The sequence below is a fragment of the Patulibacter medicamentivorans genome (assembly GCF_000240225.1).
GTDB classification, from domain to species: Bacteria; Actinomycetota; Thermoleophilia; order Solirubrobacterales; family Solirubrobacteraceae; genus Patulibacter; species Patulibacter medicamentivorans.
This window is the reverse complement of the sequence record NZ_AGUD01000011.1, coordinates 1-56,351: the sequence shown is the minus strand read 5'-3', so window position 1 is coordinate 56,351 and position 56,351 is coordinate 1. Positions and strand designations below refer to the sequence as shown.

Below are 56,351 nucleotides of genomic sequence, written 5' to 3'. Positions count from 1 at the left end.
TCGGCGAGGTCGCCGCCGGTCTCTGCGCCGCCCACGGCGCCACCTGCGACTACGAGTACGTGCGGGGGTACGACGCGGTCGTCAACGACCCGGCGACCGCCGGCGTCGTCGCCGAGGCCGCCGGCGCGCTGTTCGGCCCCGACGCGGTCGTCGAGCGGCCGCCGGTGATGCCGGGCGAGGACTTCTCCGCGTTCGCGCGCGAGGCGCCCGCCTGCTTCGTCCTGCTGGGCGCCGGCAACGTCGCCAAGGGGATCACCGCCGACCACCACGACTCGCGCTTCGACATCGACGAGGACGCGCTGCCGATGGGCGTCCGGCTGTTCGTCCGCTCGGTCCTGACGCTGCTGGAGCGCGACGCGGTGGCGCTCGCTGCCTGAGCGGCCGACCCGACCGCCCGTCGCGTACCCTCGGGCGATGCCGCCGCGCCCCCGCGACCGCCCGGCCTACAGCGAGGGGCGCGACGCCCTGCTCGAGGCCGCGACCCGGGTGATCGCCCGCGACGGGTTCCGCGGGCTGACCTACCGCGCCGTCGCCCAGGAGGCGGGCGTCACCCACGGGCTCGTCTCGTACCACTTCGGCTCCCGCGACGCGCTCGTCCACGAGACGCTCGCCGCCCTCGCACGGGCCTCGATCGACGGCGCCTCGCTGGTCCCCGACAGCGGCCGGCTGGAGGACCTCGCCCGCGACCTGGTGACCGTCGCCCGCGAGGCGCCGGACGCCCAGGCCGCGCAGTTCGAGCTGACGCTCGAGGCCCGCCGCCGCCCGGCGCTGCGCCCCGAGGTCCGAGCGCTCTACGACGGCTACGTCGACGCGATCGCGCAGGCGCTCGCCACGGCCGACGTGCCGGCCGACCCGGCGCTGGCCCGGCTGGTCTTCGCCGCCCTCGACGGCCTGATGCTGCAGCAGCTGGTGTTCGAGGACGAGGAGGAGACCCAGGCCGCCCTCGGCGCGCTGCGCCGGCTGCTGCAGGGCGCGTCGCCGGGCCCGTCGAACGAGCACGGCGACGGCCCCGGTCGCAGCTAGCCGGCGGCGTCGGCCCGCGCGACGACGCCGCGGTTCAGCGTCACGCCCTCCGCCTCGCGGTCCCAGGTCCCGGGCACCACGCCCTGATCGCGCAGCTCGGCCTTGCGGACCTTGCCGTTCGGCGTCAGGGGCAGGGCGTCGACGATCCGGACGAAGCGCGGGATCGCGAAGTAGGCCAGCCGCGGCTCGCACCAGCGGATCAGGTCGACCGGGTCGACCGCCGCGTCCGCGCGCGGGACGACCGCCACCGCGACCTCGTCCTCCCCGACCTCGGAGGCGACGGGGAACGCCGCGACCGCCTCGACGGCCGCGTGGCCGCGCAGCGCCTGCTCGACCTCGAACGACGAGATGTTCTCGCCGCGACGGCGGATCGCGTCCTTGATCCGGTCGGTGAAGCGGTACCAGCCGTCCGCGTCGCGCACGACCCGGTCGCCGGTGTGGAACCACAGGTCCGACCACGCCTCGACCGTCTTCTCCGGCATCGCGAAGTAGCCGGTCGCGAAGGCGAACGACGGGTCGTGGCGCAGCACCAGCTCGCCGCCGGTCCCGTCCGGCACCGGCACGCCGTCGGCGTCGACCACCCGGGCGTGGAAGCCCGCCCGCGCCGGCCCCATCAGACCGGGCCGCTGATGGCGCCACGAGGCGCCGATCGCGCAGTTCGTCTCCGTCGAGCCGTAGCCCTCGACCAGCTGGACGCCGAATCGCTCGCGGAAGCGGGCGAAGTCGTCCGGCGCCGAGCCGGGCGCCAGCGCGCGCCGCACGCCGTGGGCGGCGTCGGCCGCCTCCTCCGGGCGAGTCAGCAGGATGCTCACCATCGCGCCCAGCAGGTAGGTGACGGTCGCTCCCGCCTCGGCCGCGCGCGACCAGAAGCGGGAGGCCGAGAAGCGCGGTCCCAGGTGGTAGGTCGCCCCCGCCACCAGCGCCTGGACGAAGGCGTTCAGGGCGTTGGTGTGGAAGAGCGGCAGGCAGGTGTAGAGGACGTCGTCCTCCTCCAGCTCCAGCATCTCGCCGACCAGCACCCCCCACCAGTAGAACTGGGTCTGGGGGCAGCAGACGCCCTTCGAGACGCCGGTCGTGCCCGAGGTGTAGAGGATCGCGGCGGTCTCGCCGGGGCGGACCGGCTCGGCGTCGACCGGCGCGGCCGGCGGCGGCGGAGCGGTCACGCGGTAGCCGGCCGGCGGCCGCTCGGGAACGCCGTCCAGCGCCCACACGACCTCGAGCGCGGAGGGCGGATCCAGGTAGCCGAGCACGTCGACCAGCGCGGTGTCGATCGACAGGATCCGCGCGCCGGAGTTCTCCAGCTGGTGGGCCAGCTGCTCGCCGCGCAGGGCCGTGTTCAGCGGGACCGCGACGGCACCCAGCCAGGCGCAGGCGAGGATCTGGTCGAGCAGCTCGACCCGGTTCTCGCACATCAGCGCCAGCCGGTCACCGCGCCGCAGGCCGGCCTCGCGCAGGGCGCCGGCGGTCGCCGCGGCCGCGTCGCGGACCTCGGCGTAGCTGCGGGTCAGGTCGCCGAAGCGCAGCAGCGGCTTGTCGCCGTAGCTCGCGGCCTGGCGCTCGAGCAGCGCGGGCAGCGTCTGCTCGACGACCGGGAGCCCCCGGAGGGGCGACGGGACCATGCCGGCCTCCGCCGCCCCCGCCGCGGCGGACCGGGCCGAGGCCCGGTCCGCGCCGCCCTGCGACGACGGCGAGGTCCCGCTCACTTGGCCGCCTGGTCGAGCAGCGGCGCCGTCTCGACCGTGTACTTGCGCTCGCGCGGGGGCACGTAGTCGGCGACGTTCGCCTTCGTCCACATCGTCGACTTGACCACCAGCTCCTTCGGCGGGTTGTCGGTCTTGGCGTCACCGATGTAGTAGTCGAGCGCCTTGATCACGGCCCAGCCGGTGCCGATCGCGTCGGTGTCCCAGGTCGCGGTCAACCGGCCGTCCTTGATCGCGGTGATCGCGTCCTGATCGCCGTTCTGGCCGAAGATCATGACCCCGGCGGACTTGCCGTCGGAGACCTTCTTGTTGGCCGCCGTGACCGCGGCCGACGCCCCCAGCGCCGACTGGTCGTTGTAGGCCCAGATCGCGTCGGCGTCGCCGTGCTTCGTCAGCACGTCGGCCGCCAGCGGCTGCGCGGCCGCCGCCGTGTCCTTGGTGTTCTGCACCTTCGCCACGACCTGCAGGCCCTTGGCCTTCGCCTGGCTGGCGAAGCAGTCCTCGTAGGCCTTGATCGACGGCACGGGCGGCCCGCCGATCATGATCACCTTCGCCTTGGGACGGGCGTCGGCGATCATCTGAGCAGTCCTGCCGATCGGCGGATCGCTCTTGCAGGTGTTCAGCTCCCACCAGACGCTGGTGCTGATGCCCTCGCCCTCGGAGTTGACCCCGATCACCGGGATGCCCGCGCTGCGCGCCTGCCCGTAGGCGCCGGCGGCGGCCCCCGGGTCGAGCGTCCAGCTGGCGATGCCGTCCTGCTTCTGGGCGATCATCGTCGCGATGTCCGCCACCTGCTTGTCGGGCGACAGGTTGGCGTTGATCTGGGACGCCTTCCAGCCGAGCTCCTTGGCCCCGCCCTCGAAGCCGAGCACCAGCTCCTCCTGCCCCGGCTGACCCGCCACCGGGTTCGAGTAGGCGACCTTCTTCTCCCCGCCACCCGAGGAGCCGCCGCCGTCGCCGCTCTTTCCGTCGCTGCCCCCGCACGCGGCGAGGGTCAGTGCGGCGAGGATCGCCGCCGCACCTGTGAATGACCGCATCATCTGCTCGCTCCTGTTCGTGATTGGGCGGCGGACGTCCGGGTCCGCCGCCTCCTTCGCCCGATCCGTCGCCGGATCGAGCCCCAGTCCCTCGTCAGGCATCCCGTCCCCACAGCGACGGGCGCTCGCGGTCGAGGCGCATGCTGACCGCCTTGGACGCGCTGTACTCGTGCAGCGTCTCGGCGCACAGCTCGCGGCCGTGGCCGCTCAGCTTCACGCCGCCGAGCGGCTGGCCGGGCGGCACCTGGAACCAGGTGTTGACCCACACGGTCCCCGCCTCGAGCCGGTCCGCCATCCGATGCGCCCGCCCGAGGTCGGTGGTCCAGACGCCCGCGGCCAACCCGTACTCGCTGTCGTTGGCGCGCGCCACGACGTCGTCCTCGTCCGACCACGTCTGGGCGACGACGACCGGTCCGAAGATCTCCTCGCGGGCGGCCAGCGAGCGGCCCTCCGGGTCGGCGACGATCGCCGGCTCCAGGTAGAACCCGCCGCCTAGCTCGCCTGGGAGCGCGGCAGGGGCGTCGCCCCCGAGCAGCACGCGGGCACCCGCCGAGCGCGCCTCGCCGACGTAGCCGGAGACCCGCTCCCGGTGCGCGGCCGAGACCAGCGGCCCGACCTGCGTCGCCGGGTCGAGCGCGTTCCCGATCCGCACGCCGGCGACCGTCGCCGCCATCCGCTCCAGGAACTCGTCGTGGACGTCGCGGTGCAGGAACAGCCGCGACGCGGCGAAGCAGACCTCGCCGTTCTGGGACAGGATCCCGGTCAGCGCGTCGTGGACCGCGGCGTCGAGGTCGGCGTCGGGGCAGATCACCATCGCGCTCTTGCCGCCCAGCTCGAAGAGCGCCGGCGTCAGGTGGGCGGCGGCCGCGGTGGCGATCGCGCGCGCCGTGGCGGTGCCGCCGGTGAACGAGATCTTCGCGATGTCGCCGTGGGCGACCAGCGCGGCCCCGGCCAGCGGGCCCTCGCCGGTGACGACGTTGACCACGCCCGGCGGCAGCACGCCGGCCGTCCGCCGTGCCAACTCGACGACGCTCGGCGCCGCGAACTCCGACGGCTTCAGGACCACCGTGTTGCCGGCGGCGACCGCCGGGCCGATCTTCAGCGCCGCCGAGATGATCGGCGAGTTCCAGGGGATCAGCGCCGCGATCACGCCGAGCGGCTCGCGGACGGTGAAGACCCGCGCGGCGGGATCGTCGACGGTCAGGTGCTCGCCGTGCAGCCCCCGCACCAGGCCGGCGTAGTAGCGCAGCACGCCGGCGGCGGTCGGCACGTCGGCGGCCGCGGCCTCGCGGATCGGGCGGCCGTTCTCGGTCGCCAGCAGCCGCGGCCAGTCGGTCTGCTCGATGATGTCGGCCATCCGCAGCAGCGCCATCTGGCGGGTCTCCAGCGAGGAGCGCCGCCAGCCGGTGAACGCCCCGCGTGCCGCGGCGACCGCAGCGTCGACCTGCGCGGCGGACGCCTGCGCGACCGACGCCCACGGATTGCCCGTGCTGGGATTGACCGCGTCGAAGGTCCCCTCCCCGGGCTGCTCCTCGCCCCCGACGATCAGCCCGTAGGGGCCGGACGGGACGTACGGCTCGGCGACGGCGCTCATGCGCCGAGCATCCGGCTCGCGGTCCGCTCGGCCAGCGCCATGATCGTGATCATCGGATTGACTCCCGGAGCCGTGGGCAGCGCGGCGGCGTCGCCGATCCAGACGCCCTCGACGTCGTGCAGCTGGCCGCGGCCGTCGGCGACCGACGTCGCCGGGTCCGCCCCGAGCCGGCAGGAGCCCATCTGATGGGCGGAGTAGGCGGTGAACTCGTCGGCCGGCGTCCGCTCCAGCTGCGCCACGTAGGCGTCGAAGTCCTCGCCCGCGCGCCAGCGGCGGTCGCTCCAGTGGAAGCCGAAGACCTCCTCTGCCCCGGCCTCGCGGTGGATCCGCGCCAGCTCGACGTGGGCCCGGACCGCGACGCGACGGTCGATCTCGTCCTCCAGCCGCCAGCGGACGAGCGCCTGCCCGTCGCGGTCGAGCACGACGCGACCGTGGCCGTGGTCGTGCGAGACGCCGTGCCACGAGGCGACCCGCCGCAGCCCGAGCAGCTCCTCGCGGGTCCGCCGGGGATCGACGAACGCCGTCTGGCCGGCGGTCGTCGACGGGCTCAGGGTCAGGCTCTCGACCAGGAAGCCGGTGTCCGACTCGCAGTGGGTCAGGTCCATCGAGACCGCCGACTGGATCTGGCCGTTCCAGGCCTCGACCGGCTCGGGATAGACCCCGTAGACCATCCACGCCGGGTGGACCCGCAGGTAGCGCCCGACGGCGTCGCCGCCGATCCCGGAGCGCAGCAGCACGGCCGGCGACTCGATCCCGCCGGCGGCGACGACGACCGTCGGGGCGTCGACGCGCAGGCGCGTGACGCCGTCGGGACCCTGGACCGTCGCCTCGACGCCGGTCGCGCGTCCCCCCTCGGTCGTCACCCGCTCGACGGTCGCGTGGACCACGAACCGCGCACCGTCGCGCGCCGCGTCCTCCAGGTAGGTCTTGGTCGTCGACTGCTTGCAGCCCTGCTGGCAGCCGGCGTTGCAGTACCCGCAGTACGTCGGGTCGTCGTCGGACGAGACGTTGCGCGGCAGCGGCTGGTGCCGCATCCCCAGCCCGGTCAGCCCCGCGACCATCAACTCGGTGTTGCGGTTGTAGCGGGTCGCCTCGGTGTTGACGTTCAGGCGCTGCCAGACCCGGTCGATGCACGTGTCGTACTCGTCGCCGTCGAGGCCGTCGAGCCCGCGCGCCGTCCAGTCGCGGCGGATGTCGTCCGGCGTCGGCAGGCAGACCATCGAGTTGATGACCGTGCCGCCGCCCAGGGCCGACCCGGCCAGCAGCCCCAGCTGCCCGCCGTCGGACCAGACGATCCCGTTGCCGAGGTACATCTCGGCGCCGACCGACTCGATCTGGCGGAAGTCCGCCTCGTTGCGGTAGGCGCCGGCCTCGAGCACGAGCACCGAGCGGCCGGCTGCGGCCAGCCGCGCCGCGATCACGGAGCCGCCGGCCCCGGAGCCGATCACGCAGACGTCGGCGGTCAGCGTCGCCTCGCCCGCGGGCAGCGTCTGCAGCGGCAGCGTCTTGGGCGCCTCCTCGGGCGACGGTGGCTCCGAGCGCGGGCCGGGGAAGCCGATCGCGCCCCAGGCCGGGTTGCGGCCGTCGTCGTCCAGCTGCCCGAACAGCATCCCGAAGGTCATCGTCTTCAGCTGGCGGACCGCGAACCGGTCGGCGCCCTCCTGCTCGCCGGCCTCGCGCAGCCGGGCCACGCGCCGCTCGAGCGGCGCGTCGGGGAAGCCCTCGTCGGCGAGTCGGTCGAGCAGGCCGAGCAGGGCCTCGCGCGCATCGACCGGCAGCGCCGGGACCGCCTCGGCGACCGCGGCGGCGATGCCGCGCTCGATCGCGCCGTCCGTGAAGAAGCGCGCCACCTCGCCGGTCGCGTCGGTCGCCAGCGACGGCAGCAGCGTGTCGCAGGTCGCCTCCAGCGCCGACCGCCGCACCGCGTCGAGCGGCGCGGAGGGACTCGTGAGCAGGGACGAGGTCATGCGTCACCCCACAGGTGGGGCCGGGTCGGCCCCAGGTCGATGTTCACCACGCGCGGCGCGCTGTACTCCAGCAGCGTCTCCGCGCACGTCTCGCGGCCGAAGCCGCTCTCCTTGACGCCGCCCATGGGGGCGCCGATCGGCAGGTCGAACCACGTGTTCACCCACGCGACCCCGACGTCGAGCCGCTGGGCGATCCGGTGGGCCCGGGCGAGGTCGGTCGTCCAGACGCCGGCGGCCAGGCCGTAGGGCGTGCCGTTCGCGCGGGCGATCGCCTCCTCGTCGTCGCCGACCCGCTCCAGCACCGTGACCGGGCCGAAGATCTCGCTCCGCGACGCGCTGGTCGTGCCGGCAGGCTCCTCCAGCAGCGTCGGCTCGAGGAAGAAGCCGTCGTCGAACGGCGCGCCCAGCGCGGGGCGCGTCCCGCCGACCCGCAGCGTCGCGCCCTCGGCGATCGCGGCGGCGACGCAGGCCTCGACCCGGTCGCGCTGCCCGCGCGAGACCATCGGGCCGAACTGCGAGCGCGGGTCGAGCGCGTCGCCCACGACGATCGTCCGCGCGCGGCGCTCGAACTCGGCGAGGAACTCGTCATGAACCGCGTCGTGGACCAGCAGCCGCGACGCGGCGATGCACGCCTCGCCGTTGGCCAGGTAGATCCCGGTCAGCGCGTCGGAGACCGCCCGCGGCACGTCGGCGTCGGCGCAGACGATCATCGCGCCCTTGCCGCCGAGCTCCATGATCGACGGCGTCAGGACGGTGCCCGCCGCGGCCATGATCCGCCGCGCCGTCTCGGGCCCGCCGGTGAAGCTGATCTTCGCCACGTCCGGATGCGCGACCAGCGCCGCGCCCGCCTCCGGCCCGCCGCCGGTGACGACGTTCAGCACCCCCGGCGGCAGCAGGTCCTCGACCAGCCGCGCGAACTCGAGCACCGAGGCCGACGCCAGCTCGGACGGCTTGACGACCACGGTGTTGCCCGCGGCGAGCGCCGGCGCCAGCTTGTTCGCGAGCGTGATGATCGGCGAGTTCCACGGGATCAGCGCCGCGATCACGCCGAGCGGCTCGCGGGTCGTGTAGACCAGCCGCTCCGGCGCCTCGACCGGGATCTGGTCGCCGCGCAGGTCGCGCACGACGCCCGAGAAGAAGCGGAAGATCCCGGCGCAGGTCGGCACGTCCGCGACGTGCGCCTCGCGAATCGGCCGGCCGTTCTCGGTCGCCAGCAGCCGCGCCCAGCGATCGGGATCGGCCTCGACCCGGTCGGCGATCCGCCACAGCAGCTCCTGCCGGGTCGCCGGCGTGGTCCGCCGCCAGGCCGGGAACGCGGCGCGGGCCGCGGCGACCGCGTCGTCGACGTCGGCGGCCGTCCCCTGCGGGATCCGCGCCCAGGTCTCGCCGGTGCTCGGGTCGACGGCGGCGAAGGTCGCCCGCGCCTCGCGCCACGCCTCGCCGATCCGCATCCGGTAGGGCTCGGCGGGCGCGAACGCCGGCCGGCTCGGGGTCACCGCGGTCACGCCGTCGACCCGGGTGCCGTCGCGGGGCCCGCCGCGGGCGATCTCGCAGCCCGCCGCAGTCGCAGGCTGCCGCCCCGCTCGCGCAGGACGCCGAGGCCGACGGCGCTGATCAGGATCGCGCCGCTGACCGTGCCCTGCCAGAAGGCCGACACGTCGCTCAGCGTCAGCCCGTTCTGGACCACGCCGAGGAAGATCACCCCGATCACCGTGCCGAGGACGCCGCCCTCGCCACCGGTGTAGGCGGTGCCGCCGATCAGGACGGCGGCGATCACGGTCAGCAGCAGCGTCGGATCGGACTGGGCCGAGGCGCCGGTCAGGCGACCGACCTGGACGATGCTGGCGATGCCCGCGCAGAGGCCGGCGATCGTGTAGGCGATCAGGACGACGCGCCCGACGTTGATGCCGTTCAGGCGCGCGGCCTCCGGGTTCGACCCGACGGCGAAGAGCGCCCGGCCGTAGCCGGTGTAGCGGAGCACGCCGCCGGCGGCCAGCAGCAGCAGGACGTTGAACACCAGCAGCAGCGGGAACGGCCCGACCTTCGTGTTGACGAAGTCGGCGATCACGCCGAAGCCGGGCTTGCCGAAGAGGCTGATCGTCGCCCCGCCGTTCACGACCAGCGCGAAGCTCTGGTAGATCGACAGCGTCCCCAGCGTCACCACCAGGAACGAGATCTTCAGCTTCGTGATCATGAAGCCGTTGAGCAGGCCGAGCGCGACGCCGAAGAGGATCGTCACGATCAGGACGAGGGCGATCCCCCATCCCGCCTGCAGCGTCAGGCCGAGGATCATCGCCGAGGCCGCGGTGGCCGACGCGGTCGACAGGTCGATGCCCGCCGCGATGATCACGAACGTGGCCCCCACGGCCAGCACGAAGATCACCGTGTTGGCCTTGACGATGTTCATGAGGTTGTCCCAGGTCAGGAACACCTCCTGGGTGATCGACAGGTACACGCAGACCACCGCCAGCGCGACCAGCACGCCGGTGTAGCGGCCGAGCGACAGGCGACCCAGCAGGTCGCGCGCGCTGCGCGCTCGGACCGCGCCCGTCTCGCTCGGCGAGGCGGGGGCGGGATCGTTCTGGGTCACTTGGTCCTCCGTCGTTCGCGTCATGCCGCGGCCCCGCGCGGCGTCCCGGAGACCGCCACGTGGGCGACCTCCTCCTCCTCCAGGCCAGCGGCGTCGAACTCCCCGTGGATCGCGCCACGGAAGAAGACGAGGATGCGATCGGCGATGCCCAGCAGCTCGGGCAGCTCCGACGAGATGATCACGATCCCCGCGCCCTCGGCCGCGTGGTCCTGCATCAGCTGGTAGATCTGGCTCTTGGCGCCGACGTCGACGCCGCGGGTCGGCTCGCTCAGCACGAGCACGTCGAGGCCCCGGGCGAAGACCCGCCCGAGGACGACCTTCTGCTGGTTGCCGCCCGAGAGCGTGGTGATGCGGCTCTGGGGCGACGCGGTCACGACGCCGTAGCGGTCGATCGCCTCGGCGACGCGCTTGCGCTCGCCGCGCGCGTCGAGGATCCCCCGGCGCGTCAGCTGGTCGGTCCAGGCCACGGCGAAGTTCTCGGCCACGCTCCGGGTCGGCAGCAGCGCCGCCCGCTTGCGGTCGTCGGGGACGAATCCGATCCCGCCGCCGAGCGCCGAGCGCGGGCCGTCGAGCCGCACCTCGCGCCCGAGCACGCGGACCGCGCCCGAGCTGGGGATCGCCCCGCCGAGGGCCATGCCGAACTCGGCCTTGCCCGAGCCGACCAGCCCCGCGACGCCGACGATCTCGCCCCGGCGAACGGTCAGCGAGGTCGGCCGCAGCTCGCCCCCCGGCGTCGTCAGGCCGTCGACCTCGAGCACCGTCTCGCCCGGCTCGACGCGGCGCTTGCGGTAGTAGTCGCCCAGCTCGCGGCCGACCATCAGCCGCACCAGCGCGGGCTCGGCGGTGTCGGGCAGCGGGACGTCGGCGACGTGTCGTCCGTCGCGGAGCACCGTCGCCTGCGAGGCGGCGGCGTAGAGCTCCGGCATCCGGTGGGAGATCATCAGGATCGCGGCGCCGCGCGCCCGCTCCCGCTCGACGACCGCGAGCAGCCGCTCGGTGGCCGCCTCCGAGAGCGAGCTGGTCGCCTCGTCGAGGATCAGCAGCCGGGCCTGCGACGAGACGGCGCGCGCGATCTCGACCTCCTGCTGCAGCTCGACGCTGAGCTCGCCGACCCGGCGCCGCACGTCGACGTGGACCCCGAGCCCGTCGAGCACCTCGCGGGCCCGTTCGTGGAGCTCGTTCCAGTCGATCCGCCCGCGCCGCCGCGGCAGGCGGCCGAGGAAGACGTTCTCGGCGACGCTCAGCGTCGGGGCCAGCGTCAGCTCCTGGCTGATCGTGACGATCCCGAGCCCGAGCGCCTCGGCGGGCGTGGCGATCGTGCGCCGCTGGCCGTCGACCTCCAGGTGCCCGCCGTCCGGCTGGAGCGCCCCGCCGATGACGTTGGCCAGGGTCGACTTGCCCGACCCGTTCTCGCCGGTCAGGGCGTGCACCGTGCCGGCGTGGATGGCGATGCCGACCCCGTCGAGGGCGACGACGCCCGGGAAGCGCTTCGTGATCCCGTGGGCGCGCACCAGCGGCGTCGAGCCCGCATTCGGCTGCTCGGTCACCCGCTCCTCCTCCGACGTCAGCGACATGGACACTGCGTGCTCGCTTCCATCGCCGCGAGCATACTCTGCACTACAGCGAGTTGCAATGTAGATCTTAGGGAGTCGCCCGCTCCGCAGGACATGGGCAAAATCCCCCTGCCCTAGGGACGTCAACCGGCCAGACCGCGATGGCGGCGGTAGGCCCAGCTGTCTATTGTTGGCTGTCGAATCAGATGCTATGCAGTTCTTGAGCCACCACTCATCCGCTTTCCGCCCCGCAGCCGGGAGCGGCCGCGAATGAGCACGTCGACGGTCGCGGGCCGCTCTGCGCTGCAGCCGCAGGACCTGGTCCTGACGATCCTCGGCATCCACCTGCGAGAGCCACGGGCGACCATCTGGTCCGGGGGCGCGGTGGCGCTGCTGGGCGAGCTCGGCTTCTCGACCGAGGCCGCGCGCGCCGCGCTCGCCCGGCTGGCGACGCGCGGGCTGCTGGAGCGCCACAAGGACGGACGGCTGGTCTTCTACGCGTTGACGACCCGCGCCGAGGAGCTGCTCAGCGACGGCGACCGCCGGATCTACAGCTTCGGCCGCACCGCCCCGACGAGCGACGTCTGGACCGTGGTCTGGCACGCGATGCCGGAGTCGCGGCGGGTCGCCCGCTCGCGGCTGGCCTCGCGCCTGCGGTTCCTCGGCTTCGGCTCCGTCCAGGACGGGACGTGGGTGGCCGCCCGCGACCGCGAGCCCGAGGCGCGCGCCGTGCTGCGCGACCTCGAGGTCGAGGAGTTCGCGTCGGTCTTCGTCGGGCGGCTGTCGCGCGACCTCTCCCCGGCCACCCTCATCGGCCAGGGATGGGACACCGACGCGGTCCGCGCCCAGTACGAGGCGTTCATCGCCGACTACCGCCGGTTCCGCGTCGCCCGCGAACGCGCGCGCCTGTCGCCGCAGCAGGCGTTCGCGATCCGGACGGTGATGTTCCATCGCTTCCGCGAGTTCCCGGCGACCGACCCCGAGCTCCCGCGCGAGGTCGATCCGGTGCGCGAGCTGCGCGACGAGGCGGTCGCCGTCTTCGACGACCTGCACGAGGGCCTGGCCGCGGCCGCGGACGACCACTTCCACGGCCTGGCGCAGCGGGGCTAGGCGGCACGCGCCGTCGTCGTGCCGTCTCGGTCGCCTGACGACCGGAACGTCACAACGGCGCATCTCCCGCCGTGGCCAGCCGGCGGTTGAGGCGGAAGCCGCCCAGCTCGCGCTCGAGCAGCGCGGCGACGGCCAGCACGAGGTCCTCGCGGAAGGCGGCGGCGGCGATCTGGACGCCGACGGGCAGGCCCTCCTCGGTCACCGCCGGGACCGACGCCGCGGGCAGGCCGGCGACGGCGTTGAGGTGGCAGAACTCGAACGCCTCGTAGCGCAGGTAGGCGTCGGCGGGGACGCCGGCCGGGGCCTCGCCGTGGCGGGGCGCGGGGCCGGAGGCGACCGGGCTGAGCAGCACGTCGTGCTCGGCGGCCAGCGCGCGCATCCGGGCGCGGAACGCGAACACCTGCTCCTGCAGCGCCAGGTAGGCCCCCGCCGTGACCGTCGGCGCTCCCGCCGCCCCGTCGAGCAGCGCCTGGAACTGCGGGTGATGCCGCCCGCCGGCCGCCGCCACGGCCTCGCGCATCCCCGCACCGCCGTCGGCTCCCGCGGCGGCGAAGAAGAGCGTGGTCGCCGTGTGCTCCCCGCCGACCCGCGGGGGCGCGATCTCCTCGACCTCGTGGCCGGCGTCGGCCAGCGCCGCGACCGCCGCGTGGACCGCCACCACCGTCCCCGGCGTCGGCGCGGGCGCGTCGGGGTGCCCGGCGTACCAGGCCACCCGCAGCGCCCGGCCGCCCAGCGCCGGCGGCTCGGCGAGCGGCGCGTCGACGGCGTAGGGGTCGACGCCGTCGGCGCCGGCGATCACCGGCAGCAGCAGGGTCAGGTCCTCGACGTGCCGCGCCATCGGCCCGACGCAGGTGAAGTCCATCGTGCCGGCCGCCCGGGTCGGGGGCCAGAGCCCCGTCTCCGGCGTGCGACCGGTCGTGGGACGGAGGCCGACGGTGCCGCAGTAGTGCGAGGGAACGCGGATCGACCCGCCGCCGTCGGTGCCGATCCCGACGATCGTGGCGTCCGCCCCCAGCAGCGCGCCCTCGCCCCCGCTCGATCCGCCGGGCGTCCGCGAGCGGTCGAGCGGATGGTCGCTGCGGCCGTGGAGCAGGTTGTCGGTCTCGAACGAGGACGACAGCTCGGGGACGTTCGTCTTCAGCAGCGGGATCGCCCCGGCGGCGCGCAGCCGGGCGACCACGGTCGCGTCGCGGTCGGCGACGTGGCCGCGGCGCGCCAGCGACCCGGCGGTCGTCGGCCAGCCGTCGACGTCGAGCACGTCCTTGATCGACACCGGCAGCCCGAGCAGCGGCCGGCGGTCGCCGGACCGGCGAGCCGCGTCCGCGCGCTCCGCCGCGGCCAGGACGGCCGCGTCGTCGCGGTGGACCACCGCGTGGACTCGGGCGTCCGCCGCGTCGACACGGGCCAGCACGTCGGCGACCAGCTCGCGGGCGCTGCAGGTCCCGCGAGCCATGCGGTCGAGCCAGGTGCGGGCCGACGGACGCCCGGCGCCCCCGTCCACGCCGCTCACCATCCCGCGCCCGCGAGGGCGGGGTCGACGGCCTCGCCAATCAACTGCATATCAGCGCGCATATATGCCGACCTTATCGCCCGACCCGTCGGCGTCAAGCCGCAAGAAAACTTGACGTATGGATAGTTCTGCGATGGAGTGCCCCCATGGCCACGTCGCACGACCCCCGGTTGGTGTCCGCCCTCGATCCCCTGACGCCCGACGAGATCCGGCGCGCGGCGGCGGTCGCCGCGACCGTCCCCGACGGCGCCGGCGACGCCGTCCGCGTCGTCTCCGTCTCGGTCGGGGAACCGGCCCGCGACGGCCACGAGGACGATCGCCGCTTCGCCGAGGTCGTCCTCCACGACCGCGACGCGGCCGTCACCCACGAGATCCGCGTCGACCTGCAGGCCGACGCGGTCCTGCACGCCGTCGAGGTGCCCGGCGTCCAGCCGCAGATGACCACCGAGGAGTTCCTCGCCGTCGAGCAGGCCGTTCGCGCCGCCCCCGCCTTCCGCCGCGCGCTCGCGCGACGCGGGATCGACGACCCGACGCTGGTCGACGTCGACCCCGTCTCCGCGGGCGCCTACGGCCGGCCCGAGGAGGAGGGCGGCCGCCGGCTGGCGCGCGTCCTGGCCTACGTCCGCCCCGAGCCGGGCGGCAACGCCTACGCCCGGCCGCTGGAGGGCGTCTTCGGGCTGGTCGACGTCGACCACGGCGAGCTCGTCCACTTCGAGGATCGCGACCCGGTGCCGCTGCCGGCCGAGCGCGGCGAGTACCGCGCCGACCGCACCGCCCTGCGGACCGACGTCCGCCCGATCCACATCAGCCAGCCCGAGGGCCCGAGCTTCACCGTCCACGGCCACGAGGTGCGGTGGCAGAAGTGGCGCCTGCGCGTCGGGTTCAGCACCCGCGAGGGGCTGGTCCTGCACCGGATCGGCTACGAGGACGGCGGGCGGCTGCGGCCGATCCTGCACCGCGCGTCCTACGCCGAGATGGTCGTGCCCTACGCGGACCCCGACCGCTTCTACCAGACGCCCCTCGACATCGGCGAGTTCAACATCGGGACGATGACGAACGCCCTGACGCTGGGATGCGACTGCCTGGGCGTCATCCACTACTTCGACGCCGCCTACAGCGACTCCCACGGCGAGCCCGTCGTGGTGCCGAACGCGATCTGCCTGCACGAGGAGGACGACGGGCTGCTGTGGAAGCACACCGACTTCCGCACCGGCCAGGTCGAGGTCCGCCGCGGCCGCCGGCTCGTCGTGTCGTCGATCGTCACCGTCGGGAACTACGAGTACGGCTTCTTCTGGTACTTCCACCAGGACGGTGCGATCTCGTCCGAGGTCAAGGCGACCGGGATCGTCGCCACCCAGGCCGTCGCCGACGGCGTCACGCCGACCTACGGCAAGCTCGTGGCCCCGAACCTGAGCGGGATCCACCACCAGCACGTCTTCTGCGTGCGCCTGGACTTCGCGCTCGACGGCGGCCGCAGCTCGGTGCTCGAGACCGAGACCGTGCCGGCGCCGGTGGGCCCCGACAACCCGCACGGCAACGCGTGGACGACCGTCTCGCGGCCGTTGCGGAGCGAGCTCGAGGCCCGTCGCGACATCGACATCACCACCGCTCGCGGCTGGACGGTCGTCAACCCCGACGTCCGCAACGCCGTCGGGCAGCCGGTGGGCTACCGGCTGGTGACCGGCGAGAACACCGTCCCGTTCTCGGCGCCCGGGTCGTCGGCGCGCCGACGCGCCGCGTTCATGGACCACCACCTGTGGGTCACCCGCCACGATCCCGCCGAGCGCTACCCGGCCGGCGAGTACCCCTACCAGCACCCGGGCGGCGACGGCCTGCCCCGCTGGGTCCAGGCCGACCGGCCGCTCGAGCGCGAGGACCTCGTCGTCTGGTACACGATGAACCACCACCACGTGCCCCGGCCCGAGGACTGGCCGGTGATGCCGGTCGCGCGGCTCGGGTTCATGCTCAAGCCGTGGGGGTTCTTCGACCGCAGCCCGGCGCTCGACGTCCCGCCGACGTCCCCCGGCGAGGGCAGCAGCCGGGCCGACCACGGCTGCTGCGACGCGGCATGACGCCGCCCGTCGGCCACGTCGCGGGGGTCCCGTTCGAGGAGCTGCTGCTGGCGTTCGCGCCGGCGCTGGCGGCCGTCGGCGGCGCGGCGCTGGCGACCGCGCGCGGCGCCGCCGGTCGCTGGCGGATCCCGCGGCGCCGACGGACGCGACGCTGACCGGCGCGATCGCCGGGGCCGGCGCGGTGCCGGCCGAGCGCCCGGGAGAGCCGCCCGCTCTCCCGCCGCAGAGGGGCACCGCGTCGACATTCTGCATATGACCGCGCTGGTATACCCGCTATAGTGGGGCGGTGTCTCGAGGGTGGGTCCCGACATGACGCGCCACGATCGGCGGGCGCCCGGAGCGACCGTCCGCAACGGTCCGCACGACCTCGGTGGCGCGCGCGGGCTGGGGCCGGTCGACGCGACCCCGGACGCAGCCGCGTACCCCGAGGGCTGGGAGGGACGCTGCCTCGGGCTGACGATCGGAACCATGGCCGCCGCGCTCTACGGCGTCGACGAGTGGCGCATGCGGATGGAGGGGCTGCCCGCGGCCGCCCAGTTCTCGATGGGGTACTACCGCCGATGGGCGTACAGCCTCGAGGCCTGCTTGGAGGCCCACGGCGTCCTCACCGCGGCGGAGATCCAGCGCAGGGCGACGGCCATCACCGAGGGCCACGAACCCGACGAGGACCGTCGCGATCCCGAGCTGCTGCAACGCGTCGAGGGCCTGCTGCGCGACGGCGGACCGCTCCTGCGCGAGCTCCCCGACCCGCCGCGCTTCGCCGTCGGGGACGTCGTGCGCACCCGGCGGATCGCCGTCGACGCGCTGGGCCGCTCGCACACCCGCCTGCCGGGATACGCCCAGGAGCGCGACGGCGTCGTCGACCGGGTGCACCCGCCGATGGCGCTGCCGGACGCCGCCGTCGTCGGCACCGACCGGGTCGAGCACCTCTACGCCGTCCGCTTCGACGCCGGCGAGATCTGGGCCGACGCCGAGCCGGGCCTGACCGTGTCGGCGGACCTGTTCGAGAGCTACCTGCAACCGGTGGAGGAGCGACCATGAGCGACAACGACGAGGTCGCGCTGCGGATGCGGGCGATCGAGGCCCTGCTGATCGAGAAGGGGATCCTGACCAGCGAGGTCGTCGATCGCGTCGCCTCGACCTACGAGCACGATGTCGGACCCCTGCGCGGCGCCCGGGTGGTCGCCCGCGCCTGGACCGACGAGGCGTTCCGCGCGCGCCTGCTGGAGGACGGCACGGCGGCGATGGCCGAGCTCGGCGTCGGCGGGTTCGTGGCCGAGCACGTGATCGTCGTCGAGAACACGCCCGACACGCACAACCTCGTCACCTGCACGCTCTGCTCGTGCTACCCGTGGGGCGTCCTCGGGCTTCCCCCCGCCTGGTACAAGAGCCCCGAGTACCGCGCCCGCGCGATCCGCGAGCCGCGGGCCGTCATCCGCGAGCTCGGGACCGAGCTGCCGGCCGAGACGCGGATCCGCGTCTGGGACTCCAGCGCCGAGGTCCGCTACCTGGTGCTGCCGATGCGCCCGGCCGGGACCGACGGGCTCGCCGAGGAGGACCTCGTCGGGCTGGTGACGCGCGACTCGATGATCGGCACCGGCCTGGCCGCGGAGCCGGTCGCATGAGCGCCGCCGACGCGATCCGGGCCGAGGCCACGCTGCCGCGCTCCAACGGCGAGCTCGTCTTCGAGGAGCCGTGGCAGGCCCGCGCGTTCTCGGTCGCCGTCGCGATGACCGAGGCCGGCCGCTGGGAGTGGGACGCCTTCCGCGACCGGCTGATCGCCGAGATCGGGGCCTGGGAGCGCGAGCGCGACGCCGCCGGCGCCGCGCCGGACGACGGCACCTGGAGCTACTACGCGCGCTGGACGGCGGCGCTCGAGGCGGCGCTCTGCGAGCACGGGCTGATCGACCCCGCCGAGCTCGACGCCGTGCAGGCCCGGATCGCCCACCAGCAGGCCCACGAGCACGACGACGATCACGACCACGGTGCGCTGCGCGACCGGGGCCTCTAGGCAGCCGATCCGGTTCAGGCGGGGATCGCGACGCTGGCGGTGCTGGTCACCGCCTGCGCGGTGCTGCTGAACTTGGACCGGTGACCCGCGGATCGAGCACCATGATCGGCGTGCCCGCCGACTTCACCCCCGGACGCGCCGTGACCGGGGGACGCGAGCTGGCCTGGCCGGCGCGCGTCCGCTGGCCGCTCGGCGACCGGCGCGCCCGGCCGGGGGTCAGCGCGTGAGCGCGGCGGGACCCTACGACGTGGTCGTGGTCGGGGCCGGGATCGTCGGCCTGGCGACCGCTCGCGAGCTGCTGGCCCGGCGGCCGGGCCTGCGGCTGGCCGTCGTCGATCGGGCCGCGCAGGTCGCCGCCCACCAGACCAGCCGCAACAGCGGCGTCATCCACGCGGGGATCTACTACGCGCCGGGCTCGCTGAAGGCGCGCCTGTGCGTCGACGGCGCGCGGCGGATGTACGCCTACTGCGAGCGCCGCGGGATCGCCACCGAGCGGGTCGGCAAGCTGGTGGTGGCCCTCGACGACGGCGACCTGCCCGGCCTGGCCGAGCTGGAGCGGCGGGCCGCCGTCAACGGCGTGCGGATCCGCCGCGTCGACGGCGACGGCCTGCGCGAGATCGAGCCGCACTGCACCGGCGTCGCCGCGCTGCACTCGCCCGACACGGGGATCGTCGACTTCGCCGTCGTCGCGCGCGCGCTGGCCGAGGACGTCCGGGGGGCCGGCGGCGAGCTGCTGCTGGGCCGCGAGATCCGCTCGATCGTCCGGCGCGCCCGCGGCCGGACGCTCGTCGACCAGCACGGCGAGGCGATCGAGACCGTCGCGCTGATCGGCTGCGCCGGCGGCTGGTCCGACCGCCTGGCCGTCGCCGACGGTGGTCCGCAGGACCCGCGGATCGTCCCGTTCCGCGGCGCCTACCTGCGGCTGCGGCCCGAGGCCCGGCACCTCGTCCGGGGCCTGATCTACCCGGTGCCGAACCCCGACCTGCCGTTCCTCGGCGTGCACCTGACCCGCCACGTCTCGGGCGACGTGCTGTTGGGGCCGACGGCGCTGCTCGTCGGCGCGCGCGACGCCTACGCGCTGCACCGCGTCCGCCGGCGCGACCTCGGGGCGACGCTCCGCTGGCCCGGGACCTGGCGGGTCGCCCGGCGGTTCTGGCGGCCGGCGCTGACCGAGCTGGCGACCGCGGCCAGCCGTCGCGCGTTCGTCCGCGGCTTCGCGCGCTACGTCCCGGAGCTGCGGGTGGCGGACGTGCAGCCCGGCTGGGCCGGCGTCCGGGCCCAGGCCCTCGCCCGCGACGGGCGGCTCGTCGACGACTTCGTGTTCGACGAGCGGCCGGGCGCGGTCCACGTCCGCAACGCGCCCTCGCCGGCCGCGACCTCGTCGCTGGCGATCGCCGACCTAATCGCCGACCGCGCCGAGGCCACGATGACCTGATCGCCGACCGGATCAGGTCATCGACCGCCGATGGCCGTCACCCGTCGCGCTCCGCCGGCTCGATCTCGAGCAGCCGGGCCCGCGAGTAGCCCGTCGGCGAGCGGTGCCCCGGGTCGGTGAGCCCTTCCGCGACGATCCGGCGGGCCTGGAGGATGCACGCGCTGATCGCCTCGTCGTCGAGCGCCAGGCCGTCGTCGCGCAGCGTCAGGGCGACGACGCCGTTCCACGCGCCGAAGAGGAAGCGCGACGCGAGATGAGGATCGACGTGCGGGCCCGCCTCGCCGAGCTCGACGGCGGCGGCGATCCGGTCGCGGAAGCCGTCGATGACCGCGGTCAGCCGCTCGGTGATCTCGCGGTCCTCGGCCTCCGTCGTGAAGGAGGGGCGGGACTCGACGCCGGCGAAGGCGATGAACCGGAACAGCCCCGGGTGCTCGAGGTGGAAGCGCAGGTAGGCGTCGCCCGCCGCCATCACCTGCTCGAGCGGCGAGGAGCTGGAGCGGTACGCGCGGGCGAGGTAGTCGGCGAAGAGGTCGACCGCGCGGGCGGCCACGGCCACGTAGAGGCCGTCCTTGTTGGCGAAGTGCCCGTAGATCGAGCCGACCGACACGTCGGCCTCCTCGGCGAGGCGCTCGACCGTGACGCCGTTGAACCCGTGGAGCATGAACGCCCGCTCGGCGGCCTCGATCAGCGCCGCGCGCGTGCGGGTTCGCCTCGTGGCCACCCGGCCGCTCGATGCAGGCGTCTTCACGTCGCAATCGTCCCAGATCGATCGCCGAGCCCGCTATTTGCAATGTTCCTCATAAATGAATGAGCTTGTAAATAGGAACGGGATCTGCCAGCCTGGTGCCCGGTCAAGACGAGGAGGAGGAGCACCGATGGCAGTTCCGCAGGAGACGGCAGACGTGGTGGTGATCGGCTCGAGGGTCGGCGGTTGCGCGGCGGCGATCCCGCTGGCCCGGGCGGGCAGGCGCGTGATCGCGCTGGACAAGATGAGCTTTCCGTCGGATCAGCTCTCGACCCACTTCCTCACGCCGACCGGCGTGACCGAGTTCGCGAAGATGGGCGCGCTGCGGCGGATCCTCGACGAGTGCGACCCGACCCGGGTGCACCACATCAACGTGGCGGCCGAGGGGATCGAGGCGCTGGAGCGCATGCGGCCCGGCGACACCGGCGTCGACTTCGGCGTCTGCATCCCGCGGGACCAGCTGGACGTGTGCCTCGTCGCGACGGCCAGGGAGCAGGGCGTCGACGTCCGCGAGAAGTCCGCCTTCCAGGCGCTGCACTGGCGCGCCGGACGGGTCAGCGGCGTGCGCTACCGCGATCCCGAGGGCCAGCTCCGGGACATCTCCTGCCGGCTGGTGATCGGCGCCGACGGCCGCCGCTCGACCGTCGCCGCCGCCGCTGGCGCCTCGCGGCCGTACCGGATGTCCCGCAACGGTCGCGGGCTCGTCTTCCGCTACGCGACCGACCCACGGGCGGGCGAGGGCGGCATCGAGACCGACACCTTCTACCAGTGGCGCGAGGGCGAGTCGTTCGGCCTGGTGTTCCCGATCGCCCCCAAGGGCCGGATGCTGGTGCTCTTCATGGGGCCGCGCGAGGAGGTCTCGGAGGCCCGCGCGGATGGCGAGGCCTACTGGCAGCGCAAGCTCGCGCAGCACGCCGGCCTGCGCGCGCGGGTCGCGGGCACCGACTGGACCGCGGCCTCGAAGATCCGCTCGACCGCCGACTGCACCGCGTTCTTCCGGGCGTCGTCCGGTCCCGGATGGTCGCTGGTCGGCGACGCCGCGCACTTCAAGGACCCGGTGACCGGCCAGGGCATGAGGGACGCGATGTGGATGGGCCGGACGCTCGCCGAGCGCGTGCTCCCCCACCTCGACGATCCGCTGGCCACCGACCGGGTGACCCGGGCGTGGGAGCGCCACCGCGACGAGCACTGCCTGCCCGCCTACCACTTCGCGAACCTCGACACGCGCGTCGAGCGGCAGTCCCCGGCGCTCTGCGAGCTCGTGCGCGACGCCGGCCGGACGACGGGCCCCGACCTGACCGACGTCTTCAGCCGCGCGCGCACGCCGCAGCAGATCGCCCCGCTGCCCCGCCTGATCAAGATGGTCGCCAAGGCGATGGTGAGCGGCGAGCGCCCCCGCAGGGAGACCATCGCGCGGGCGGTGCCCGAGCTGCGGACCGAGCTCGAGATCCGGCGGGAGCGCTGGCGCGGGCGGTTCCGCGAGACGCAGCTCGTCTTCGGCTCCGACCACCCGGATCCCGAGATGCCGACGCCGCCGGCGGTGCTGGCGATCGACGATCGCGACGCGCATGCCGGATCGACGGCGGCCGCGCCGGTGGGAGTGGCGGCATGACCCGGATCGCCGTCATCCAGCCCGCCCTGACGCTCGGGGCGGTCAGCGAGAACCTGGCGCGCGTCGAGGACCTGATCCGCGACGCGCACCGCGAGCACGCTCCGGACGTCATCCTGGCGCCGGAGGCCTGCACGTCGCCGAACGTGTTCGCGCGCGTGCTGCGGGACACCGCGCTGCCCGTCGACGGACAGGCCTTCCAGCTCCTGACGCGCCTGGCGAGGGAGCTGGACTGCGTGGTCGGCGGCGGCTTCCTGGCCGTCCGCGGCAAGCACGCCTACGGGACCTACGTGCTGGCGGAGCCGGACGGATCCGCGCACCTGCACGACAAGGACCAGCCGTCCGCGTGGGAGAGCAACTTCTACCGCGGAGGCGACGACGACGGCGTCGTCCGCAGCTCGACGCTCGGCGTCACGGTCGGGCTGGCCTCGGGCTGGGAGCTCGCGCGCTACCGGACCGCCAAGCGGGTCCGCGAGCGCGAGGCCCGCGTGGTGCTCGGCGGGATGTGCTGGCCGTCGATGCCGTCCAACTGGCCCGGCCCGCTCGGGACGTGGATGACGAGCGAGCACCAGCGCTGGTCGCGACAGCAGCGGGAGCTGCCCGGCCAGGTCGCCCGGATCACCGGAGTGCCGGTCGCGATGGCCGCGCACGTCGGGCCGATCGTCAGCGACACGCCGATGGTTCCCGGCCTGCCCTGGCCCACGACGATGCTCGGGGAGTCGCAGATCTGCGATCGCGATGGCACGGTCCTGGCGCGCCTGGCCCAGGAGGACGGCGAGGGCCACGTGGCCGCCGACGTCGACCTGTCGACTCCGCCCCGGCCGAGCGCCCCGCTGCGCGACCGGCTCTGGATCCCGGACATGACGAGGGTCGCCACCACCGGGATCGCCTGGCACGGGATGAACGCCCACGGCTCGATCTGGTACCGCTGGCGCCACGCCCGAAGGGGCTTCGGATGGCAGTCGCTGCCGACCGGCGACCTGCCCGACGAGATCCCCGCCGGCGAGCCCGCCACCGGACCGGTCGCGACCACGTTCCGCGGCTGAGGTCCGACATGGCCTACGTCATCACCGAGTCGTGCATCGGGCGCAAGGACGCCAGCTGCGCCGCCGTCTGCCCGGTGGACTGCATCCACCCGACCCCGGACGAGGACGGCTACGACGCCGCCGAGCAGCTCTTCATCGACCCGGAGGAGTGCATCGACTGCGACGCCTGCACGGAGTCCTGTCCGGTCGACGCGATCTTCAGCGAGGACCAGGTCCCCAGCGAGCTGCAGTCCTACGTCGGGAAGAATGCCGGGTACTACGCCTAGCCACCCGCCCGCACGACCCACCACATGCCCGAACCGATCCTCGTCCTCGGCGCCACCGGGCTACGGCATCGACGTCGCCGCCGTCCGCGCCCGCTACCCGAGGTCGCCTGGACCCCGTTCGCGGACTGGGCGCGCGCGGTCGCCGACGCCGCCCGCTGACGAGGCCGGCGGCTGACGCGCAGGCGGCGACGAGGTCGGTCCCGGTGCATCAGGAAGAGCGGACGCTGCGCTGCGCGCGAACGGTCCGCGAGCGCCCGCTCGCCCGGCTTCGGACGCGGACGACCACCCGGTAGCGGCCCCCGGGCAGGCGCCGCAGACGGCGACCGAGCGTGGTCCGCGGACGCGCCGTCGACAGCGAGAGCCGGCGGGCCGTTCTCCAGCGGCCGGCGGCCGTCCGCCGCGCGATCGCGACGCGGACGGTGGCCGGCGAGGAGACGCGCAGGCCGAGCCGCCGCGCCGACAGGCTGATGCGGGTGACGCGCGGTCGCGCCCGGCTCGCCCGCGGGGCCGGGGCGGCGGGCGCGGCCGTGGTGCAGGGCGCGTCCGGGATCCGGATGCTGCCGGGGGTGGCGATCCGATAGCGGCAGCCGCCGTCGGTGACGATCCGCACCGGCGACCCGGCGTAGCCGACCGACAGCCGGCTGCCCGACCGCCGGAAGCGCACCACGCGATCGGGCGGCGCGTCGAAGCGGTACCCGAACTCCCAGAGCCGGCCATGGGTCGCGACGGTGTCGTTGACCCAGCTCGTCGGGTGCTCGTCGACCGGCTCGAACAGGCCCCAGCGGATCGCGTTGCGCAGCTCGCGGCGCGGGGTCGCGGAGTCGTGGTAGCCGGTCGCGCGGTCGTAGCGGACGTCGACACCGGCCGCCCGCAGCGCCGCGGCGTAGTTGACCGACTGGGGCGCGATCACCAGGCTCTCGGCGGCCCAGTACGCCAGCATGTCCGGCCGCAGCGCCTCGGGCCCGAGCGTTCCGTCGCCGCTGGCCATGTAGACCCGCGTCTCGCGCAGGTTCGAGGCCAGCCGGACCGGGTCGTGGCCCCGCTCGTAGAAGCCGCCCGGCGGCCCCTCGACGGCCTGCAGATCGAGCGGCTCTCCGGCGTTCAGCTGGGTCATGGCGGACTGTGCCGAGCCGACGATCAGCGACGGATAGACGGCCAGGTCGACGAAGCCCGAGAGCACCACGACCGAGCCGAAGTACCCCGGCAGCCGGCCGCCCAGGTAGGCGGCGCCGAGCCCGCCCATCGAGACCCCGCCGATCGCGTGGTACCGCCGCTCGGGCCGGATCCGGTAGCGCTGGAGGACCTGCGGGATCACCTGGTCGAGCAGGTAGCTCTCCCAGGCGGGGCCTTCCCGGCGCCCCCCGTTCCACCAGTCGGTGTACCAGCCGCCGGCCCCCTCCGGCATCACGATGATCGCGTTCAGGCCGGCGGCCGTGCGCGCAATGTCGCCGCCGTTGGGGCTCGACCAGGCGCGGTAGTTGCTGTTCAGCCCCGACAGCAGCAGGAGCAGCGGATAGGCGCGGTTCGGGTCGTAGCCGTCGGGCAGCAGCACCTTCGCCCGCGGCGCCCCGGAGTAGCCGAGCCAGCGATCGGTCACCTCGCCGCCCCGCGCCGGGATCGTGATCTCCACCAGCTGGCTCGCGGACGCCGAGCCCGCGCCCGCGAGAGCCAGGCCGCAGGCCAAGAGCGCAGCCGTCCCCCACCGTCGACGTGCACGCCGCGCCCCACTCCCCATCGGGCCACCGTAACAGTCACGATCGAACATAACTGCCGATCTGCACATATCTCGCCTCTCCCAACCGGCCGACCAGTCGACCAGTCGCTGTACTCTCCCGCAGACGACATTACAGTTCTTGTGCGCGCCGAGGCCGGGGCGGAGCTGCGGCGAGCGACCGGACCGCTGCTAGCCTCGACCGATGAGCTACCCGGCGCGGATCGCCGACTCCGGCGGCCTCGCCCCCGGTCGGCAGCGGTTCTCCCATCGGCAGGAGGAGGTGCTCGACACCGTCGAGGCCGTCTTCCGCCGCGAGGGCCTTCGCGGGGTCCGGATGGGCGACCTGGCGACCGAGGCCAACTGCTCGCGCAGCACGCTCTACGAGATCGCCCCCGGCAAGGAGCAGCTACTCCTCCTGGTGCTCGACCGGATGATGCGCCGGATCTCGCTCCGTGGCGCCACGGCGATCGACCAAGCTGACACCAACATGGACCGCATACGCGCGATGCTCGCCAGCGGCGCGCTGGACTTCGCCGACCTCGGCCCGCGGTTCCTCGACGGCGTCCGCAGCTACGCGCCGGCGCGGATGCTCCTCGACCACTGGATCGCCGTCTGCCGCGACACCCTCGAGGACCTGATCGACGACGCGATCGCCGAGCGCGAGATCCGCCCGGTCAACGGCCGCGTCGTCGCCGAGGTGATGTTCGCGTCGGTCCTGCGCTTCACCGACCCGGACTTCACCCGCACCAGCCGCGTCACCACCGCCGACGCGCTCAGCGGGATCGTCGACCTGCTGCTGGACGGCCTGCGGCCTCGCTGACGCTCGCCAGCGAGGCCCGCCGTCCGGTGGCGACCGAGGTCGCTGGTCAGGAGACGCGCTCGACGCTCAGGGAGCAGCCGATCTGCGAGCGGTTGGGCGCCGTCGGGGCGATGCGAACGCCGTTGCACTCGACCCGGGCCGACTCCCCGCCGCGGATCATCACGCCCGGATCCTCGTTGCGCGTGAAGCCCGCGCCGGCGGAGGACTGGTCGCGGAACCAGAAGGCCACGCCGCTGGCGCTGAACGCCGTGATCCGGGAGTTGAGCGACACGCGCTCCCCGTCGATCGCCCGCTCGAGCGAGTGGCGGGACTCGGCCCGGGCGCTGCAGACCCGCGCCGTCGTCGGGCACGTGACCTTGACCGCGCAGCCACGGTTGAACCAGCCGTCCACCCCGTCGGTCGCCCGGGCCCCGATCCACTGCGGGGTCGTGCACTCGCCGAGGGTGCCGTTGGTCAGGGCGGTCGTCGTGACCGTCGGCGAGCCGGAGTCGGCCGGGAAGGGCTGCGACGGATCGGGCTTGGGATCGGGCTTGGGATCGGTGGGGTCCGGCCGCGGGCCCGGCGTGGGCGGCGTGTCGCAGTCGTCGTCCGCGATCGTGACGTTGCCGTAGTCCCGGCGCGACCCGGCGCCGCGGGTGCGCTTGATGACCCGCACCCGCGCGGTCTCGGTGCCCTCGCAGACCGCGTCGTCGACGGCCGTGAACGAGACCGTCGCGATCATCGAGCGACCGCCACGGCGGATCTTCAGCTTCGACCGAGCGGGCTTCGTCCGGGCGGTGAAGTCGTCCGAGCGCTTCGCGGTCAGCCCGATCCCGTCGACCAGGAAGGTGCAGGGGGTGTACCCGCGCTCGCAGGTGAGCTTGACCCGGAGCGTGGCGGCCTGGCCCTCGGTGAGGGTCCAGTTGGCCACGCGGGTGGGACGGATCGCGTCGGAGTCGGCCGAGGCGATCGTTGGGAGGGCGGCGCCCGCCGACGCGATGGCGACGGCGAGGACGGCGAGCTTCGAGCGGGACGAGGTGATGGACATCAGGGGCCTCCAAGGGCAATCGGGAAGGACGATGCGGCCATCCTCGCGACGGGCCCATGAAGCCCACGTGAACCACCACCCCGCCCCGATCCGCGACCGGCCGGCGGGCCTCAGGCCGAGCGGCTAGTGACTGGCGAGGTACTTCTCCCACGTCACCAGCGGCGTGATCTGGGCCGCCGTCGACCGCGGGCGGTCGTTGCAGCCCCCGAGCCCGTCCTTGAGGAACTTGAACTCGAAGATCTGGCAGTTGCCGCCGTAGTTCGCGGTCACCGATCCCGGCGCGGTGTCGACGCCGTAGGCCGCCCACGACGCCTGGTAGTCGTTGATCGCGAGCGCGTGGATGTGCTGGTTGCCGGCGAACGATCCGGTGTGCCGGAACCAGGCCGCGAAGCCGACCTTGCGCAGCGCCGCGACCCGCTGGTTGTTGACCGTGTCGCTGACGTCCCGGCTGCGGATGTCGATCGCGCCGCCGCCGGAGTGCGTCTCGGCCGAGGCGGACGCGCAGCCGCTGCCGCAGTAGCTGCCCTGGATGACCGTCATCGACGCGCCGGGGGCCAGGCGGTCGGCCTCGAGGAACATCGCCTTCGTCCGCGCGTTGACCGTCTCGCCGTCGACCGTGGTGCGGCCGCCGACGTCGTAGGCGTTGACGAGCCTGAAGCGGCCGGGAGCGAGCGCCTGCAGCTCCTGGAGGCCGGGCAGCCCGTTGTTCGTCCAGATGTCGTTCTCGCCGCGGGAGCGCTCGAACCGCCCCCAGCCGGCGACGATGGCGGTGCCGAAGTAGCCGTCGATCGTCGTGCTGGCCGGCAGGAACCCCTCCGCGACCAGCGCCCGCTTGACGATCTTGACGTCGTCGGCCGCCCCGTCCGTCGTGACCCGGTCGCTGCGCGCCGGGTCGAGCGTCGCCGCCCGGACGACCGCGGCCATGTCGACCGTCGGCAGCGTGCCCGGCGGCGGACACGGCATGTCCGGCGGGCACGCCGCCTGCGCCGCGGGCGCGCCCCCGAACGACACGACGGCGGCGACGACTCCGCCGCTGACCAGCTTCCACAGCTTCATGCTGCTGCCCCTTCCCCCTCGTAGGACGGCGGCCAACCACGGCCGGACGCCCACCCTAGCGCCGCCGACCGGCCACGTCCACGCGCGTGTCTGGATCGGGCTCAGGCCGAACGGTCCGCGATCGCGAGCACCACGAGCATCTCCTGCTTCGCCTCGTGGATGTGCTCGATACTGCTCGCCCGGGCGCGCTCGGGGTCGCCGGCGGCGATCGCGTCGAGGATCCGGCGGTGGTGCTCGACGGTGCTGGCGACGACCAGCTCGAAGCGCGCGGTGTCGAACGGCGTGAACATCGCCGCCCGGGCGTCCTCGACCGCCTGCCGCAGCCAGCGGTTGCCGGCGGCGTCGGCGACGGCCAGGTGGAAGGCGTTGTCGGCGGCGCGAAAGCGCCTCGCGGTGAGCCCGGACCCGAGGTCCTCGATCGCCCGCTCGAGCTGCGCCAGGTGCGCGTCGGTCCGCCGCCCGGCCGCGAGCTCGGCGGCCGTCGACTCGCAGGCGATGCGGAACTCGAAGATCTCCTCCAGCTCGCTGCGCAGCGCGCGGTGCTCGGCGTCGCCGATGCCGATCGTCCCGGCGGCGATCACCAGCGTGCCGCCGCCCGAGCCCCGCCGCTCCCGATTCAGCAGCCCGGCCTCCTCGAGGTCGCGCAGGGCGGCCCGCAGCGTCATCCGCGAGACCCCCAGCTGGACCGCGAACTCGCGCTCGGGCGGGAGCTGGTCGCCCGGCAGGAAGCGGCCGAGCTCGATCGCCCTCGTCACCTGCGCGACAACCACCTCGGCGGCGCTCGGGATCGACACCGGCCCGAGCATCCGCACGCGATCGACGGCGTTCGACATCGCGGCCTCAGCGTCCGACCAGGGCGAGTGCCCCTTCGAAGGCCGCCCGCACCTCTGCCTCCGACCACGGCCGGGGCGACTGGGTGATGAAGAAGTCCGCCATCGCGTGCCTGGTGAGATCGTCGAGGTCGCTGCGGACGGCCAGCGAGCCGAGCACCGGGAAGTCCAGCTCGCGCAGCAGCTCGCGCACGGCGCGGACCGCGCGCCCGCCGTCGGCGCTCCCGTCCGGCGGGACCCCGAGCGCATCGGCGACCCGCTCCAGCTGCTCCGGGACGACCTGCCGCTCGCGCTCCAGCGTCTCCACCAGCACCAGCCCCACCGTGAGGCCGTGCGGAGCTCCGGTCCGGCTCCCGATCGCCTGCGCCAGCGAGTGCTCCGCGGCGCAGTCCGAGATGTTCATCGTCAGCCCGGCGAGCAGGCTGGCGCAGGCCATCTCCGAGCGTGCCGCCGCGTCGGAGCCGTCGCGGTAGGCCGCGACGAGCGAGCGCCCTCCGAGCCGGATCGCCTCCAGCGCGATCGCGTCGCCGATCGGCGTCCGCGTCCGCGCGACCATCCCGGCGATCGCCTGCGCGATCGCGTCGATCCCGCTGAACGCCGTCGTCGCCGGCGGCGTCGAGTGGGTCAGGAGCGGATCGACGATCGCGTGCTCGGCGCGCAGGTTCGGGCTCGCGATCCCGGCCTTGGTCCCCGAGTGGTCGTCGAAGACGACGGCGCCGCCCGAGACCTCCGAGCCCGTGCCCGCGGTCGTCGGCATCGCGATCAGCGGCACGTCGGCGGGCGGGACGGCACGGTCGGAGGCCAGGAAGCCGGCGAACGTCAGGCCCTGCTGCGCGCACAGCCGGGCGGCCTTGGCGGTGTCGATCACCGAGCCGCCGCCGATCGCCACGACGACGCCGGCGCCGCTCGCGCGCAACCCGGCGGCGGCGCGGTCGACGTCCGCCCCGCGCGGCTCGCCGGCGCCCTTCGGGCTGCGGAAGACCTCGATCCCGGTGGCGGCGAGCGCGTCCAGCGCGTCGCGGACCGCCGGGTTGACCTGCTCGAGGCCGTCGTCCACCACGATCAGCGCGCTGCCGGCGCCGATCTCGCGGACGATCTCGGGCAGCTCGTTCGCGACGCCGTCGCCGAACCGGATCCGGACCGGGAGGTGGTTGCCGAACGGCGGGATGATCTGCGGCATCGCTCAGGCCTCCGTCGCGTGGAAGACGTTCTCGGCCTCGACGACGGGGCGCTCGACGAGGACCCGCGAGCGGGCGCGGTCGGCGGCGGCCGCGACCAGGTCGGCGATCGTCGTGTCCAGCTCCAGCTCCTCGGGGTGCCACTGCACGCCGAGCGCGTGGCGCATCCGCGGCCACTCCACGGCCTCGACGAGCCCGTCCTCGGCGCGCGCCGCGACCCGGCCGTCCTCGCCCACCCGGTCGATCCCCTGGTGGTGGTGCGAGTTGACCGTGATCGGCCCCGGGCCGTCGACGGCCAGCGACGATCCGGGCTCGACCACGACCGCGTGGCGGGTCGACTCCCCCAGGCTGCCGGGCAGCGGACGGTGCTCGGCGAACCCGGCGTCCGTGATGTGCTGGTGCAAGGTGCCTCCGGTCGCGACGTTGAGGATCTGCAGGCCGCGGCAGATGCCCAGGACCGGCAGGTCCCAGGCGAACGCGGCCCGGACGAGCGCGATCTCGAACGCGTCGCGCAGCGGGACCGTGGCCTCGGTCCGCGTCGCCGCCGGCTGCCCGTAGGACGCGGGATCGAGGTCGGCGCCGCCGATCAGCAGCAGGCCGTCGAGCCAGGCGCCGTGCGACTCGATCTGGGCCTCGGCGAGCGGCTCCGGGACGAGCACGACGGGCGTGCCGCCGGCGCGTCGCACGGCGCTCAGGTAGGTGCCGGCGACGACGGCGGCCTGCTGGTCCCAGAAGCTCCAGGCGGCCTGCTCCCATGCGGCGCAGATGCCGATCAGCGGCCGGCGCCGCGCGTCAGAGCCGCTCATAGCCGCGGACCCTCTCCCAGTCGGTGACGGCCGCTCGGGCGGCCTCGATCTCGATCTCCCCGGCGCGCGCGTAGTGGGCGACGATCTCGGGGCCGAAGGCCTGCGCCGCAACCTCGCTGGCACGGAACGCGGCCACCGCGTCGTCGAGCGTGGCCGGCAGCCGCGGGGCGCTCGACGCGTAGGCGTTGCCCTCGGTGGCCGGCTCCGGCACCAGTCCCTCGTCGATCCCGCGGAGGCCGGCGGCGATCATCGCGGCCAGCGCCAGGTAGGGGTTGACGTCGCCGCCGGGGGCGCGATGCTCGATCCGCAGCGAGCCGCCGTCGCCGACGACCCGCAGCGCGCAGGTGCGGTTGTCGCGCCCCCAGGCGATCGCGGTCGGGGCGAAGGAGTGGCCCGCGAAGCGCTTGTACGAGTTGACGTTGGGGGCCAGGAGCAGCGTCAGCTCGCGCGTGTACGCCAGCTGGCCGGCGAGGAACCCGTCGAAGGTCCGCCGGTCGCGGGCGAACAGCGGGCCCTCGGCGTCGGCGAGCGACAGGTGCAGGTGGCACGAGTTGCCCTCGCGCTCGTCCCACTTGGCCATGAAGGTCGCCGAGACGCCCTCCTGCGCGGCGATCTCCTTGACCGCGTGCTTGAAGATCGAGTGGCCGTCGGCGGCGTCGAGCGGCGCCGAGTGGCGGAAGTTGATCTCGAACTGGCCGAGATTCGCCTCGCCCTTGACGGACTCCAGCGCCAGGCCGGAGCGCGGCATCTCGGCGGCCAGCCGGTCGAGCAGCGGGGCGCCGGCGCGCAGCCCCAGCAGCGAGTAGTCGACGTTGTGGTCGCTGACCGGCGTCAGGTCGTGGTAGTGGCGCCGGCGAGCCTCGGCGTAGCTCTCGCGATGGACGATGAACTCCAGCTCGGTCGCGGTGCTGGCGGTCCAGCCGCGCTCCGCCAGGCGCTCGACCTGCCGTCGCAGGATCTGCCGGGGCGACGGGAGCACCGGATCGCCGCCGGGCCAGACCGCGTCGGCGACGCAGATCGCGGTCCGCGGCCGCCAGGCGGCCAGCCGCAGGGAGGCGAGGTCGGGGATCAGCGAGAAGTCGCCGTGGCCGGTCTCCCAGCTGCTCGTCGAGAGCCCCTCCTGGGGCGCCATCTCGACGTCGACGCTGAGCAGGTAGCTGCAGGCGCCGGCGCCGTGGTCGAGGACGTCGGAGACGAAGTAGGGGGCGCCGAGCTGCTTGCCCTGGAGCCGGCCCTGCATGTCGACGAAGGCGAGCAGGACCTGGTCGACCTCGCCCGAGGCGACCAGCGAGCGGAGCTGGTCCGGCGCGAGACGACCCGGGAGCGCGTGCGCGCGCGGGTCGTCGCCGCTCATCCGTTGCCTCCGGCCGAGACGGCGGCCACGCTCCCCCGCTCGCGGGCGATCCGCTCGGCGTACCCGGACTCGCGCAGCGCCGCCACCGGGTCGGCCACGCCCCCGGCGGCCACGCGCACCCGGCCGCAGAGGTCGCGGACGTCGCGGCGGAAGGCGTCCAGGAGCAGCTCGTGGGCCCCGAGCACGTCGCCGTCGGCCTGCGCGGCCGCCAGCGCGTCGCGGTCGACGAGCAGCGCCTTCGCGTAGGCCTCCTGAACGTTGACGACCGAGAGCGTCATCGCCTCGACCTTGGCCTCGACGTTGTGCGCCTGGTCGATCGTCAGGCGCGGCAGCTCGGTGCCCAGCTCGACGAAGATGGCGAACAGCTCGAACGGGTTCACCGAGCCGACGATCAGGTCGTCGTCGGCGTAGCGGCGGCCGTTGAAGTGGAAGCCGCCGAGGCGGCCCTCGGCGGCCAGGATCGCGACGATCTGCTCGATGTTGGCCCCGTGGAGGTGATGGCCGATGTCGACCAGCACCGCCGCCCGCTCCCCCAGCCGCTGGCAGAAGAGCAGCGCCGAGCCCCAGTCGGCGAGGTCCGTCGCGTAGAAGGCCGGCTCGAACGGCTTGTACTCGAGCAGCAGCTGCTGCTCGGGGGGCAGCTCCGCGTAGACCTCCTGGAGGCACTCGAGGATCCGCTCGCGACGGTCGCGGAGGTCGTCCTGCCCGACGTAGTTGACGCCATCCGCGAGCCACAGCGACTGGGCGGTCGACCCGAGCTCGGTGGCGATCCGCACGCACTCCACCAGGTGCGCGACGGCGCGCTGGCGCACCGCGCGATCCGGGTTGGCGATCGAGCCCAGCTTGTACTCGGGCTCCTGGAAGAGGTTCGGGTTGACCGCGCCGATCCGCAGGCCGTGCGACTCGGCGTGGCGGCGCAGCGCCGCGACGTCGTCGACCCGGTCCCACGGGAAGTGCAGCGCGACCGCCGGGGCCGCCGCCGTCAGCCGGTGGACCTCGGCGGCGTCGTCGATCCGCTCGAACGGGTCGCGCGGGCAGCCCGGCTGCGAGAACGTGGCGAAGCGGGTCCCCGAGTCGCCGTACCCCCACGAGGGAGTCTCGATCTCGAGTCGCGAGAGCTGCTGCTCGACCTCAGCGCTGGTCCTGGCCAACTTTCAAGTCCTTTCGAACGATCGGGACGGGCGTGAACGAGTCCCGCTGCTGGCGCAGCCTAACAAGAATTTGAAACGCTTCATAGTGCCGCCGCCGGCGTGGCGATCGAGCCGGGCCGCCCGGGCCGCCCGCGCTCGGGGCAGATGCCGCTCCGGCAGCAAGTATCGTTGGCCGAAATGAGGCGTCGGACCATCCTCGACGTCGCCGAGCGCGCCGGCGTCTCCGTCGGCACCGTGTCGAACGCGCTCAACCGACCCGAGATCGTCGCCGAGAAGACGCTCGCGTCGATCCAGGCGGCGATCGACGAGCTGCACTTCGTGCCGAGCGCCGCGGCCCGCCAGATGACCGGGGCCCGGAACCCCGCGATCGGGCTGATCGTCCTCGACATCGGCAACCCGTTCTTCGCCGAGGTCTACCGGGGGGTCGAGGACGTCGCCGGCGAGGCCGGGTACGTCGTCGTGGTCTGCAGCTTCGCCGGCGACCCCGCGCACGAGCGCCGCCAGCTGCGGCAGCTCGAGGAGCAGCGGGTGGCCGGGATCCTCGCGACGCGGGTCGGCAAGGGCAACTCGCGCGTCTACGGCCGGATGCGCAAGACCGGCACGCCGGTGGTCATGCTCGACCAGCGCAGCGCCAGCAAGGACCAGTGCAGCGTCTCCGTGGACGACGTCGCCGGCGGCCGGCTCGCCGGCGAGCACCTGTGCGAGCTGGGGCACCGGCGCCTGGCGCTCGTCAACGGCCCGCGCGACTGGAGCCAGTGCGCCGACCGGCGCACGGGCTTCCTGGCCGCCGCCGAGGCCGCCGGAGCGCAGCTGCTCGCCGGCGCCGACATCGAGGCCGAGCAGATGACGATCGACGCCGGCGAGGAGGCCGCCCGGAAGCTGCTCGCCGGCGAGCAGCTTCCGACCGGCATCTTCTGCGCCAACGACCTGCTGGCGCTCGGCGTCGAGCACGCGCTGATCGCGGCGGGCCATCGAGTCCCCGAGGACTTCGCGATCGTCGGCTACGACGACGTCGCCTTCGCCACGATGGCGTTCGTGCCGCTGACGTCGGTGCGCCAGCCCGCCTACGAGCTCGGCCGGCGGGCGGCGGAGCAGCTGCTGGACGAGGCGGACGACGAGAAGCACAAGCACGAGCGGGTGGTCTTCGCGCCCGAGCTGGTGGTCCGCGCGTCGACCGGGGCGGCGATCGACGCGGCGCCGGATCGCTCCCCGATCCGGGCCTAGCCGCGCTCGGATCCGACGCTCCGGCGCCGCCGTCGCGCCATCGCCTGAAGCGTTTCAATGCCTGCTACCCTGCGCAGGCACGGGATGACCTTGGAGCTGCCCTACCGGTGGGACGCGAGGTGGGTGTGGCTGGGCGACACCGGCCACCGGCCCGGCCTCATGGCCGGCGCGGTCGACCTCGCCGTCCACGACCGCTTCGTCCTCCTGCGGCGGGCCTTCGACCTGGCCGAGGTGCCCGGCGCGGCGCCGCTGCGGGCGGTCGCCAACTCGCGGCTCGTGGTCTGGGTGAACGGCCACGAGGTGGCCCGCGGGCCGATCCGCGCCGACGCTCGCAGCACCCGCTGCGAGCTGGTCGACGCGGCCGGGCGCCTGCGCCCGGGCCGCAACGCGATCGCGATCCTCGCCCGGTACTACGGGACCCCGACCTCGTGGTGGCTGCCGTCGCCGGTGACCCTCGGCCTCGGCGGAGCGGCGGTGGCGGCCGAGCTGCGGCTCTCGGGCGATCGGGTGATCGCGACCGACGAGCGCTGGCGGGCGCTGGCCGGGGACGCCTGGACGCCGGGGCCGCGCTCGTTCGAGGACGGCACCGGGTTCCCGCGCGAGATGGTCGACGCGCGACAGCTCCCCGCAGGCTGGACCGCGCCCGACTTCGACGACGCCGCGTGGCCGCGCGCCACGCCGATCGACCCGCGCAACGACGGCTACCTCGGCATCCTCGAGCCGCCCAGCGACCCGTACGGCCCGCTGCCGCCGCGACCGATCCCCCAGCTCTCCGGCGACGTCCGCCGGCCGGTCGCGGCGGCGCTGTCAGCGGCCGCCACCGTTCCGGCGACGGCCGCCGACGACCCGGTCGCACAGGTGATCGCCGACCAGCGGACCGCGGCGGCCTCGCGGCGCGTCGCGCTGGCCGCCGACGGGTCCGTCGAGGTCCCCGGCGGCACGCACCTGGTCGCCCTCGACTTCGGCGAGACCGTCGCCGGGATGCTGCGGCTCGGCGTCGAGGCGCCGGCGGGGACCCGGATCGACATCGCGCTGGGCGAGGAGGTCGACGACGCCGGGCTGCTCGTGCCCGCGTTCGCCCACGCCGGCCTGCGCTACGTCGCCCGCGGCGACGACGACGACCACGAGTCCTTCGACCCGCTGGGGGGCCGTCACGCGGTCGCGGCGATCCGCGCCGAGGGGCCGGTGCGCCTGCGGGTCGCGGTCCGCGAGCGGCTGTTCCCGCGGGCCCGCGGCTCGTCGACGCCGTTCCGCTGCAGCGACGAGCTGCTGAACGAGGTCTTCGCGATCGGGCTGCGCACGGTCGAGCTCTGCTCGCAGGACGCCTACATCGACTGCCCGACCCGCGAGGCTCGCGCCTGGACCGGGGACTTCGTCGTCCACCAGTCGGTGCACCTGGCGACGGCCGGGGACTGGTCGCTGGCGCGCTGGCACCCGGTCCTCGCCGACGCGCCGCGCAGCGACGGGATGCTGCCGATGGCGGTCTGCTCGAACCTGGGCGGCGGCCCGCTCGAGGGCAGCTACATCCCCGACTGGGCGCTGCACTGGATCCGCGCCGTCCACAACCTGATGCGCTACGCCGGAGACCGCGACCTGGTGGCGTCGCTGCTGGCCAGCTGCGAGCGCGTGCTGCGCTGGTTCCTCCCCTACCGCGGCCCGGACGGGCTGCTCGCCGAGGTCCCGGGATGGGTGCTGATCGACTGGAGCGCGGTCCCGGTGGCCGGCACGAGCGCGGCGCTGAACGCGCTCTGGGCGCGCGGGCTGCGCGACTTCGAGGAGCTGGCGGAGTGGCTCGGCGACGGCCACCGCGCGTCGTGGGCGCGCGGCCTGCGCCGCGACGTGGCCACCGGGTTCGAGGTCTTCTGGGACCCGAGACGGGCGCTCTACCGCGACCACCGCGTGGCCGGCAGCGTGCGCCCGGCGGCGAGCCGTCACGCCAACGCGGCCGCGATCTGCGCCGGGATCGTGCCCGCCGCGCGGCTGCCCGGGCTGGCCTCGATCCTGGCCGACCGCCGCCACCTGGCGCACTCGGCCCCCGCCTTCGAGCGGCTGGGCAGCGGCCACCTGGAAGCCGGGGCCGACCTCGTCGCCCACGGCAACCCGGAGCCGACCTGGGACCAGGAGACACGGATCCTCGAGGCGCAGCCGTTCTTCCGCTACGTCGTCCACGACGCGCTGGCGGAGGCCGGCCGCGCCGACCTCGTCGCCGACGCCTGCCGCGACTGGGGCGCCTTCGTGCGGGCGGGCGAGCGCAGCTGGCCGGAGACGTGGGTCGGCGGCTCGCACTGCCACGGCTGGAGCGCGACCCCGACCCGCGACCTGATCGTCCACACCCTGGGCGTGCAACCGGCCGAGCCGGGCTTCGCCCGCGCCCGCGTCGCCCCGGCGCTGGGCGACCTGGCGTGGGCCGAGGGCACGGCGCCGACGCCCCGCGGTCCGCTGCGGGTGCGGGCCGACGCCGGCAGCGGACGGCTCGCGATCGACAGCCCGGTCCCGCTCGACGTCGCGTGGGGCGGCGCGCGACGGCAGCTGGGGCCGGGCCGGCACGAGCTGTCGGCGGCTACCAGCTGACGGGCAGCGCGAGCGCGCGGTAGACGCCGACGTCGGCGCTCTCGAGCGGCAGGCGCTCCACCGGCTCGGCGAGTCGCAACGTCGGGAAGCGGCGGGCGAGCCCGGCCAGCGCCACCTGCAGCTCGACCCGCGCCAGGTGCTGGCCGAGGCACTTGTGGATGCCGTGCCCGAACGCGAGGTGCCCGCGTGCGCCGCGGTCGGGCCGCAGCTCGTCGGGCTCGGCGAACCGGGCGGGATCGCGGTTCGCCGTCAGCAGCGACACCGTGACCCGCTCGCCGGCGCGGATCGTCACGCCGTCCAGCTCGACGTCCTCGCTGGCGACGCGGGTGAAGCTCTGCTCGACGATCGACAGGTGGCGCAGCAGCTCCTCGCTCCACTCCTCGATCAGCGCCGGGTCGGCGCAGAGGGACCGCCAGGCGTCGCGGTCGCGCAGCAGCGCCAGGGTCCCGAGCGCGATCGCGTTGGCCGTCGTCTCGTGGCCGGTGATGAACAGCTCCATCGCCATCCCGGCCAGCTCGCGGTCGTCCAGGTCGTCCCCGTGGGCCAGGTCGGTCAGCAGGTCGTCCCGGGGATCGGCGTGCTTGCGGGCGACGACCTCGCGCACGTAGTCGGCGAAGTCGCGGAAGGCCGCGGCCGTCCGCTCGGGCGTCGCGGCGGAATCGAGCATCACCTCGGTCGGGTGCAGGAACCGGTGCTCGTCGCTCGCCGGCACCCCGAGCAGCTCGCAGATCACCCGCGACGGGATCGCCAGCGCGAACGCGGGGCGCAGGTCCGCCGGCGGGCCCGATCGCTCGATCGCATCCAGCAGGTCGGCGACGATCGCCTCGATCCGGGCCCGCCGCTCGGCGACCCGCCCCGGGGTGAAGCGCGCCGCGACCGCGCGCCGCAGACGGGTGTGGTCGGGTGGTTCCTTGAGGCTGACGAAGCCGTCGTCGAGCCCGCCGATCGCCTCGTCGAAGGTCGCCTGGGTGGCGGAGTCGCCGACCGGCTGCGCCATCACCACCGCGAGCCGGCGGTCCGCGACCACGCGGCGCGCCGCGTCGTAGGACGTCACGAGCCAGCCGACCTGCCCGTCGGCGTAGTGCAGGCGCCGCACCGCGCCGGCGGCCGCCAGGGCGGCCAGCGCAGCCGGCGGATCGAAGAGGCCCTCCCGCCCGAGCGGCAGGACGACGGGCGCCGTCGCGGTGGTCGTGGGCTGCTGGCGCCCCATCTCACCCTCGCTCGACGCGGACCATCCGCCCGCCCAGGACCCACTCGGCGACGTAGATCCGCCCGGCGGCGTCGACCGCCAGCCCGTGGGGGCTGTTGAAGCTCCCGGGCCGCAGCTCGGGGCGCACGGTGCGCCCGTCGGCGTCGAGGGCGTTCGGCCACCCCGGGCGCGCGGTGGCCCGCGGGTCGTCGCCGATCCGCTCGACGACGCGATCGTCGCGGTCGAGGATCGTCAGCCGGGCGCCCAGCTCGGCGACGACCAGGTCGTCGCCGCGGACCGCCAGCCCGCTCGGCGCGCGCAGGCCCTCGACGATCGCTCGCAGGAAGTTGCCGTCGAGGTCGTAGACGACGATCCGGTCGTTGCCGCGATCGGTCACGTAGAGCTGCGGGTCGTCCGGCCGGCGGCGGTCGATCAGCAGCCCGTGGGGGCAATCGAACCGGCCGGCGCCCTCGACGCCGCTGAGCGTGCGCAGCAGCTCGCCCTCGCGCGTGACGCGGTGGACCAGCTCGGCGCCGTAGCCGTCGGCGACCCAGACCGAGCCGTCGCCGGCGTCGTCGACCACGACGGTCGTCGGCCGGTAGGTCTCGCCGGCGTCGTAGGCCGGCCAGCCCGGGGTCGGCAGCTCGGCGATCCGGTTGCCGGCCAGGTCGAAGGCCACGACCCGGCCGTGGACGCGGGACAGCACGGCGTCGTGGACGCCCTCGGCGTCGCGGGCGAACGTGATGCCGGGGTCGGCGACCCACAGCTCCTCCGCCCCGGCGGGACCGGCGAGCGTCAGCCCGTGCCCCTCGTGGAGGTCGCTGGCCCACTCCTCCGCGAACCGGCCGTCGGCGTCGAGCGACCAGAAGCGATCGCCGCCGGAGCGGAAGCCGACGAGCCGCTGGTCGGCGGTGACGGCGAGGTCGTGGTGGGCCCAGGCGTCGTCGCCGTAGAGCGCGGCGTCGGGCGCGACCCAGTCCTCTCGCCAGGTCATCGCCCGACCATGCCGTGCGGGTCGATCACGTACTTGCAGGCGGCGCCCCGGTCGAAGTCGCCGTAGCCCCGCGACGCGTCGTCGAGCCCGATCACCGTCGCGTTGACCGCGCTGGCGATCTGGGCGCGATCGTTGAGGATCATCTGCATCAGGCCGTGGTGGTAGCGCATCACCGGGCACTGGCCGGTGGCGAAGCTGTGCGACTTCGCCCACCCGAGCCCGATCCGGATCGACAGCGATCCCTCCTTCGCGGCGTCGTCGACGGCGCCGGGATCTCCGGTGACGTAGAGGCCCGGGATGCCGAGCTTGCCGGCCGCCCGGGTCACGTCCATGATCGAGTTGAGGACGGTGGCCGGCGCCTCGTGGCCGGCGTCGCCCCCGTGCCCGCGCGCCTCGAAGCCGACCGCGTCGATCGCCGCGTCGACCTCGGGCACGCCGAGGATCTGCTCGATCTGGTCCTTCGGGTCGCCCGCCGAGACGTCGATCGTCTCGCAGCCGAAGCTGCGCGCCTGCGCCAGCCGCTCGGGGATCAGGTCGCCGACGATCACCACCGCCGCGCCGAGCAGCTGCGCCGAGTGGGCGGCCGCGAGGCCGACCGGCCCGGCGCCGGCGACGTAGACGGTCGAGCCCGAGGTGACGCCCGCCGTCACCGCCCCGTGGTACCCGGTGGGGAAGATGTCGGAGAGCATCGTCAGGTCGAGGATCTTCTCCAGCGCCTGCTCCCGGTCGGGGAACCTGAGCAGGTTCCAGTCGGCGTAGGGCACCACCGCGTACTCGGCCTGGCCGCCGACCCAACCGCCCATGTCGACGTAGCCGTAGGCGGATCCGGGACGATCGGGGTTGACGTTCAGGCAGACGCCCGTGTCGCCGGTCTTGCAGCGGCGACAGCGGCCGCAGGCGATGTTGAACGGGACCGAGCAGAGGTCGCCGACCTGGACGAACTCGACGTCCGGGCCGACCTCGATCACCTCGCCGGTGATCTCGTGGCCGAGGATCAGGCCCTCGGGGGCGGTCGTGCGACCGCGGACCATGTGCTGGTCGGAGCCGCAGATGTTGGTCGTGACGCACTTGACGATCGCCGCGTGCGGCAGCTTGCGGCCGACGTTGGCCGGGTGGACCCCGGGACCGTCCCGCAGCTCGAAGCTGGGGAAGTCGATGCTCCGGACCTCGACCTTGCCCGGCTCGACGTAGGCGACGCCGCGGTTATCCGGCATGGACCTTCCTCTCGATCTCGTGCTCGCCGGTCGCCGACCCAGCGAGCGCCAGTCCGCTCTCCGGGTCGAAGAACTGCAGCCGGCTGGTGTCGATCGCCAGCTCGACCTCGTCGCCGGGGGCGAGCGGACGCCGGGGAGCGAGCGCGGCGGTGAACAGCGCGCGCTCGTCGACGAGCAGCTGCTCGTCGCCGGCCTGCTCGACGTCGACGGCACCCTCGACGTCGACGCGGGGAGCGTCGACCGGGAAGATCGCGTGGAGCTCGTCGCCGAGGTTCTCGACCACCTCGAGGCGCACCGCGAGGCGCGGGGCGGCGTCGTCGGCGAGCTCCGCCAGCTCGAACGCGGAGGGGCGGATGCCGACGACCACCGTCGCGCCGTCGGTCAGCCGGGCGTGCGCGGGGACCGGGATCGCATGGCCCCCGAAGCGCAGCGATCCGCCGCGCACCTCGGCCTCGACCAGGTTGATCGTCGGGCTGCCGATGAACGCGGCGACGAACAGGTTCCGTGGCTCGTGGAACAGCTCCTGCGGCGTGCCGACCTGTTGCAGCCTGCCGTCGCGCAGCACCGCGACCCGCTGGCCGAGCGTCATCGCCTCGGTCTGGTCGTGGGTCACGTAGATCGTCGTGACGCCGAGCCGCTCGTGCAGCCGGGCGAGCTCGGAGCGCATCGCGATCCGCAGCTTCGCGTCGAGGTTCGAGAGCGGCTCGTCCATCAGGAAGGCGGCGGGCTCGCGGACCATCGCCCGGCCCATCGCCACCCGCTGCCGCTGGCCGCCGGACAGCTGCCCCGGCGTGCGCGACTCGAGCTCCTTCAGCCGCAGCATCCGCATGACCTCGTCGACGCGCTCGATGCGCTCCGCCTTCGGCACCTTGCGCAGCTTCAGGGCGAAGTGCAGGTTCTCGGCGACGGTCATCTGCGGGTAGAGCGCGTAGCTCTGGAACACCATCGCGATGTCGCGCTCCTTCGGGGGCGCGTTGGTGGCGTCGGCGTCGTCGATCAGGATCTGCCCGGAGCTGACGTCCTCGATCCCGGCGATCATCCGCAGCAGCGTCGACTTGCCGCAGCCGGACGGGCCGACCAGGACCAGGAACTCGCCGTCGGCGATCTCCAGCGAGATCTGGTCGACCGCGGCGGCCTTGGACTTGGGGAAGGCCTTGGTCACTTCGCGCAGCTGGATCGAGCCCATGGCGTCTCCCTCGAGGTAGCGGTGGTCGTGTCGCCCGTGCGGGCGTCGAAGAGCGGGTGCGAGCGGCTCACTTCAGCGCTCCGGTGGTCAGGCCCCGGGCCAGGTCGCGCTGGAAGAAGAAGAAGATCAGCAGCGGCGGGATCATCGACATCATCAGGCCCGCGGAGACGATCCCCAGGCTTTGGTCGAAGTGGCCCTGGAACTGGCCGATCCCGACCATCATCGTGCGCTCCGGCTCGCGCTGGAGCAGCACCAGCGAGTAGAGGAACTCGTTCCACAGGAACAGGAAGTTGAGCGTCATCAACGTCAGCAGCCCCGGCCGGACGAGCGGCAGCACCACCGACCAGAGCGTGCGCAGCGGACCGGCGCCGTCGAGCATCGCCGCCTTCAGCAGCTCGCCGGGGACCGCGCGCATGAACGACGCCAGCAGGAAGATGCTGAACGGCAGCTGGAGCGCGGCGTAGGCCAGGATCAGCCCGAGCCGGTTGTTCAGCAGGTTGACGTCGAGGATCGCCTTGAAGATCGGGATCACGATCGCCGCCGGCGGCAGCGCCATCAGCGCCGCCACGATCGCCAGCGTCGTGCGCCGCAGCGGGAACTCGAAGTGGACCAGCGCATAGGCCGCGAGGCAGGAGAGCACCGTCAGCAGCAGCACCGCCGGCACCACGACCAGCAGCGAGTTCAGCGCCAGCCGGCCGATGTCCATCTCGGAGAACGCCCGCTGGACGTTGTCGAACGTCAGCTCGTGCGGCAGCCCGCCGGGCGCGCGGCGGTAGTCCTCGGACGTGCGCAGCGCCGTCGAGAGCAGGAAGAAGAGCGGGTAGATCGTCGAGGCCGCGAGCGTCGCGAAGATCAGCCAGACCGCCACCCGCCTGCCGCGGCGCCCGATCCGGGCGGCGCTCCCCGGCGCCCAGCGCGCCCGTCCCGCCACCGTCTGCGTGCTCATCGGATCGCCTTCCTGCGTCCGCGCAGGAGCGCCACGGCCAGACCGGACACCGAGCCGATCACCACCACGAGCGCGACCGCGACGGCGCTGGCGTAGCCGAGGTTCCCGTTGTCGAACGCCTCTTGGTACAGGTAGAAGTCGACGGTCGCCGTCGCGAATCCCGGTCCACCCTCGGTCAGGGTGTAGATCAGGGGGAAGAACGACGTGAACGAGAGGATCACGATGATGATCGCCCAGAACTGGATCACCGGGCGCATCTGCCAGAAGATCACGTGACGCTGGATCTGCCAGCGCGATGCGCCGTCGACGCGGGCGGCGTCCTCCAGCTCGCCGTCGAGGTTCGAGAGCGCGCTGAGGAAGATCAGGACCCCGATCCCGAGCGTCCACCAGATCACGATCACGATCACGACCGGCAGCGCGATCCCCGGCTCGTTGGTCCACTCGCGCGCCAGCCCGCCGAGCCCGATCGCCCGCAGCAGCCCGTTGAAGGGCCCGTTGGGATCGAGGAACATCCCGTAGTACACGCCGATCACGACCGGCGACAGGACCACCGGCAGGAAGAAGGCGAAGCGGAAGAAGCGCCAGCCCGGGATCTTGCGGTGCAGGCCCCAGGCCAGGCTGTAGGGGACCGCGATCCAGATCGGCAGGACCGCGATGATGATCAGGTTGTGGGTCAGCGCCTGCGTGAAGCGGTCGTCGCTCAGCAGGTCCTTGAAGTTGTCGAGCCCGATCCACTTCGGGTCGGAGAAGCCGTCCCAGTCGGTGAACGCCAGGCGCACCGCGTCGGCGGCCGGGAACACCATCAGCCACGCGAGCAGCGCCAGCGCCGGCGCCAGCAGGAACAGCGGCGTGGCCCGTGCCGCGGCGCGGCGCAGGCGGGTGCCCCGGGCGGGCCCGCGCACCTGCGCGGGCCCGCCGACGGACGGGGTATCCGGGGAAGCGGTCATCGGGTTCGTGGACCGGGCCCGGCTACCGGTTGACCTTGTCGAACGTCGCCTGGACCGCCTTCAGCATGTCCTCCAGCGACCGGCGGCCCTGGAGCACCTCCTTCGCCTCCGTGTTCATCGTCTGCGTGACCTGGCTGGGGACCAGCACGTCGGTCGCGATGAACGTCGGCTTGTCGCGGTACCAGTCGCGGATCTGACGGGCCTGGGGCGGCGCGTCGGCCGGCAGCGGCACGTCCTTGCGGCTGGGCAGCTCGCCGGTCAGGTCGAAGAGCATCCGGGTCGCCTCCTTGCCCGCCATGAAGTCGATGTACGCCCAGGCGGCGTCCTTGTTCTTGGCGAACTTCGGGATCGACCAGCTCCACTCGGGCTGCATCGACACGTACTTGCTGCCCGGCGGAAGGAACATCCCGACGTTCTCCTGGCCGAGCGCCTTGTTGAAGTCGCCCCAGTAGGCGGTGTTCGTCGAGCCGCCGAGGACCATCGCGCCCTTGCCGTCGGCGAAGCGCAGGTAGCCGTCGTTGAAGAACGGCGTGGTGAAGCGGTCCTTCTCGAACAGCCCGGCCTTCTGCATCATCAGCTCGGGCTCGAAGGTCCTGGCGACGGCCGGATCGGTGAAGGGCAGCTTGCCCTCGGCGAGCGCGATCGCCTGCTCCTTGGTGTTGACCGTCGGCCACGCCATGTGCCACCACCACTGCGACTCGTAGCCCTCCTTGTTGCCGCCGGTGAACGGCTGGATGCCGGCCGCCTTCAGCTTCAGGCCCGCGTCCCGGAGGTCCTCCCAGCTCTTCGGCTGGAAGTCGGTCGGCAGGCCGGCCTTCCGGAAGAGCTTCTTGTTGAAATAGAACATGAAGTCGGTCTGGGCGATCGGCACGCCGTAGTGCGGGCCCTCGACCTGGTAGCCCGGCGTCACGGTCTCCCAGCCGGTCAGCTGCTCCTGCTGCTCCGGCGTGATCCGGTCGTTCAGCTCCTCCAGCCCCTTCTGGAACTGTCGGAGGCTGCCGGCGTTCGGCATCATCATCACGTCCGGCCCCTGGCGTCCGGTGAACGCCGCCTGCTGCAGCGCCGCGTACTCGCCGAACGGCTGCGCCACGTGCTCGACCTCGACGTTCGGGTACTTCCGCTTGAACGCCTCGTCGAGCTTCGGGACCGCCTTCGTGTAGCTCGGGAACGACTTGTAGAAGACGTCCCAGACGACGATCTTGCCCTTGACCGTCGCCGGGTTCGGCGGACCGGCCGAGCCACCGCCACCGCCCTGGTCCCCGTCGGACCCTCCGCAGCCGCTGGCGAACGCTCCCAGCGCGCCGACGAGCGCCAACGTACAGACCAGCTTGAGCCAGTTCCTCATGTCCTCTCCTCCATTCGAGTGACCCTCATCCGACTTCGGTGCACGGCAGGTCGAGCAGCTGGGCGATCCGGCGGACGTCCTCGGCGCGGTGGCCGACGCCGAGCGCGACGTGATGCGTCGGCCCTTCGGCGCACCACGCCTCGAAGAACTCGGCCGGCGGCTTCGAGAACCGCAGGCGCGAGTTGGTGTTGCCGATCCGGAACGTCGCGCCGGGGACCGACTCGCCCTCGGCGACCAGCAGCTTCAGGCGGCCGTCGGCCGTCTGCGTGCAGCCGACGATCGTGATCGGGCCGTAGCGCACGCGGCACTCGACCGAGAGCCCGTTGCCCCGCTTGCCGTGGTAGAGCTTGAGATTGCGCAGCGTCGGCCGGCCCTCGGCGATCGCGACGTGCGCCGGGCCGTCGTGGCCCATCAGCGTGAACTGCTCGTCGAAGTCCAGCGCGTAGAACTCGGTGTACGAGCCGCCGGCGCCGAGCCGGTCGAGGATCAGCTGGGCGACGTTGGTCTTCAGGTCGCCTTCGCCGGCGGTCGGGATCCCGCGCGCGGTCAGCAGCGAGTTGCCGACGATCACGCCGGCGCCGAGGCGCTCGGACTCGTTGCCGTCGAGGCCGCGGTAGTAGTAGGTCAGGGCGTCCAGCTCGAAGTCCGCGACGAGCCGGTCGAGGCCGACCGCGACCCGCGCGCTCCAGTCGAGCGCGGCGTCGTCGATCGGCGCGGCGATCGGGTCGGTCGAGGGATCGGCCCAGTCGAACTCCGCGCGGATCTGCTCGAGCTTGGCGGCGACCGCGGCCGGCTCGGCAGCGTCGACCCGGGTCGCGAGGTCGTCGATCTCGAGCACCTCGACGTGGGCGCCGAGGTCGGCGTGGAAGGCCGTGAAGTCCGAGTACATGTCGAGCATGCCCGCGTAGACGTGGCCCAGGAACCCGAGCCGCGAGCGGCGCAGCGACCGCACCACGCCGGCGGCCCGCACCCACGAGCCGATCCGGCCCCAGGCGCGCGCGTCGCCCTCGATCGTGCCGGCGACCGTGTCGTAGGGGATCCGGCAGCGCACGCAGGCGCCGGCGATCTCCGGCACGCAGCAGGCGGCGCAGTTGGCCAGCCACTCGGCCGTGTCGGTGTCCTCGTAGTCCAGGCTCGGCGTCGGCTGCAGCGCGGCGAGCAGGACCGGCACCCCGGCCCGCTGCAGCGTCGGGATCACCTGCGACGAGGTCGCGTAGGTGACGGCATGGCAGACGACCAGGTCGACCCCGGCCGCGGCGAAGGCGTCGCCGGCCGCGCGGGCGCCCTCGGCGTCGTCGACGAGGCCGGCCGAGACGACCTCGGCGCCGAGCTCGCGGACGCGCTCCTCGACCCGCCGCTGATAGCCCTCGCAGCGCTCGCGCAGGCCCTCGAACTGGGGCCAGTACGCGGCCAGGCCGATGCCGAAGACGCCGACCTTCGCCGGCTCCGACGTCACCTTCATGCCGCCTCCTCGCGGTCCGCTCGGCCGGCCGCCAGCGTCACCGGGCCGAACAGCCCCGATCGCGTCTGGCCGTCGAAGACGTAGTGGGTGGGACTGACCGCATCGAGATGCGGCCCCAACGTGTTCAGCACGAGGACCTCCAGGACCGATCCGGGACCGGCCGAGAGCTCGAACCGGTAGGGCGAGCAGACGCGGACCCCGACGCGCTCGCCGTCGACGAGCAGCTCGGCGGTGCCGCGCACGACCCCCAGGTCGAGCCGCAGCCGACCGGCCGGGACGTCGTCGCCGAGCGTGCGCCGGTAGCGCACGCCGCCGCTGTGGCTGGCGAGCCCCTGGGCCTGCCAATCGCCGAGCTCGACCATCCCGACGCCGGTCGCGAAGCGGAGGGGACCGGCGAGCACGCCGCCTCCGCGCAACCCGGGCGCCGGCTCGATCGCCAGCTCGACGCTCCGCGGGCCGCGATCGCCGTCCGGCAGCTCGACCAGGCACGGCGCCCCGGGGGCCGACGGGCCGAGCGCGACCGGGTCGCCGGCGACCCGCAGCCCGAGCAGGCGGCAGCCGCCCGCCAGCGCGACCTGCAGCCGCCGCGCGCCGGGTGGCGCCGTCACGCGGAAGCGCTGCGTCGGGCTCTCGGCCGCGATCCGGGCGTCGATCGAGGTTCCGGCGTCCGCCCCCGCGCGCTCCGGCTCCAGCCAGACCGCGTCCGGCAGCGGGTGCGGCCGCTTCCAGAGGTGGGTGTGGACCAGGTCGCCCGACTGGATGTACTGGCCGTCGCGGGCGTTGATCAGGCCGGCCGGCGCCCGCCGGATCTCGACCGGGACGGCGACGCCGTCACGCTCGCCGCTCCAGTCGCGCCCCGAGTGCAGGCGCACCTGCCCCGCCACGGTCTCGACGACCACGTCGACCTGCGCGGCCGGGCTGGCGTGACCGACGTCGTCGACCTCGACCCGCAGCTCGTGCCGGCCCGCGGCGAGGCGGTCGCCGAGGTCGTAGTACGCGAGCTCGTCGCGCGGCCCCTCGATCTCGGCCTTGTACCCGGCGTGGCGGCCCAGCTCGTGGCCGTCGAGCAGCACCCGGCAGGGACCGCTGGCGCCGACGAGCGCCTGCCCGCCGATCGGGTCGGCGTCGAGCTCGATCGCGCCGGTGAACGCGACGACGGAGCGCGCCCGGGCGGGGCCGGCGGTCCGGATCCAGTCGGGGATCAGCGAGCCCTCGAGGTCGGCGACGAAGGTGAAGCTGGCCCGCAGGTCGAGCGACTCGTCGGCGACCAGCCGCAGGTCGAGCACCGTCGGGCCCGCGGGCAGGGCGACCCGGGCGTGCGCCAGGTAGCCCGCGTCGACCAGCTCCACCGGCCGGCCGTCGAGCCACGCCGACGTGGTCGCCGCGCCGCCGATCACCAGGTGGGCCTCGGCCGCCGCCGCGGCGTGCAGCACGGTGCGGACGTGCACCGCCTGGCCGCGCTCGACCTGCCCGAAGCGCAGGAACTCCTCCGGCACCCGGCCGCTCGGCCCGAGCGCGTGACGGTGGAGCGGGTCCTTGCGGATCCCGCGCGAGGGCGACCAGACGGCGTCCCTCCAGCCGCCGTCCCGCGGCTCCTCGCCGGGCGCCGGCAGCACGTCCGGCGCCGCCGGACCGGTCCAGCGGGCGCGCGCGCCGAAGGTCGCGTGGGCCGGGAGCGAGCGGCCGTCGTCCTCGTGCTCGAGCGTCCACGCCTCGACCGGCAGCTCGGCCGGCGGCGCGTCCAGGTCGCCCCACCGATCCTCCAGCGTCGACTCGATCTGGACCTCCCAGCGGCCGTCGAGGGCGACGGGCTCGGCGAAGCGGGGCTCGGCCGCGGGAAGCTCCTCCGAGCGGCCCCAGACCAGCAGCGCGGCCGGCCCGTCGTCGAACGGAACCCGGACCTTGACCCCGTCCTTCGTCGGCTCGGCCTCCAGCTGCCGGCGGCGCCCCGAGAAGGGCTCCCACAGCTGCGGCGCGCCCTCGACCCCGGAGACGACGATCTCGCGCTCGCGGGCCCAGCGGGACGGCTCGAAGTCGATGTCGACGACGAGCCAGTCGAAGGCCGGATCGGCGTCCTTCGCGGCCTTCCCGACCCGGCTCGCGCGCGGGAACACGGCCGGGACGAACAGCACGACCTGCTCGCCGTCGCGGCGGCAGAGGGTCGGGACGTCGGCGCGCACGCTGGCGGGCGCGGCGGCGAGCGCGTCGACCAGGTCCTCGGGGCGGTCGACCTGCCGCGCGACGCCGCGCGCGAAGCGCTGGCGCAGGGCCTCGACCGGCGCGTCGTCCTCGGCGACGCCCGCGGCCGACGCGGGCAGCGGCCCGACGGCGACGAGGTCCCCGCCGGCGTCGACGAACTCGACGAGGCGGCGGGCGGTGGCGGCCTCGATCGCGACGCAGGCCGGCAGGATCACGGTCCGGTAGCGCTCGCCGCGGTGCGCGAGCGTCCCGTCGCCGGCCTCGGCGGCCGCGACGGTGTCGTCGTCGAGCACGTCGAAGTCGCGGCAGAGCTCGTTGAGGACGCCGGGCGCGGTGTCGAACCAGGTCATCCGCCCCGTGATCCGGTGGTAGGCCTCGCAGGCCTCGCGGCCCGCCGCAGCGACCTGGCCGTCCGGGGTCAGCGCCGCCTGCGCCGTCGCCGACGGGAACAGCACCGCGACGTCGCACGCGTGGGTCCCCCAGGAGAGGACGCTGCAGAGGCGGGCGACCGCCCGCGCGAACTCCAGGTGGTGGCGCCAGTAGGGCTGGCGCCAGTCGGTCGCCGGCGGGGCCCACTCCCACCAGCCGTGGTGCGTCGAGTAGTAGGTGGCGTGCGGGTCGTAGAGGTTCGCCCCGGCCCCGATCCACGGCAGCAGCCAGTCGAAGGTCTCCTCCAGCGTGCCGCCCCAGCCGCTCGAGTGGAAGGACTCGATCCAGACGCGCTCGCGGCCGTAGGCATGGGCCAGCGACGAGTGGATCTTGGCGTCGCCGTGGTGGTCGGATCCGGGGGCGCTGAACCAGCGGTGGGTCCGCAGGTAGTCGCCGTAGAGCCGGCTCGACCCCGCCGGATCGCCGTCGCGGGCACCGTAGTCCTGGTCGAACGCGGACAGCATCCCGTGGCGCTCGTGCCAGTCGTGGAGCGGCACGAAGAACGCGTCCTCGGCGAGCTTCCCGCGCACGTGGTGGAAGTCCCGGCGCACGCGCCCGCTCTCGGGCGTGAGGTCGTCCCAGAGCTCGGCCAGTCGCGGAAGCAGGTCGTAGCCGGCGATCTGGCGGAAGCGCTCGGGGAAGCCCGGCGACCAGTTCTGGATCGGCGGCAGCTCGTCCTGGAACGAGCCGACGATGACGTTCCCCAGGTACTGCGGCACGCGCTGCTCGTAGCCCTCGAACGCGACCCGGATCAGCTGGTCGCAGGCCCCGCGGGAGAGGAAGTCCAGTCCGCGCGGGACGGTGTAGAAGAGCATCAGGCGGCCGCTGCCCTCGGCCGACGCGACGCCCCCGGCCGGCGCGACCGGGCGGATCGTCCCGTCGCGCTCGACGAGGGCCGCGGCGACGACGGTGCCGGCCGGCGGGCACTCGACCGCGCCGCGCCCGTCGACGTCGACGACCGCCCGCTCCAGCACCAGGCCGGTCGCGCTCGGGTCCTCGGCGATCACCTCGCCGAGCAGGTTGGCGCCGCCGTGCCCGATCTGGTCGTAGAGCCAGAGCGAGACGCCAAGCTCCTCGGCGTCGCGGCAGACGCCCTCGAAGATCGTCCACCACCGCTCCGAGAAGAGCGCCGGGTCGTCCCGGCTCTTGCCCATCTCCGACACGGTTGGCAGCAGGTTCATCACGACCAGGTTCGGCGCGCCGCCGGCGACCAGCCGCTCCATCTGCCAGCGCAGGCGGGCCGGATCCAGCCGCTCGCCGCTCCACCACCAGATCGGCGTCGGGAAGAAGCTGCGGCCGGGGTCCCGGAAGCGCTCGAGCAGCGGCGTCATGCCGCTCCTCCTCGATCGGCGACGAGCCTCATCGTCCTACCAGGCGACCGGCAGGGCTTCGACGCCGTACATCTGGTGCTCGCCGCCGAGGAAGCGGATCTCGGCCAGCGGCACCGCCAGGTCGAGGTTCGGGAACCGCTCGATCAGGCCGCGGAGCGCGACCTCCAGCTCGAGCCGGGCGAGGTGCTGCCCGATGCACATGTGGCGGCCGTGGCCGAACGCGAGGTGGCCGGCGGCGTTGCGGCCGAGGTCGAGCTCGTCGGGGTCGGGGAACTTCCCGGGATCGCGGTTGGCCGCGGGGATCGAGACGACGACCGTCTCTCCCGCCCTGATGACGACGTCGCCCAGCTCCACGTCCTCCGACGCGGTCCGCGCGAAGCTGCCCAGCTGCAGGATCGAGAGGTAGCGGAGCAGTTCCTCGACGGCGTTCCCGACCTGCGAGGGGTCCGCGCGCAGGCGCTCCCAGCGGGCACGGTCGCCGAGCAGGGCGAGCACGCCGAGCGAGAGCTGGGCGGCGGTCGTCTCGTGCCCGGCCTCGAACAGCTGGCGGGCGAGCCCGACGATCTCGTCCTCGGACAGCTCGCCCTGCTCGACGAGGTCGCTGAGGATGTCCGGACGCGGCGACGCGCGCTTCTCCGCGACGACCTGGCGGCAGTAGTCGTAGAAGGCGACGAGCGCGTCGCGCTTCTGCCCGGCGTCGAGGTGCGGATCGGCCAGCACCGCGCTCGGGCGCTCGAACCGCTCCCGGTCCTCCGGCGAGACGCCGAGCTGCTGGCAGATGCTGAACGACGAGACCGGCAGCGCGAACGCGGTGACCAGGTCGATCGGCCCGCCGGCCGCCGCCATCGCGTCGAGCCGGTCGCCGACGATCCGCTCGATCGCCTGCTGCTGCTCGCGGACGGCGCGGACCGTGAAGTACCTGGCGGCGGCCTTGCGGATCCTCGTGTGCTGCGGCGGGTGCAGCCGGATCAGGACGCCCTCGCTCTCCGGCATGCTGGTGTCGATCCGCTCGATCTCCTCGAGCATCTCCGGGTCCCCGTGCGGCAGGGTGACCGGATCGACGCGGAAGCGGTTGTCGACCAGCAGCGCGCGGCCCAGCGCGTAGCTGGTCACCAGCCACCCGGCGCGTCCGTCGGAGAAGCGCAGCCGCGAGATCGGCGCCCGCTCGGCCAGCGCGCGCAGCGCCGGCGGCGGATCGAGCACGCCGGCGCGCTCGATCGGGTGGTCGACGGGCTCCGTCACGGTCGTTCCCCGCTTGCACTCCATCGCAGTCCTTCCTCCGTCGTGGGCCGAGATCACCAGGTCACCGGCAGTCGCTTGACGCCGAAGGTGACCTCGTCGTCGCCCGAGAGGACCACGTCCTCGTCGCGCGCGATCGCCAGGCGCGGGAAGCGCTCGAGCAGCCTGGCGATGCCGACCCGCAGCTCGAGCCGGGCCAGGTGCTGGCCGCTGCACACGTGCACGCCGTGCCCGAAGCCGACCTGGCCCTTGCCGCCGCGCTCGATGTCGAGCAGGTCGGGATGGCGGAAGCGCCGGCCGTCGCGGTTGGCGCCGAGCAGCGAGACCGAGACCCACGCACCCTGCTCGATCACGACGCCGTCGAGCTCGACGTCGTCGGTCGCGGTGCGCGTGAGCGTGCCGACGTTGAAGACGGTCAGGTAGCGCATCAGCTCCTCCACCGCCGGCTTCATCAACGTCAGGTCGCCGCGCAGCAGGTCGAGCTGATCCTCGTGGGTGAGCAGGGCGAAGACGCCGGTCGCGAGCATCGACTCGGTCGTCTCGACCCCGGCGACGAACAGCAGCACCAGCAGGCCGACGATCTCCTCGTCGTCCAGGACGCCGCCCTCGACGATGTCGGAGATCAGGTCGTCCCCCGGCTCGCGGCGCTTGCGGGCCACGACCTCGTCCAGGTAGGCCCGGAACTCGCGCGTGGCCGCGATCACCTCGTCGGCCGTCAGCGCGGGGTTGCGGTTGGTTTCGCCGATCAGCTCCAGCATCGGGATGTCCTGCTCCGGGACGCCGAGCAGCGCGCACTGGCTGCGGAACGAGATCGGGGCGGCGAACGTCCGCACCAGATCCGCGGGCTGCGCGGAGGCCGCGAGGTCGTCCAGGCAGCGAGCGACGATCTCCTCGACCTCGGCCTCGAACCGCTCGACGCTGCGCAGCGCGAACCGCGGGGTGATGGCCTGGCGGAAGCGGGCGTGCTCCGGGGGATCCATGGTCAGCATGTCGCCGCGCAGCAGGCCCTCCTCGCGCATCATCGCGATGATCGCGTCGTGCTTGGCGGGCTCGACCGTGTGCAGCGGCGGGATCTCGCGCAGCGAGAAGCGCGGGTCGTTGAGGACCGAGCGGGCCGCGTCGTAGCCGGTGACCAGCCAGCCGACCTCGCCCCCCTTGAACCGCAGCCGGTGGAGCGTCTCGCCGCTGCGCAGCAGCTTCTCGAGCTCCGCGGGCGGGTCGAAGATCCGCTCTCGCACCATCGAGAGGGTGATCGCATCGGGCGTCGAGGCAGCGGCCTCTCGTGCGGTTCCCGTCATCGTGAGCGACCATATTGCAACGTTTCAATTTGGTCAAGTCTGCGAGCCAAACTGGCTTCCAGGCGTCCGCCGGGAACGACGAAGGCCTCCCCGCGGCGTGATGCCGCGGGGAGGCCGGTCTGCCGCGCGATGGGGTCGACGACTCGCCGGGCGTCGCGCGACGCCCGGCGAGTCGCTGCGTCAGCAGGTGGGGTAGCTCGGGGTGGCCATCGTCCCCGGGTACAGGTGGGCGGCGATCCGCTCGAAGACCTGCGTCCAGACCTTCACCGTGGAGGACTGGAAGTTCCCCAGGACGGCGATCGCGGCGCCGCTGGTCGGCTCGTAGAACGCCGAGCCCTCGTAGCCGGCGATCGAGCCGCCGTGGCCGATCCAGCTGCCGAGGCTCGAGAGGCCGAGCCCGTAGCCCCACTGGGTGGGACCCTCGTAGGTGTACGGCATCGGGCACCACTGCTTGCGCAGCGCGTTGGTGCTGGCGTTGAGCAGCTGGCCCTGGCCCAGCGCCTTGACGTACTTCTCCATGTCGCCGACCGTCGAGATGATCGCCCCGGCGGTCCAGACCAGGTTCGGGTTCCAAGCGGTCAGGTCCTGGGTGACGCCGGGGAACAGGTACCCGGTGACGTACCCCGTGGCGTACGGCGACGGCATCGCGTAGATCGGGCTGGTGTTCGCCGCGGTCGGGAACTTCGTGTTCGTCAGGCCGAGCGGGGTGATCACGTCGTTGGTGATCACCGTCGCGGCGTCCTGGCCGGTCACCGCCTGGAGGATGAAGCCGAGCAGGACGTAGTTCGTCTCGCTGTACTCGGTCTTCGCGCCGGGCGCGAAGCGCGGCGGGTGGGACGGGTCGCGGAGGATCGTGAGGACTCGCTGCGGATCGAAGTCCACCCACGGGGTCAGGCCGACCTGCAGCTTCAGCGCCGCGTCCTGCTGGTAGTCGTAGACGCCCGACCGCATCCCGAGCAGCTGCTTGACCGTGATCTGGCTCCCGTTCGGGATCCCGGTCACGAACTGGTCGAGCTTGTCGTCGAGCGACAGGTTGCCCAGCTCGACCTGCTTGAGGATCGCGGTCGCGGTGAAGGTCTTGGTGATGCTGCCGATCCGGAAGTGGTCGGCGAGCGTCAGCGGCACCTTCGGCGCCGACGAGCGGTCGCCGTAGGCCTTCTCGTAGTCGCCGGCCGGACCGCTGATCTTGATCGACATCCCGCCGACGTTGTTCTCGGTCACCGCCTGCTGGACGGTGGCGTCGACGAACGCCTGGTCGGCCGCCGACAGCGGCGCGGCCTGCGCCGGCACCGCCAGGGTGACCGCAGCCAGGACCGCCGTGAGGGACGCTCCGGCTACGGCGAGCAGGGAGCTGCGGGCGCGGGGACCGGGGGCCGTGGCCCCCGGCATTGGCGAACGACCAGCGCGACGATCCTGGTCGAGCGCGGGCGGGGCACCGGCGATCCGCTGGCGCCCGAGCGAACGGGCGATCGGCTTCAGCATGATTCTCCTCCGTTGAACGTCAACGACGTTGTCTCTGGACGTCGCGACTGTATTGAAGCGTTACAATTTGGTCAAGTCTTAATACCGAACCGCGCGAGGAGGGCCGTCGCGAGCCGGATCGGACCGTCACGGCGCGACGACGAGGAAGCCCTCCCTGAGGGCGACCGCGCCGGCGGCGTTCCCGACCTCGAAGCGGGCCAGGCGGCCCCCGTCCGCCAGCCGCCCGGTCGCGGTCAGGACGACCGCGATCTCGGACGGGACGGGCACCGTCGCGCGGAAGGTCGCTCCGATCCGCCGCACCCGGTCGGGGGTGGCGCCCAGCGCCTCGAGCGCCCAGTCGACGGCGTGGGCCAGGGTCGCGCTGCCGTGCAGCACGGTCCCGTCGAGCCCCGCCGCCAGCGCGATCGACCGGTCGCTGTGGATCGGGTTCCAGATCCGCGCGCCCTCGCCGTAGACGTGCGGCGCGGCGACCGCGATCGCGACGCTCCGGGTCCGGTCGGCCGCTTCCTCGGACGCCGCCCGGGGCGCCGGCACGGCGTCCGCCGGCGGCCGGTCCGGGCCGTCGACGCCCACGCCCCGGTAGACCGTCCGCATCCACGACGTCCAGAGCCCGTCGCCGTCGTGCGTCGCGCCGTCGAAGCGCACCGTCATCAGCGCGCCGGCCGGGGTCCGCTGCGCGCCGACGACCTCGGCGCCGACCGTCACGGGAAGGTCCTGGAAGATCGGCTGGTGGAGGTGCAGGTCGTGCGACGCGTGCACCCCGCGCAGCGCCTCGCCGATGGTCAGGCCAACGTCGAGCCCGCTCTCGGGATCGGTCAGCAACGCCCACTCGGGCGCGATCGGGAAGACCGGATGAGCCGACACGCCGGTCGCGCGCGTGGTGTCGAAGTACAGGTCCTCGTCGTGGCCCAGGCTGGCGGCGTAGGCCATCAGCCAGCGCGCGTCGAGCAGCCCCGACCACGGGCGCAGCCGGAGCCCGACCGCGTCGGTGGCGAGGCTCATGCCGCGGCCCCTCGTCGTCGGCGCGCCGCGGCCCCGGCCGAGCCGGAGCGACGGCGCGCACCGCCGCAGATCACCTTCGTCGACATGCCGCTCGCGACGCTACTGACGTTCGTGTCAGTTTGCAAACGGCGTGCGATAGGATGCCGCCGAAGATGGCGAGCGCGCCCCAGGCCGGACCGCGGCGGCGGCTGACGAAGCAGGCGCGACGCGCGCTGATCCTGAAGGCGGCCGAGGCCGTCTTCGGCGAGGTCGGCTACCACGGCGCGACCATGGAGCTGGTCGCCGTCCGCAGCGGCGTCACGCGGTCGCTGCTGTACGAGCACTTCTCCTCGCTGGACGACCTCTACGTCGCCTGCGTCCACGCCGCGCGCGCCGAGCTCCACTCGCGCTTCGTCGACGCCAGCATCTTCAACCAGGGGCATCCGCGCGATCAGCTGCGGGCCGGCATCGAGGCCTACTTCCGCTTCGTCCAGGAGCACGGCCCCAGCTGGGACGTGCTCTCCGGCACCGGATCGCTGCCGGCCGGCCCCGCCGGCGAGCTGGCCGCCGAGCTGCGCTTCCGCGCCGCCGACCAGATCGCGGCGCTCGCCGAGAAGGTCGTCCCCGACCTCGACCCCGACGAGGTCCGCGCGTACGCGCACATCGTCTCCGGCGGCGGCGAGCAGCTCGCGCGCTGGTGGCGGCGCAATCCCGGCGTGCCGCTCGACGACGTCGTCGAGCGGCTCATGACCGTCGTCTGGGATGGGCTCAGCGGCTTCGTCGACTCGGCGGTGGAGCAGGGGACCTCGTCGGCGGGCTGACGCCGATCGCGTGCGTCAGCGGACGCGCGCGCTGCGGGTCCGGACCCGGCTGCGCTGGTGGTGCGCGTCGTAGGAGCGCGCCGCGACGACGTAGCGCCCACGCGGCAGGCGGTGGCGGATCCGCAGCGTCCAGCGAGCCGTTCCCCGGGCGCGGAGGTAGGTCCGCCGCCGGCAGGAGCGCGGGCGGGTGACGCGGCCCGAGCGCGCGACGAAGCGACAGCGGCCGCCCGCCACGCGCCGGGCGAGCGCCACCTGCACCCCGCGGACGCCGGCGCCGCCCTCGGCGCGG

47 protein-coding genes and 1 pseudogene (1 of these 48 running past the window's edge) are annotated in these 56,351 nt (G+C 73.9%); 17 read left to right on the top strand and 31 right to left on the bottom strand.

Translation table 11 applies throughout. From position 1 onward, the window contains the following. On the top strand, positions 1–377 hold the 3' portion of the coding sequence (locus PAI11_RS01800; protein ID WP_007570225.1) for an amidohydrolase. Its footprint begins 820 nt before the window's first position; the window shows 377 of its 1,197 coding nt (coding positions 821–1,197); the start codon falls outside the window, past its left edge; it ends in the stop codon at positions 375–377. Positions 378–414: 37 nt separating this feature from the next. Further along, positions 415–1,023, top strand: coding sequence for a TetR/AcrR family transcriptional regulator (locus tag PAI11_RS01795; RefSeq protein WP_007570223.1), 609 nt, complete (start codon positions 415–417; stop codon positions 1,021–1,023). On the opposite strand, the gene PAI11_RS01790 is transcribed toward PAI11_RS01795, so the two are convergent. The 7 genes from PAI11_RS01790 to PAI11_RS01760 form a co-directional block, all read right to left on the bottom strand. After that, entirely contained in the window at positions 1,020–2,642 is a 1,623-nt protein-coding gene (locus tag PAI11_RS01790; RefSeq protein ID WP_050897063.1) for an ATP-dependent acyl-CoA ligase, read from the bottom strand. The two genes, PAI11_RS01795 and PAI11_RS01790, sit on opposite strands and share 4 nt — an antisense overlap. Before the next feature lie 80 nt (positions 2,643–2,722). Further along, complete coding sequence (locus PAI11_RS01785) at positions 2,723–3,763, bottom strand: sugar ABC transporter substrate-binding protein (RefSeq protein WP_244406494.1); 1,041 nt, start codon at positions 3,761–3,763, stop codon at positions 2,723–2,725. A gap of 91 nt (positions 3,764–3,854) precedes the next feature. After that, entirely contained in the window at positions 3,855–5,354 is a 1,500-nt protein-coding gene (locus PAI11_RS01780) for an aldehyde dehydrogenase family protein (RefSeq protein WP_007570216.1), read from the bottom strand. After that, positions 5,351–7,321 carry a GMC family oxidoreductase gene (locus PAI11_RS01775; RefSeq protein ID WP_007570214.1) on the bottom strand — a complete coding sequence of 657 codons (1,971 nt, stop codon included), beginning with the start codon at positions 7,319–7,321 and terminating at the stop codon, positions 5,351–5,353. The genes PAI11_RS01780 and PAI11_RS01775 overlap by 4 nt, the downstream gene beginning before the upstream one ends. Then, positions 7,318–8,826 (bottom strand): aldehyde dehydrogenase family protein, encoded by a 1,509-nt coding sequence (locus tag PAI11_RS01770; protein WP_138974049.1) that lies wholly within the window; start codon positions 8,824–8,826, stop codon positions 7,318–7,320. Before PAI11_RS01770 ends, PAI11_RS01775 begins: the two co-directional genes overlap by 4 nt. Further along, positions 8,823–9,911: an ABC transporter permease gene (locus PAI11_RS01765; RefSeq protein WP_007570210.1), complete on the bottom strand. Its 1,089-nt coding sequence runs from the start codon at positions 9,909–9,911 to the stop codon at positions 8,823–8,825. The genes PAI11_RS01770 and PAI11_RS01765 overlap by 4 nt, the downstream gene beginning before the upstream one ends. Before the next feature lie 20 nt (positions 9,912–9,931). After that, positions 9,932–11,485 carry a sugar ABC transporter ATP-binding protein gene (locus PAI11_RS01760; protein WP_007570208.1) on the bottom strand — a complete coding sequence of 518 codons (1,554 nt, stop codon included), beginning with the start codon at positions 11,483–11,485 and terminating at the stop codon, positions 9,932–9,934. A 249-nt stretch (positions 11,486–11,734) separates the two neighbouring features. On the opposite strand from PAI11_RS01760, the gene PAI11_RS01755 reads away from it, so the two are divergent. Further along, a complete protein-coding gene (locus PAI11_RS01755; RefSeq protein ID WP_007570206.1) occupies positions 11,735–12,574 on the top strand; it encodes a PaaX family transcriptional regulator in 840 nt (279 codons plus the stop codon). A gap of 49 nt (positions 12,575–12,623) precedes the next feature. On the opposite strand, the gene PAI11_RS01750 is transcribed toward PAI11_RS01755, so the two are convergent. Beyond that, positions 12,624–14,027, bottom strand: a complete 1,404-nt coding sequence (locus PAI11_RS01750) for an amidase (protein WP_244406493.1) — start codon at positions 14,025–14,027, stop codon at positions 12,624–12,626. A gap of 203 nt (positions 14,028–14,230) precedes the next feature. Between PAI11_RS01750 and PAI11_RS01745 the strand changes: the two genes are divergently transcribed. The 7 genes from PAI11_RS01745 to lhgO all read left to right on the top strand — a co-directional run bounded on the left by PAI11_RS01745 (position 14,231) and on the right by lhgO (position 19,602). Beyond that, positions 14,231–16,156: a primary-amine oxidase gene (locus tag PAI11_RS01745; protein WP_040597665.1), complete on the top strand. Its 1,926-nt coding sequence runs from the start codon at positions 14,231–14,233 to the stop codon at positions 16,154–16,156. Then, a complete protein-coding gene (locus tag PAI11_RS26725; RefSeq protein WP_007570199.1) occupies positions 16,153–16,311 on the top strand; it encodes a hypothetical protein in 159 nt (52 codons plus the stop codon). Before PAI11_RS01745 ends, PAI11_RS26725 begins: the two co-directional genes overlap by 4 nt. Before the next feature lie 154 nt (positions 16,312–16,465). Further along, positions 16,466–17,197, top strand: coding sequence for a nitrile hydratase subunit beta (nthB, locus tag PAI11_RS01740; protein WP_007570197.1), 732 nt, complete (start codon positions 16,466–16,468; stop codon positions 17,195–17,197). After that, positions 17,194–17,781, top strand: coding sequence for a nitrile hydratase subunit alpha (nthA, locus tag PAI11_RS01735; RefSeq protein ID WP_007570195.1), 588 nt, complete (start codon positions 17,194–17,196; stop codon positions 17,779–17,781). Before nthB ends, nthA begins: the two co-directional genes overlap by 4 nt. Next, positions 17,778–18,167: a nitrile hydratase accessory protein gene (locus tag PAI11_RS01730; RefSeq protein ID WP_007570193.1), complete on the top strand. Its 390-nt coding sequence runs from the start codon at positions 17,778–17,780 to the stop codon at positions 18,165–18,167. Before nthA ends, PAI11_RS01730 begins: the two co-directional genes overlap by 4 nt. 101 nt (positions 18,168–18,268) lie before the next feature. Further along, positions 18,269–18,394 carry a hypothetical protein gene (locus tag PAI11_RS28250; protein WP_007570191.1) on the top strand — a complete coding sequence of 42 codons (126 nt, stop codon included), beginning with the start codon at positions 18,269–18,271 and terminating at the stop codon, positions 18,392–18,394. Further along, positions 18,391–19,602: an L-2-hydroxyglutarate oxidase gene (gene lhgO, locus PAI11_RS01725; RefSeq protein WP_138974046.1), complete on the top strand. Its 1,212-nt coding sequence runs from the start codon at positions 18,391–18,393 to the stop codon at positions 19,600–19,602. Before PAI11_RS28250 ends, lhgO begins: the two co-directional genes overlap by 4 nt. A 37-nt stretch (positions 19,603–19,639) precedes the next feature. On the opposite strand, the gene PAI11_RS01720 is transcribed toward lhgO, so the two are convergent. Next, the gene (locus PAI11_RS01720; protein ID WP_007570186.1) at positions 19,640–20,350 is read right to left on the bottom strand and encodes a TetR/AcrR family transcriptional regulator; all 711 of its coding nucleotides are present in this window, start codon (positions 20,348–20,350) and stop codon (positions 19,640–19,642) included. Positions 20,351–20,477: 127 nt separating this feature from the next. Here PAI11_RS01720 and PAI11_RS01715 point away from each other — a divergent pair, with 127 nt between their 5' ends. The 3 genes from PAI11_RS01715 to PAI11_RS01705 are packed head-to-tail and all read left to right on the top strand — an operon-like array spanning position 20,478 to position 23,268. Then, positions 20,478–21,959, top strand: a complete 1,482-nt coding sequence (locus tag PAI11_RS01715; protein ID WP_040597659.1) for an NAD(P)/FAD-dependent oxidoreductase — start codon at positions 20,478–20,480, stop codon at positions 21,957–21,959. Next, complete coding sequence (locus tag PAI11_RS01710) at positions 21,956–23,002, top strand: carbon-nitrogen hydrolase family protein (protein WP_007570181.1); 1,047 nt, start codon at positions 21,956–21,958, stop codon at positions 23,000–23,002. The genes PAI11_RS01715 and PAI11_RS01710 overlap by 4 nt, the downstream gene beginning before the upstream one ends. 8 nt (positions 23,003–23,010) lie before the next feature. Beyond that, positions 23,011–23,268, top strand: a complete 258-nt coding sequence (locus PAI11_RS01705) for a 4Fe-4S dicluster domain-containing protein (RefSeq protein ID WP_007570180.1) — start codon at positions 23,011–23,013, stop codon at positions 23,266–23,268. Between the two features lie 208 nt (positions 23,269–23,476). Here PAI11_RS01705 and PAI11_RS01700 read toward each other — a convergent pair whose 3' ends face one another. Further along, entirely contained in the window at positions 23,477–24,898 is a 1,422-nt protein-coding gene (locus tag PAI11_RS01700; RefSeq protein ID WP_007570176.1) for an alpha/beta hydrolase, read from the bottom strand. A 286-nt stretch (positions 24,899–25,184) separates the two neighbouring features. Here PAI11_RS01700 and PAI11_RS01695 point away from each other — a divergent pair, with 286 nt between their 5' ends. Further along, entirely contained in the window at positions 25,185–25,802 is a 618-nt protein-coding gene (locus PAI11_RS01695) for a TetR/AcrR family transcriptional regulator (RefSeq protein ID WP_007570174.1), read from the top strand. Between the two features lie 46 nt (positions 25,803–25,848). Here PAI11_RS01695 and PAI11_RS01690 read toward each other — a convergent pair whose 3' ends face one another. From PAI11_RS01690 to PAI11_RS01660, 7 genes are all read right to left on the bottom strand, one after another. Then, on the bottom strand, positions 25,849–26,829 hold the full coding sequence (locus PAI11_RS01690) for a hypothetical protein (protein WP_007570172.1): 981 nt from the start codon (positions 26,827–26,829) through the stop codon (positions 25,849–25,851). A gap of 123 nt (positions 26,830–26,952) precedes the next feature. Beyond that, positions 26,953–27,885 carry a hypothetical protein gene (locus tag PAI11_RS01685; RefSeq protein WP_007570170.1) on the bottom strand — a complete coding sequence of 311 codons (933 nt, stop codon included), beginning with the start codon at positions 27,883–27,885 and terminating at the stop codon, positions 26,953–26,955. Positions 27,886–27,986: 101 nt separating this feature from the next. Next, complete coding sequence (locus PAI11_RS01680) at positions 27,987–28,718, bottom strand: FadR/GntR family transcriptional regulator (RefSeq protein WP_007570168.1); 732 nt, start codon at positions 28,716–28,718, stop codon at positions 27,987–27,989. A gap of 7 nt (positions 28,719–28,725) precedes the next feature. Further along, a complete protein-coding gene (locus tag PAI11_RS01675) occupies positions 28,726–29,895 on the bottom strand; it encodes an iron-containing alcohol dehydrogenase family protein (RefSeq protein WP_007570166.1) in 1,170 nt (389 codons plus the stop codon). A gap of 3 nt (positions 29,896–29,898) precedes the next feature. Beyond that, a complete protein-coding gene (locus PAI11_RS01670; protein WP_007570164.1) occupies positions 29,899–30,699 on the bottom strand; it encodes a gamma-glutamyl-gamma-aminobutyrate hydrolase family protein in 801 nt (266 codons plus the stop codon). Next, positions 30,686–32,053, bottom strand: a complete 1,368-nt coding sequence (locus PAI11_RS01665; protein ID WP_007570162.1) for a glutamine synthetase family protein — start codon at positions 32,051–32,053, stop codon at positions 30,686–30,688. The genes PAI11_RS01670 and PAI11_RS01665 overlap by 14 nt, the downstream gene beginning before the upstream one ends. Further along, positions 32,050–33,204 carry a sugar isomerase gene (locus PAI11_RS01660; RefSeq protein WP_007570160.1) on the bottom strand — a complete coding sequence of 385 codons (1,155 nt, stop codon included), beginning with the start codon at positions 33,202–33,204 and terminating at the stop codon, positions 32,050–32,052. The genes PAI11_RS01665 and PAI11_RS01660 overlap by 4 nt, the downstream gene beginning before the upstream one ends. A gap of 177 nt (positions 33,205–33,381) precedes the next feature. On the opposite strand from PAI11_RS01660, the gene PAI11_RS01655 reads away from it, so the two are divergent. Both PAI11_RS01655 and PAI11_RS01650 read left to right on the top strand, forming a co-directional pair. Beyond that, on the top strand, positions 33,382–34,428 hold the full coding sequence (locus tag PAI11_RS01655) for a LacI family DNA-binding transcriptional regulator (RefSeq protein ID WP_007570158.1): 1,047 nt from the start codon (positions 33,382–33,384) through the stop codon (positions 34,426–34,428). A gap of 84 nt (positions 34,429–34,512) precedes the next feature. Further along, the gene (locus PAI11_RS01650; protein WP_081488194.1) at positions 34,513–36,999 is read left to right on the top strand and encodes a family 78 glycoside hydrolase catalytic domain; all 2,487 of its coding nucleotides are present in this window, start codon (positions 34,513–34,515) and stop codon (positions 36,997–36,999) included. On the opposite strand, the gene PAI11_RS01645 is transcribed toward PAI11_RS01650, so the two are convergent. From PAI11_RS01645 to PAI11_RS01585, 13 genes are all read right to left on the bottom strand, one after another. After that, positions 36,989–38,209: a cytochrome P450 gene (locus tag PAI11_RS01645; protein ID WP_007570153.1), complete on the bottom strand. Its 1,221-nt coding sequence runs from the start codon at positions 38,207–38,209 to the stop codon at positions 36,989–36,991. The genes PAI11_RS01650 and PAI11_RS01645 overlap by 11 nt on opposite strands. Before the next feature lies 1 nt (position 38,210). Further along, a complete protein-coding gene (locus PAI11_RS01640) occupies positions 38,211–39,182 on the bottom strand; it encodes an NHL repeat-containing protein (RefSeq protein ID WP_007570152.1) in 972 nt (323 codons plus the stop codon). Continuing rightward, on the bottom strand, positions 39,179–40,396 hold the full coding sequence (gene fdhA / locus PAI11_RS01635) for a formaldehyde dehydrogenase, glutathione-independent (protein ID WP_007570150.1): 1,218 nt from the start codon (positions 40,394–40,396) through the stop codon (positions 39,179–39,181). The genes PAI11_RS01640 and fdhA overlap by 4 nt, the downstream gene beginning before the upstream one ends. Further along, the gene (locus tag PAI11_RS01630; protein ID WP_007570148.1) at positions 40,386–41,582 is read right to left on the bottom strand and encodes an ABC transporter ATP-binding protein; all 1,197 of its coding nucleotides are present in this window, start codon (positions 41,580–41,582) and stop codon (positions 40,386–40,388) included. Before PAI11_RS01630 ends, fdhA begins: the two co-directional genes overlap by 11 nt. Positions 41,583–41,649: 67 nt before the next feature. After that, positions 41,650–42,528, bottom strand: coding sequence for a carbohydrate ABC transporter permease (locus PAI11_RS01625; protein ID WP_138974044.1), 879 nt, complete (start codon positions 42,526–42,528; stop codon positions 41,650–41,652). Next, positions 42,525–43,475, bottom strand: a complete 951-nt coding sequence (locus PAI11_RS01620; RefSeq protein WP_081488193.1) for a carbohydrate ABC transporter permease — start codon at positions 43,473–43,475, stop codon at positions 42,525–42,527. Before PAI11_RS01620 ends, PAI11_RS01625 begins: the two co-directional genes overlap by 4 nt. 22 nt (positions 43,476–43,497) lie before the next feature. Continuing rightward, entirely contained in the window at positions 43,498–44,820 is a 1,323-nt protein-coding gene (locus PAI11_RS01615) for an ABC transporter substrate-binding protein (RefSeq protein WP_007570141.1), read from the bottom strand. A gap of 25 nt (positions 44,821–44,845) precedes the next feature. Further along, positions 44,846–46,282, bottom strand: a complete 1,437-nt coding sequence (locus tag PAI11_RS01610; RefSeq protein ID WP_007570139.1) for an L-fucose/L-arabinose isomerase family protein — start codon at positions 46,280–46,282, stop codon at positions 44,846–44,848. Continuing rightward, positions 46,279–50,241: a glycosyl hydrolase family 2 protein gene (locus PAI11_RS01605; RefSeq protein WP_007570138.1), complete on the bottom strand. Its 3,963-nt coding sequence runs from the start codon at positions 50,239–50,241 to the stop codon at positions 46,279–46,281. The genes PAI11_RS01610 and PAI11_RS01605 overlap by 4 nt, the downstream gene beginning before the upstream one ends. Before the next feature lie 36 nt (positions 50,242–50,277). After that, on the bottom strand, positions 50,278–51,483 hold the full coding sequence (locus PAI11_RS01600) for a cytochrome P450 (RefSeq protein ID WP_138974050.1): 1,206 nt from the start codon (positions 51,481–51,483) through the stop codon (positions 50,278–50,280). 53 nt (positions 51,484–51,536) lie between these two features. Next, positions 51,537–52,778, bottom strand: a complete 1,242-nt coding sequence (locus PAI11_RS01595) for a cytochrome P450 (protein WP_007570134.1) — start codon at positions 52,776–52,778, stop codon at positions 51,537–51,539. Positions 52,779–52,958: 180 nt separating this feature from the next. Then, positions 52,959–54,068 carry a serine hydrolase domain-containing protein gene (locus tag PAI11_RS01590; RefSeq protein WP_040597669.1) on the bottom strand — a complete coding sequence of 370 codons (1,110 nt, stop codon included), beginning with the start codon at positions 54,066–54,068 and terminating at the stop codon, positions 52,959–52,961. Positions 54,069–54,386: 318 nt separating this feature from the next. Further along, the gene (locus PAI11_RS01585) at positions 54,387–55,262 is read right to left on the bottom strand and encodes a MaoC/PaaZ C-terminal domain-containing protein (RefSeq protein ID WP_007570130.1); all 876 of its coding nucleotides are present in this window, start codon (positions 55,260–55,262) and stop codon (positions 54,387–54,389) included. 152 nt (positions 55,263–55,414) lie between these two features. Here PAI11_RS01585 and PAI11_RS01580 point away from each other — a divergent pair, with 152 nt between their 5' ends. Then, the gene (locus tag PAI11_RS01580) at positions 55,415–56,062 is read left to right on the top strand and encodes a TetR/AcrR family transcriptional regulator (protein WP_007570129.1); all 648 of its coding nucleotides are present in this window, start codon (positions 55,415–55,417) and stop codon (positions 56,060–56,062) included. 15 nt (positions 56,063–56,077) lie between these two features. Here PAI11_RS01580 and PAI11_RS26720 read toward each other — a convergent pair. Then, positions 56,078–56,351 (bottom strand): annotated as a pseudogene (locus tag PAI11_RS26720) (alpha/beta hydrolase); the annotation flags it as partial.

What these genes read in the sequence shown, in the direction of transcription:
- PAI11_RS01795 (WP_007570223.1), top strand. Translation starts at nt 415, where the DNA reads ATGCCGCCGCGCCCCCGCGACCGCCCGGCCTACAGCGAGGGGCGCGAC.
- PAI11_RS01790 (WP_050897063.1), bottom strand. Translation starts at nt 2,642, where the DNA reads ATGGTCCCGTCGCCCCTCCGGGGGCTCCCGGTCGTCGAGCAGACGCTG.
- PAI11_RS01785 (WP_244406494.1), bottom strand. Translation starts at nt 3,763, where the DNA reads ATGATGCGGTCATTCACAGGTGCGGCGGCGATCCTCGCCGCACTGACC.
- PAI11_RS01780 (WP_007570216.1), bottom strand. Translation starts at nt 5,354, where the DNA reads ATGAGCGCCGTCGCCGAGCCGTACGTCCCGTCCGGCCCCTACGGGCTG.
- PAI11_RS01775 (WP_007570214.1), bottom strand. Translation starts at nt 7,321, where the DNA reads ATGACCTCGTCCCTGCTCACGAGTCCCTCCGCGCCGCTCGACGCGGTG.
- PAI11_RS01760 (WP_007570208.1), bottom strand. Translation starts at nt 11,485, where the DNA reads ATGTCGCTGACGTCGGAGGAGGAGCGGGTGACCGAGCAGCCGAATGCG.
- PAI11_RS01755 (WP_007570206.1), top strand. Translation starts at nt 11,735, where the DNA reads ATGAGCACGTCGACGGTCGCGGGCCGCTCTGCGCTGCAGCCGCAGGAC.
- PAI11_RS01750 (WP_244406493.1), bottom strand. Translation starts at nt 14,027, where the DNA reads ATGGCTCGCGGGACCTGCAGCGCCCGCGAGCTGGTCGCCGACGTGCTG.
- PAI11_RS01745 (WP_040597665.1), top strand. Translation starts at nt 14,231, where the DNA reads ATGGCCACGTCGCACGACCCCCGGTTGGTGTCCGCCCTCGATCCCCTG.
- PAI11_RS26725 (WP_007570199.1), top strand. Translation starts at nt 16,153, where the DNA reads ATGACGCCGCCCGTCGGCCACGTCGCGGGGGTCCCGTTCGAGGAGCTG.
- nthB (WP_007570197.1), top strand. Translation starts at nt 16,466, where the DNA reads ATGACGCGCCACGATCGGCGGGCGCCCGGAGCGACCGTCCGCAACGGT.
- nthA (WP_007570195.1), top strand. Translation starts at nt 17,194, where the DNA reads ATGAGCGACAACGACGAGGTCGCGCTGCGGATGCGGGCGATCGAGGCC.
- PAI11_RS01730 (WP_007570193.1), top strand. Translation starts at nt 17,778, where the DNA reads ATGAGCGCCGCCGACGCGATCCGGGCCGAGGCCACGCTGCCGCGCTCC.
- PAI11_RS28250 (WP_007570191.1), top strand. Translation starts at nt 18,269, where the DNA reads ATGATCGGCGTGCCCGCCGACTTCACCCCCGGACGCGCCGTGACCGGG.
- PAI11_RS01715 (WP_040597659.1), top strand. Translation starts at nt 20,478, where the DNA reads ATGGCAGTTCCGCAGGAGACGGCAGACGTGGTGGTGATCGGCTCGAGG.
- PAI11_RS01710 (WP_007570181.1), top strand. Translation starts at nt 21,956, where the DNA reads ATGACCCGGATCGCCGTCATCCAGCCCGCCCTGACGCTCGGGGCGGTC.
- PAI11_RS01705 (WP_007570180.1), top strand. Translation starts at nt 23,011, where the DNA reads ATGGCCTACGTCATCACCGAGTCGTGCATCGGGCGCAAGGACGCCAGC.
- PAI11_RS01695 (WP_007570174.1), top strand. Translation starts at nt 25,185, where the DNA reads ATGAGCTACCCGGCGCGGATCGCCGACTCCGGCGGCCTCGCCCCCGGT.
- PAI11_RS01690 (WP_007570172.1), bottom strand. Translation starts at nt 26,829, where the DNA reads ATGTCCATCACCTCGTCCCGCTCGAAGCTCGCCGTCCTCGCCGTCGCC.
- PAI11_RS01685 (WP_007570170.1), bottom strand. Translation starts at nt 27,885, where the DNA reads ATGAAGCTGTGGAAGCTGGTCAGCGGCGGAGTCGTCGCCGCCGTCGTG.
- PAI11_RS01680 (WP_007570168.1), bottom strand. Translation starts at nt 28,718, where the DNA reads ATGTCGAACGCCGTCGATCGCGTGCGGATGCTCGGGCCGGTGTCGATC.
- PAI11_RS01675 (WP_007570166.1), bottom strand. Translation starts at nt 29,895, where the DNA reads ATGCCGCAGATCATCCCGCCGTTCGGCAACCACCTCCCGGTCCGGATC.
- PAI11_RS01670 (WP_007570164.1), bottom strand. Translation starts at nt 30,699, where the DNA reads ATGAGCGGCTCTGACGCGCGGCGCCGGCCGCTGATCGGCATCTGCGCC.
- PAI11_RS01665 (WP_007570162.1), bottom strand. Translation starts at nt 32,053, where the DNA reads ATGAGCGGCGACGACCCGCGCGCGCACGCGCTCCCGGGTCGTCTCGCG.
- PAI11_RS01655 (WP_007570158.1), top strand. Translation starts at nt 33,382, where the DNA reads ATGAGGCGTCGGACCATCCTCGACGTCGCCGAGCGCGCCGGCGTCTCC.
- PAI11_RS01650 (WP_081488194.1), top strand. Translation starts at nt 34,513, where the DNA reads ATGACCTTGGAGCTGCCCTACCGGTGGGACGCGAGGTGGGTGTGGCTG.
- PAI11_RS01645 (WP_007570153.1), bottom strand. Translation starts at nt 38,209, where the DNA reads ATGGGGCGCCAGCAGCCCACGACCACCGCGACGGCGCCCGTCGTCCTG.
- PAI11_RS01640 (WP_007570152.1), bottom strand. Translation starts at nt 39,182, where the DNA reads ATGACCTGGCGAGAGGACTGGGTCGCGCCCGACGCCGCGCTCTACGGC.
- fdhA (WP_007570150.1), bottom strand. Translation starts at nt 40,396, where the DNA reads ATGCCGGATAACCGCGGCGTCGCCTACGTCGAGCCGGGCAAGGTCGAG.
- PAI11_RS01630 (WP_007570148.1), bottom strand. Translation starts at nt 41,582, where the DNA reads ATGGGCTCGATCCAGCTGCGCGAAGTGACCAAGGCCTTCCCCAAGTCC.
- PAI11_RS01625 (WP_138974044.1), bottom strand. Translation starts at nt 42,528, where the DNA reads ATGAGCACGCAGACGGTGGCGGGACGGGCGCGCTGGGCGCCGGGGAGC.
- PAI11_RS01620 (WP_081488193.1), bottom strand. Translation starts at nt 43,475, where the DNA reads ATGACCGCTTCCCCGGATACCCCGTCCGTCGGCGGGCCCGCGCAGGTG.
- PAI11_RS01615 (WP_007570141.1), bottom strand. Translation starts at nt 44,820, where the DNA reads ATGAGGAACTGGCTCAAGCTGGTCTGTACGTTGGCGCTCGTCGGCGCG.
- PAI11_RS01610 (WP_007570139.1), bottom strand. Translation starts at nt 46,282, where the DNA reads ATGAAGGTGACGTCGGAGCCGGCGAAGGTCGGCGTCTTCGGCATCGGC.
- PAI11_RS01605 (WP_007570138.1), bottom strand. Translation starts at nt 50,241, where the DNA reads ATGACGCCGCTGCTCGAGCGCTTCCGGGACCCCGGCCGCAGCTTCTTC.
- PAI11_RS01595 (WP_007570134.1), bottom strand. Translation starts at nt 52,778, where the DNA reads ATGACGGGAACCGCACGAGAGGCCGCTGCCTCGACGCCCGATGCGATC.
- PAI11_RS01585 (WP_007570130.1), bottom strand. Translation starts at nt 55,262, where the DNA reads ATGAGCCTCGCCACCGACGCGGTCGGGCTCCGGCTGCGCCCGTGGTCG.
- PAI11_RS01580 (WP_007570129.1), top strand. Translation starts at nt 55,415, where the DNA reads ATGGCGAGCGCGCCCCAGGCCGGACCGCGGCGGCGGCTGACGAAGCAG.